This is a genomic window from Rouxiella sp. WC2420 (assembly GCF_041200025.1).
Classification (GTDB): domain Bacteria; phylum Pseudomonadota; class Gammaproteobacteria; order Enterobacterales; family Enterobacteriaceae; genus Rouxiella.
The window spans coordinates 3,048,955-3,106,625 of the sequence record NZ_CP165628.1 but is presented as its reverse complement, the minus strand read 5'-3'; the positions used below and the strand labels follow the sequence as shown (position 1 = coordinate 3,106,625).

Below are 57,671 nucleotides of genomic sequence, written 5' to 3'. Positions count from 1 at the left end.
TAATGGTGTCGTCGTAGGCGCTGCCGGTAATGGTGTCGGCTCCCGTGGTGCCTGTGATGGTTGGGTGCAGGTCAATGGTAAACGAGTTAGTCGTGAGGGTGCCGTCAGTGGCCGCCAGTGAGTAACTGAATACCTCTTTGTGCGTGATGTCCTGCGCATTGACATCGGCACTCAGTGCATAGGTATAGCTACCGTTTGCGGCGATACTCAGCACACCATAATCACCAGTTACCTCAGTTGTACCCGTACTGCTCACGGTGGTGGAATCGCCGTGTTCATTAATGATGCTTAAGGTTCCGGTATGGGTAGTGGTGCTATCACCGTAGATGCTGCCGCTGGCATCACTCTCAGTCGTGCTGGCTGATTCAACCAGTAGACTGTTAGTGGTCAACGTTGTTGAAGCACCATCATGCAGTTCAAGCGTCAGGGTGGCCGTAGTCACGATACCGCTGGCATCCTTGACCGAATACGTGAAGGTGTCGGTCGTAGGCAAGGTATCGATGTCCAGACCGGCTTTCAGCGTATAGGTATAGTCACCGTGCGAGTTGATGGTCAATGTCCCGTAAGAGGAGTTGATCACCGTGTTGCCGCTCGCCGCAACTGCGCTGGTTCCGACCTCTGTGACCGCAGTGCCCGCCGGAATAGTCCCAGCCACGGAGCTGGTATCGTTTTCCAGCAGGTTACCGGTGACGGTAGCTGCCACAGTGACTGCCAGCGAGGTAATGTCCGAAACTGTGGTGATGGTGGTCACCGGCAATAACGTCACATTAAGCGCCGCGCCTAAAACTACCGCGTAGTTGCCGGTTCCGAGGTTGGAATAGGTAACGTTGCCGCCTGTTTGTGTCCCCAGGGAGATAAGCCCGGTTGACAGGTAGTTTGAGGTAACGCTTACCAATGCCCAGGAACCATTTGTCTGCTGCTCATACAGGTACAGCGAGTAGTCGGCAAGCAGGCTTATCCCGCCGACTGAGCCGTGAAGCGTGACCGTACGGGTATCATCGGCACCTACGCTGAACTGATAGGAGTTACCGTTCGACAACACGCTGGCACTCAGCAGGCCGCCCAGCCCGATATTAAGCAATGCGGTGTGCGTAACGCTGGTCGTTGGGTTGGTAATAGACCCTTCGGTGCTGGTGTAATCCACTATATTGGTGTCGTTGGCCGCCACGATGCTTATCGCACCAGTTGTGGTTGCCGTCGGTGAAACGTTGCCTGCAACGTCAGTCTGAGTCACCGTCAGCGTTGCGCCAGTGGTTTGCGCGCTGCTGAGAGTGACCGAGAAGCTGCCGTTGGCAGTCACAGTGCCGGTGCCAATGGTGTTACCATCCGCGTCCTTAACGGTGACTGTCGCGTTGGCTTCACCTTCACCCGTTAGCGTGGTTCCTGCCGCATTCACTGTCAGGTCGGTTGCAGCAGCCGGAGCTACGGTATCCACCGTAATGGAGACCGCCGTCGATGCCGGGCCGGTGTTGCCCGCTGCATCTGTTGCTGTCACGGTGAGAGGATGAGCACCATCGCTCAGCGCGACAGTCGTGTAGCTCCATGCTCCGGTATTGCTGGCCGTAGTGGTGCCAAGTAAGGTCGTACCGTCATAAATCGAAACGATAGCGTTGGCTTCAGTGGTGCCTGCAAGCGTTGGCGTGTTGTCATCGGTTCTGGCTCCGTTTGCCAGCGTACCGGTGATGGTGCCTACGTTATCGGTCACTGTCAGGTTGGTAATTGCCGCCGGGGCCACGGTATCAACGGTCAGCGTCAGGGTTGTTGCCGTACTGACGTTACCCGCTGCATCCGTCGCGGTGGCACTGAAGGTATGAGCTCCGTTGGCAAGCGTGGCAGTGGTGAAACTCCAGGCTCCATTCGTACCTGCCGTTACCGTACCAAGCACCGTAGTGCCTTCGGAAATGGTTACCAGGCTTCCTGCCTCGGCCGTGCCGCTCAATGCTGGAGTACTGTCGTTGGTGATGCCGTTATTGGCAATCGCCACCGGAGTACTACCGTCATTGTTGCTGGCAGTCAGAGTCACTGGGGCCGGTGCCGTGGTGTCGATAACCACCGTTGCAGCGGTAGCCGCACCGACGTTACCTGCGGCGTCGGTAGCTGTTACTGTCAGCGGATGGCTGCCAGTCGCCAGCACGCCCGTGGTGAAGCTCCAGGCACCGTTTGTTGCTGCGGTAGTTGTCCCCAGCAGCACACCATTGTCATAAACTTTGACCGTGCTGCCTCCTTCTGCGACACCGCTCAGGGTTGGCGTAGTGTCGTTGGTCGAGCCTCCGTTTGGCACTACCGTATTGGTAACATCGTTGGTTATCACCAGCGTTGACGCCGTTGGTGCAACAGTGTCGACCGTGATTGGGAAATTGGTCGCTGCACTGGTGTTGCCTGCCGGGTCGGTTACTGTGACGCTCAACGGATGGAGGCCGTTAGCCAGCGCCGCCGTAGTAAAGGTCCAGGCTCCGCCAGTTCCCGCAGTGACTGTCCCCAGCACTGTGGTACCGTCATAGACCGTCACGATGTCGCCCGCTGCGGTCGCCGTACCGGCCAACGTTGGCGTAGTGTCATCGGTTGTCGCACCGCTGACCAATGCACCAGTGATGGTCCCGACATTATCCGTTACAGTCAGGTCGGTAATCGGTGCCGGGCCGGTGGTGATCACAGTGAATGTTACGGTTGATGGCGTGCTTACGTTCCCCGCCGCATCAGTGGCTGTCACACTCAAAGTATGAGCGCCATCGGCCAGCGTTGACGAGATAAAGCTCCATGACCCCGCAGAGTTTGCCGTTACGGTACCCAGCACGTTTGTGCCTTCTGAAATGGTAATCAGACTGCCTGCTTCGGCGGTACCGGTAAGCGCCGGAGTATTATCGTTGGTGCTGCCATCTTGAGGAATCGGGATAGCCGCAGTGCCGTTGTTGTTACTGGCGGCAACTGTGACTGCATCAGGGGCAATGGTATCAATTACGACAGTAGTCGCAGGAGAAGCCACGCTGACGTTGCCCGCTGCATCCGTTGAGGTCACGGTAAAGGTATGGCTACCGTCAGTGAGATCTGCGGTGGTAAAGGTCCAGTTTCCGCCGGTGGCAATAGCAGTTCCAATTGCCGTAGCGCCATCATAGATGGTTACGGTAGAACCGGCTTCGGCAGTACCGCTGAGGGTTGGTGTCGCATCATTGGTCGTGCCCTGATTTGGCACCACGGTGTCGGTGACATCGTCGGTAACCACCAGCGTTGCCGCTACCGGCGCATGAGTATCGACAGTAAGCGTAACTGCAGTGGAGCGATCGCTGATGTTACCCGCCGCGTCGGTCACGGTGACACTGAAGGTATGAGACCCGTTAGTCAGCGTTGGAGTGTCGAAACTCCAGGCTCCAGTCGCGCTCGCCGTGGTCGTCCCAATGGCAGTGTCGCCATCATAAATGGTCACTATACCGTTAGCCTCGGCTGTGCCGGTCAACAACGGTGTATTGTCGTTGGTTTCGCCACCGTCAGGTATCGCAACAGGCGCGGCTCCGTTGTCATTGCTGGCTGCAATGCCGGTTGCTGCATCAGGTGCCACTGTATCAATAATGATATTGATGGTGTCAGAGGTGGTGACGTTTCCTGTGCCATCGGTAATGGTGACAAAGAAGCCGTGGGAGCCATCGGCCAATCCTGTCGATGGGGTAAAGCTCCATTGATTGTCCGCGCCAACGGTAGTCGTGCCGATCTGGTTGCCGACGCCATCATAAATGGTAATGATGTCACCCGCAGTAGACAGGCCGCTAAGTACTGGCGTGTTGTCATTGGTGCTGGCATTGTCGGCCAGTTGCACCAGCATCGGCCCGTTGTCATCAAAGACTTCAAGCGTGGTGGTGGCTGGCGGTAAGCCTGCTTCGATATTCAGGCTGAAATCTGTCGATGTACTGACATTACCTGCAGCATCGGTCACAACAATACTGAAATCATGCGTGCCGTTACCCAGGGCAGACGGGGTGATTGTCCACGCATTGCCCGCAGTGATGGTCGCAGTGCCCAACAGGGTCGTGCCTTCATAAAGACTGACGGTCGTCCCTGTTTCCGCCGTGCCCGAGAAGGTCGGAGTATTGTCGTCGGTGAGCTCGCCCGAGGTCAGAAGACCTTGAGAGTCGCCAACGTTATCAGTGACCTCCAGTGACCCAACGGGTTCAGGAACCACGGTGTCGATAGTGACGGCATACGGCGCTGACAGGGCACTTTCGTTTCCTGCTGCATCGACCACCGAGACGGTATAGCTATAAGTTGCATCCGGCAAGGTGTTGGTTTCATAACGCCATACGCCGTTATCAGCAACTTCAGCCGTGCCAACCAGCACGTTATCCTGATAGATATTGATGGTGGTGCCTGGCGTCGCCGTACCGCGCAACACTGGCGTATCGTCATTGGTGGAACCAGGGTTAGGGATCAGGACCGGGCTTGAACCTTCGTTGTTGTAGATGGCGAAGGTGGCAACCTCGGCAGGCGGTGTAAGGTCAACCGTGAAGCTATAGTTAGTGGTTGCACTGACATTACCTGCTTCATCTGTAACCGTAATTCCTACGTTATAGGTCCCTTCCGGCAGATCACTTGTGGCGGCAAAGCTCCATGCCCCAGTGGTCGCGTCAGCGGTTACTGTGCCTATTACCGAGCCATTGTCGGCGTTGAGAATTGTCACCAGACTGCCCGCTTCTGCGGTACCGCTGAGCACTGGCGTACCGTCGTTGGTCGAGCCGCCGTTTGGAATATCTACCGGCGCGGCACCATTATCGTTTTGCAGCAGCAGATTACTCACCGGTTCAGGCGCCGTAGCATCTACGGTAATCGTGAAGTCGGTTCCCGTGCTGACGTTACCAATTTCATCAGTGACCGTTGCGGTCAGTGTGTGAGTGCCATCAGACAAGGTAGGTGACTGGAAGCTCCAGGTTCCAGTATCGCTGGTAATGGTAGTGCCGATAACCTGCTGGTTGGCATCATAAATAGTTACCAGACTGCCCGCCTCGGCAGTCCCGCTTAGCAGCGGTGTGTTGTCATTGGTGATGCCATCGTTTGGAATGCCGACATCGGTTGTACCGTTGTTATTGAAAGCCTCAATGGTTGCTTCGGCAGGCGCACTGGTGTCAACCGTGAAGCTGATATCTGTCGGCGTGCTGAGGTTGCCCGCAGCATCACCCACCTGCACAGACAGCGTGTAACTCGCATCATCCAATTGCGGTAAGGTAATCGTCCATTGCCCATTGCTGTCAACAGTCGTCGAGCCAATCAAGTCTGTACCATTAAACACGTTGATCACGTCACCGGCCGTTGCTGTACCTGAAAGCAGCGGCGTACTGTCGCTGGTAAAGGTACCTTCGGTATTGGTGACTGGCGCAGTGCCGTTGTCAGTGCTGAGGATCAGATCCGTTGCCGCGGCCGGAGGTGTTGCGTCCACATCCAGACTGATAGTCGCCGGAGAGCTCACATTACCGGCAGCATCCGTAGCGGTAACACTCAGCGTGTGAGTGCCATCGGTTAGAGCAGCGGTTACCGGATAGCTCCAGGTGCCTGTCGAATCAACGACCAAGGTGCCGAGAACCGTAGCGCCGTCAGAAATGGTTACTGTGCTGCCCACTTCAGCGGTGCCGGTGAGAACCGGTGTGTTGTCGTTGGTCAGGCCGCCATCGGGAATAGCAACCGGTGTTGTGCCTGAATCATTGCTCAACGCAAGGTCAGCGACTGTCGGTGCCACGGTATCCACAGTCACGGTGACCGGCGTACTGGCTTCGCTGATATTACCTGCAGCATCTGTCACGGTTACCGTCAGACTATGATCGCCATCATTCAGCGTTGGCGTATAACTCCAGGCACCGGTGGCATCAGTGGTGGTGGTGCCCAGCACGGTGTCACCATCTGAAATAGTGATCGTGCTGTTTGCCTCGGCAGTCCCGCTCAATACCGGGGTGGTATCGTTAGTCGTGCCGCCATCGGCAATCGGAACCGGAGTACCGCTGGTATCATTGTTGAGCTGCAGACCCAGCGCTGCGTCCGGTGCGGTGGTATCCACGGTAAACGTAATCGGCGCGGTGGCTGCACTGGTATTGCCGGCCGGGTCAGTAACGGTCACAGAGATACTGTGATCGCCGGTTCCCAGAACAGGTGTAGTAAAGCTCCAGCTGCCGTCAGCGCCTGCCGTTACGGTACCCAGAACGGCGGTGCCGTCCAATATGGTGACCGTACTGCCCGCTTCGGCACTGTTTGCTCCGCCCGTAAGCACTGGCGTAGCATCGTTCGTGAAGCTGCCTTCGGCAATTGGCACCAGCGTGCTGCTTTCGTTATTGCTGAGTTGCACGTCGGTAGCTTCTGCCGGAGCCGTGGTATCAATGGTGAAATCAACCGCAGGCGAGGCTGGACCAGTATTACCCGCCGCATCGGTCACCGTGGTCGTCAGGCTGTGATCGCCTTCATCCAGCGGCGTGGTAGGAGTGAATGACCAGTTGCCGTCAGTGTCAACCGTTGCTGTCCCCAGCAATGTGCCGTTATCCGAGACATTAACCGTTGAGCCAGGCTCGGCGGTACCGCTTAATACCGGCGTAGTGTCATTGGTGGTGCCGTTGTAATCGGAACGGCGGTGCCGCTTTCATCATTGCTGAGAACCAGCTGATTGGCGGCCGATGGCGCAGTAATATCGACAGTAAAGGTAATGGCGGCAGACGGATCGCTGATATTGCCAGCAGGGTCAGTCACCGTGGTGGTCAGGCTATGGTCACCTTCGGCCAGCGTTGGCGAGGTGAAGCTCCAGTTGCCCGTGCTGTCTACTGATACAGAGCCCAGCACGGTAGTGCCATCGGAAATGGTCACTGTGCTGCCAGGTTCTGCCGTCCCGGTTACTAATGGAGTCGAGTCGTTGGTCAGGCCACCGTCGGCAATGACTACCGGGGTGCTGCCATCGTTGTTGCTGAGTACCACATCACTGGCAATGGCAGGAGGCGTGGTATCAACGGTGAAATCAAATGGTGCAGAAGGATCACTGACGTTACCCGCTGCATCGGTCACTGTAGTGGTGAAGCTGTGCGAACCTTCAGTGAGAGGATCGGTTGGCGTAAATGACCAGGTGCCATCGCTGCCAGCCGTTGCGGTACCCAGCACGATGCCGCCATCAGAAACGGTGACCGTGCTGCCCGCTTCTGCGGTACCGGTCAACACTGGTGTGGTGTCGTTGGTCGCATCATTGCTAATCGGAACCAGCGTACCGCTCTCGTCGTTGCTGAGTTGTAGGCCTGTCGCGGAAGCCGGAGCCTGGGTATCGACAGTAAAGGTGAGAGGGTCCGAAGCCGGGCTGATATTGCCGGCAGCATCGGTCACAGTCGTTGTCAGGCTATGATCGCCGTCGGTCAGGGTTGGCGTAGTGAAGCTCCAGGTACCGTCGGTGCCCACCGTAGCCGTGCCCAGTATTGTGTCGCCATCAGAAACGGTGACTGTGCTGCCCGGTTCTGCGGTACCGCTGAAAACTGGCGTGCTGTCATTGGTGGCACCATCAGCGTCCACGACTACCGGGGTTGCGCCCTCGTCATTGGTCAGTTGCAAATCATCTGCTGCGGCAGGGGCTATGGTATCAATGGTGATAGTGACATTGCCTGAATCCGCAGTGTTACCCGTAGCATCGGTCGCGATAGCGTGGAAAATATAGGTGCCGTCTGGCAGGGCGGAAGTATCAAACGTCCATTGGCCGGTGCCATCTGCCGTGGTGGTCCCAAGTTCGACATCGCCGTTATACAGGGTGATTGTATTGTTGGCACCCGCCAGGCCCGTCAGCGTTGGGGTGTTATCATGAGTGTTGGCACCATCGGCAAGCTGCACCAGCGTGCTGCCGGTATCATCAAACACTTCAATCGAACTGGTCGCTGGTGGCAGACCTGCATCCACGGTGAGATCAAAGGCTGGAGATGCCGGGCTGACGTTGCCTGCTGCATCGGTCACTGTGGTAGTCAGGCTATGATCGCCGTTGCTTAATGCTGGCGGAGTGTAGCTCCAGCTGCCATCAGTGCCTGCAGTTACCGTACCCAGCAGGGTCGTGCCGTCATAAACGCTGACGGTAGTGCCCGCTTCGGCTTGCCCGCTCAGAGTCGGCGTGCTGTCATCGGTGGTGGCTCCGGACGTCAGTGGCCCTTGGGAATCGCCGACGTCATCAGAAACAACCAGACCGGTTACGGCAGCCGGTGCAACGGTATCTACGCTAAAGGTAATCGGGTCAGAGGCCGGACTGGTGTTGCCAGCGGCATCGGTGACGGTAGTGGTGATACTGTGATCGCCGTCGTCCAGAGTCGGCGTGGTGTAGCTCCAGTTGCCATCGCTATCCACTGTTGTAGTACCCAGCACGGTGGTGCCATCAGAAATGGTGACCGTGGTGCCAGGTTCTGCGGTGCCGGTCAATACTGGCGTGTTGTCGTTGGTTGCGCCATCTGTCGCTACCACTACCGGCGTTGCGCCCTCGTCATTGGTCAGTTGCAAATTGCCAGCCGCATCGGGCGCGACAGTGTCGATGATGATGGTGATATTGCCAGAATCGGCAGAGTTACCGGTTGCATCGGTTGCGACAGCGTGGAACACATAGGTGCCGTCGGCCAATGCGGAGGTGTCAAACGACCATTGACCGTTGGCATCCGCAGTCGCCATGCCTAACGCCTCGGTGCCATTGTAAATAGTGATGATGTCATTGGCACCGGCGACGCCGGTCAGAGTCGGGGTATTATCATGGGTACTGGCACCATCGGCCAGTTGAACCAAGGTGCTGCCGGTATCGTCAAACACTTCAATGGAACTGGTTGCTGGAGGCAGGCCTGCTTCAACACTCAAGTCGAAAGCTGGTGATGCCGGACTGACATTACCCGCGGCATCGGTCACCGTGGTGGTCAAACTGTGGTCACCATTGCTCAATGCTGGCGGAGTGTAGCTCCAGTTGCCATCGCTACCCACAGTCGTTGTACCCAGCAGGGTAGTACCGTCGTAAATGCTGACAGTGGTGCCCGCTTCGGCTTGCCCGCTCAGCGTTGGCGTGTTGTCATCGGTAGTGGCACCGGAGGTCAGAGGTCCCTGGGTATCGCCGACATCATCGGAGACTACCAGTCCGCTAACGGCAGCCGGGGCAACAGTATCCACGGTAAAGGTAATTGGATCGGAGGCCGGACTGGTATTTCCTGCGGCATCAGTGACGGTCGTAGTGATGCTGTGATCACCATCGTTAAGGGTTGGGCTGGTAAAGCTCCAACTTCCGTCGCTGCCTGTTGTCACCGTGCCCAACACGGTAGTGCCGTCAGAAACGGTGACTGTGCTACCTGGCTCGGCAGTGCCGGTCAGCACCGGCGTGGAGTCATTGGTTGCGCCGCCAGAAGTGACTGGCACTGGCGTGTCGCCTTCGTTGTTGATCAGTTGCAGATCGCCTGCAGCATCAGGCGCAACAGTATCAATGATAATAGTGACATTACCTGAATCGGCAGTGTTACCCGCTGCATCTGTTGCGACAGCATGGAAAACATAGGTGCCGTCTGGCAGGGTGGAAGCATCAAACGACCATTGGCCGCTGGCATTTGCCGTCGCGGTGCCTAACAAGACGTCACCGTAGTACAGCATAATAGTGTTGTTGGCACCGGCCAGACCGATCAGTGTCGGAGTATTGTCATGGGTGCTTGCACCATCGGCCAACTGCACCAGCGTGGCGCCAGTATCGTCAAAGACTTCCAGAGAGCTGGTTGCCGGAGGCAGGCCCGCGTCAACGGTAACATCAAAGGCCGAGGTGGCCGGGCTGACGTTACCGGCAGCATCGGTTACTGTGACTGTCAGGCTGTGCGCGCCATTGCTCAATTCTGGCGTTGTAAAGCTCCAGTTGCCGTCGCTACCGACGGTGGCAGTACCCAACAGAGTGGTACCGTCGTAAATACTCACCGTGGTACCGGCTTCTGCTTGTCCACTCAGCGTTGGCGTGTTGTCATCGGTAGTAGCTCCGGAGGTCAGTGGACCTTGCACTGCACCCACGTCATCAGTGACTACCAGGCCGGTTGCTGCAGCCGGTGGAACGGTATCGACAGTAAAGGTAATCGGGTCGGAAGGCGGGCTGGTATTGCCTGCCGGATCGGTAACGGTAGTGGTGATGCTGTGGCCGCCGTCCCCCAGTGGAGGTGTGGTGTAAGTCCAGGTGCCGTCAGAGCCGGTTGTTGTAGTACCCAGCACAGTACCCCCATCAGAAATGGTGACGGTGCTACCAGGTTCAGCGGTACCACTCAAAACAGGCGTGCTGTCGTTGGTGGAACCGTTTTGGCCAACAGGTACAGTTGTAGCGCCGTCATCGTTGGTGAGGGTAATATTGCCTGCTGCTTCCGGGGCTACAGTATCTACGGTGAAGGTAATAGGATCAGTCGCTGCACTGGTGTTACCTGCTGCATCAGTGACTGTCACTGTCAGGCTGTGCTGACCATCGCCAAGAGCAGGAGTCGTAAAGCTCCAGCTACCATCGGCACCTACTGTTGCTGTTCCGAGCAGCGTCGTGCCATCGTAGACATTAACCGTGCTGCCAGCCTCGGCAGTTCCGCTTAAAGTTGGGGTGTTGTCGTCGGTGTTGGTGCCATTGGTAATGGCTCCCTGCACCGCGCCGACATTGTCGGTGATGACCAGATTAGTGACTGCGCTCGGTGGCGTGGTGTCTCCACCACCGTTGTTACCGCCGTTATTACCACCGCCATTGTTGCCACCATTATTGCCGCCGCCGTTATCGGTGCCGCCATTGTTACTGTCATTACTGCCGCTGTGTCCACCGCCGCCGCCGCCAACCAGTGCGGCTAAACCTGCCAGTAATGCGCCTGTAGCACCGATACCAATTGCCGTGTTCACCGCGTCGCTGTTACCGCTTTCGGCCAATAGCGCATCTGTGCTGTCAATTGAGACATAATGGACACCTTCTGTGCCCGGATCCTCTACCCACCACAGGGCACCATGATTATCCTGCAGGACCAGATCGCTATCACCATTTGGGCCATAGAAACCATGAATAACAAGAACTTCACCAGATTTGGTGGTGACAACTAAATCATTACCATTGCGTGTAAGAGACTTAATATCTGATTGATTGAGATTGAGTTTAACAACACTTGGAGCAGTCAGATTAACCTGGTTACCGCTGAGTTCAGAGGCAATTGTCCCACCCTTTGGGGTTACTGAAATATTGTTCATGTTATCGTGATCCCGCGCAGTTATGAAAATCGATAAAACGCCCGGCATCCCTAGATCTAGATGCCGGTTCTGACAGTGATTAATCCCTTAGATTATTCACTCCTTCTCTGAATCGACTTCATCGATGCAAATGATGAAATCGCATTGAGCCTTTTAAGTCAGTTAAAGCCGGAAACGAAACAGGGGCAGGTATGACTTGCGTAATATCTTTTAAGATCAATAGTTCTACGCGGATAAAAGCGTGATTAAAAATGCCGATATTTCCACACGAAATCGCGTGATACTGAGCTGGCTTCTGTTGAAATTTTTAATAATTTGAGAAGCCGATCACAATATACTTATCGATATTTTTAGTGATGAACTAATGAAATCCTATCTGGTTTGGCTGAATATTTTTACGACCCGGTGAAGGTATAACTGCTATTAAATGCCAGCGCATGGCTGACGAAAATCCCATATATTTTTGATGGGTTTATATTTTTTTATTGAGCTTTTCGACTTCGGTAAAACACGGCTGTGGTGCATAAATTTTTAAAAAAATCTTTAGATTTTCTGATGTAATGGCAGGAGAGTCCTCTAAACATGTTTATGGATTAACCCAAACCTTACTCATTAATCACACCTTGAAAAAAAGACTAACGTAAAATTTACATTTTGAAAAATAGGTGAAGGCATTTTTTTTGGTTTTTTTGATAGGAAAAACAAATTAGCGTGCTTTTTAAATTTCTTTTATGTACACCCTGGTATAGGAAAAATCCTTTAAAAAACCACAATATTTTGTATTTTTAATAATTTAAGAAATCTTAACATGATGAATTATATGGAATTAAAATTGATGCATCGTAGTGATAGTTTGATTTCTATAAAAAATGACCGTGATTATTGACTCAGATGACAGGTCCTACAAGCCAGTTAGGTTTCAGTTTTTTGGCTCTCATTTACATTTATTAATGTGTAAATTTTGTTTATATATCACAAATATTTCTCAGAAGCTTTCCTTCTCAATGCTTATGAGTTTGTGGGTAAACCTTGGAGCCTTCAGCGCTTTGTGGCATTGAAAAAAACTTTTGTTATAAGAACTAAGGAGATAGAAGAAGTATTTTCTGGAGAGATTGAATTTTTGGGTAAATAGGTATTCAGTGATGAATGTCACGGTTTTATTTAAAATGCAGATGTGTGGGATTTTATTTATTGATTTTTTGTGACAGCAGCCGAGTTGGGGAGTGTTTTTAAATTTACCCAGAACCGCTCGCAGATCTATATACTCTTCAGGCTATTAACTCTGTACTCCTCCGGGATTTATTCATGCTGGCTTCAGGCTCACATCTGTTTAGGGCTGGACGAAGAAAATGCATGGTGATTGCAATATTGCGTAACGGGAAGGGAAAAATGGGCGTTCGAGAAAATACATTTAGTATCTTGAGGGAACTAGAGCAAAATACGTCAAAAATTGATAGTACCCAGGCGGAACAACTGATTTTGCTGATCAGAAGTACAAAGCATATTTTCCTGCAAGGGGCGGGGCGCAGCGGCATCGCCATTCGTGGTTTTGCCAACCGGTTAATGCATTTAGGGTTTTCTGTCAGCATGGTGGGTGAGATTTCTTCTCCCCATACTCGGCCTGGAGATCTTGTTATCATCGGCTCAGGAAGCGGGGAAACGTCCAGCCTGAAAAGTCTGGCCCAAAGGGCGCATGAGAGTGGTGTTGACGTTGCGCTGGTTACCATGAAAAAAGACTCGACGATTGGGCAATTCGCCAAAAGTATTCTGGTGTTACCGGGGACAGTCAAAGGCGAAATAGATGATGAAACGGCGGCATTTTCTCAACCGATGGGTTCGGCTTTCGAGCAACTGAGCTTTATCGTCTACGACGCCATCATTCTGGAATTGATGACCCAACTTGGCGAAACCAGCGAGAGCATGTTCAGAAGACATGCAGATTTGGAGTAAATCAGTCTGGTGGAGTCATTCAGCGGGCTATGGATCTACAAAAACGTCATTGACCAGCCAGTCGTGGAGCAGCTTAACTTCAGGGCGCATGACAATGTGCTCGGGTGTCACAACATAGTATGCCCACGCCAGTGGCCAACGCTGGTCCTGAAGCAGCTGCCTCAGTTGCCCCGTCTCAATCAAACTGTTTACCAGCGCCTTTCTGACTATCGCCACCCCACGTCCGCTCAGGGCCGAGAGGATAACTGCTGAAGTAGAGTTAATATGCAGACCGTTTTGATTAACTTCCGGCGCACCAGTGGCTTCAAGCACTTCTTTCCAGGAAGGGAAGTTGGCGCCCGGATGTGGCGTATCGTCATGAATAAGTTTTTGCTCAGCCAGCCATTTACCCTGACACGCCTGCGGTGGGGGCAGAAGTTGCGGACTGCAAACCAGCACCGCCTCTTCATCCATCAGCCAGGTTTTATTAACCGCGGGCCAATCGCCTTTACCGCAGCGGATGCCAATATCCGCCTCGCCGTGGGAAACATCCATCAGCTTTTCAGTGACATTCAGCCGTAAATCAATATTTTCATGAAGTGTCGAAAAAAGATTGAGGCGTTCCATTAGCCAGTTCATCACCAGCACCTGAGAGGCGGTAATTACCACTACCGATCGGGATTGACGGCCACGCAGTTTGCCGAGTCCTTTTTCGAGGCTGTCCAGCCCTTGACTGATATCTTGCAATGCCTCCTGAGCTTCACTCACCAGCGTCAGGCGTTCTTTACCGGAGCGTTTTCTGTGGAGCAGCGGATGCCCAACCCATTCTTCAAGCGCTCTGACCAGTTGCCCAATGGCGGCTGGCGTAACGCCCAGTTCTTCGGCCGCACCGATAAAACTGCCATGACGGGCCGTTGCTTCAAAAGCATGTAACCATTTAAGCCGGTTAAGGGAACGCATTTTCACTCCGATTCTGTTTTTCCTCATCCTCACACATATCTTCGAAGCGAAATAGATTTTCTTTCTTGGCGGGTCATTTCTTCTCGTTCGCCAGCCTCGTGCCGAGCTGTCAGGATTAAGCAACAAGAGAACGCTGTCCCGGACAGTTTCCTAATCCAATATCATCGGTTTTGAGGATTGAATATGAGTAAGTTATTTGCAGGTAAAAAATTGTTGGTAGTAGGCGGGACCAGTGGCATAGGCTACGAAACGGCAAGACGAGTGCTGGAAAACGGTGGCAGCGTTGTGCTGGTTGGCAATCGAAAAGACAAAGCTGAACAGGCACGGCAGTCTTTGGCAGCAGGCGAGCTGGTATCAGTTATCTTGGCGGATCTGATGACAGAAGAGGGCATGAAGCAGGTGATGAATACTATCAACGCCGAGCATAAAGATATTAGTTTGCTGGTTAATGCCGCCGGAGTCTTTTTCCCTAAACCCTTTATAGAAAATGAAGTCGCTGATTACGACATGTATATGAACATCAACCGTGCTTTATTTTTCATTACCCGCGACGTGGTGCGCAATATGGTGCAGGCAGGCATCAAGGGCGCGATCGTGAATATTGGTTCAATGTGGGCGCAGCAGGCCATTGCTGCAACGCCGTCTGCTGCCTACTCAATGGCAAAAGCAGGTTTACACGCGCTGACTAAAAACCTGGCAATTGAGCTGGGTGGCAGTGGCATTCGTGTTAATGCAGTTTCACCGGCGGTGGTGCATACTCCAATTTATGAAGGGTTTATTGCGAAAGATGATGTCAAAGATGTAATGAACAGTTTTGATAGTTTCCATCCTATTGGCCGGGTGGGCACCGCGCAAGATGTAGCTGAAACCGTGGCTTTCCTGCTTTCGGACAAGGCCGGCTGGGTAACGGGAGCGGTGTGGGATATCGACGGTGGCGTAATGGCAGGCCGAAACGCCTGACCTGTAAGGCTTGGAACAGCGTATAAATTTCGATTCTCTGTTAAATGAAAAATCCACGCAATTGTGTGGATTTTATCGTTCAATAACCGCAGCGTAATGCTTGAACCCGAGTCAGTCACAAACCATTAAATCTCGCTATTTCAATTTGTTAGTAGGTACTCGCTTGGCAGGCTGTCGATGTCTTGCATGATACGAGACACATGTTTGCGCATGCGATTACGCGCCACTGTAGCCGATTGCTGCTCAATGGCTTCGACGATCTTCTTGTGATCATTGAATGATGCACGAATCAGCTGCAAATTATCTGGCGAGCAGTTGAGTATGCGATCAATGTGAATACGGTACTGCTCAACGTGTTTCCACAGTGACTGATATCCTGACAGCTCACTCAGCCGCTGGTGGAAACTAAAATCAAGCCGGTACACTTCGGCAATTGCTTTGCGCCCGAGAGCCTCTTCGTGCGCGGCCAAAATATCCTGTAACCCTTTCAGCTGTTCTGGGGTCAAGCCCCTCTCGGCCAGGGCTTCGGCAATGCTGCCCTCCAGCGCCGCACGAATAAACACGGCTTCACGCACAATGTTGATATCGATTAGCGTTACGCGGGTATTGAGGTTGGGATTGAACTCCAGCAGTCCATCATGTGACAACAAAATCAGCGCTTCGCGTAGCGGCGTCAGCGACACCTTGAAATGTTCTTTCAGCTCATTTTTATCGATGATGGTGCCTGGCTGCAGACGATTACTAATAACTTCGCCTTTTAGCCATTCATAAATTTGCATTTTTGCCGTGACGGGAGTGTTCAGCATCTGCTCTGCCCTGAGTCGAGATAAAAGAACAGTTTACCTGCGCATTGGGATGATGTTAAGCCGCCGCAGCGGCCTAACGTTCTGGTGACTAACCGGTAATGCGCCGAACCTGATTCAGAATCTCACCGTAACTGCCGATCGGCTGCTGATGCAGCAAGTCATGACCCACCACAAAACCATCAACATCGAGCTGGCTGAGGCGGTCCAGCGAATCAAAATTGATGCCGCCATCCACCAGTGTCTGGAAGCCGTAACGCTCACGCAGTGCGGCCAGTTGGTCTACTTTTGGCACGATATAATCAAGAAACTTCTGGCCGCCAAAGCCGGGATTGACACCCATAATCATGATGTAATCCACCAACGGCAGCAGTTCCTGAATGCTTGCCACCGAAGTACCCGGATTTATTGCGATACCGGCCTGCTTGCCATGAGCACGAATGTTATCCAGCGTGCGGGCAATATGTACCTCAGATTCAGGGTGTACATAGAGGATGTCGGCTCCGCACTCCACAAACAAGTCGATATAGCGGCCCGGATTTTCAATCATCAGATGCACATCCACGCGCTTTTTCGTGTTACCACGCACTACGCGCAAATCTTGCGGGCTGAGCGCCATGTTCTGGACAAAATGGCCATCCATGATATCGACGTGAAAGATATCGCTGTCAGCGGCATCCAGCGCTTGAATAGATTGCTGCAGGTGATTGAAATCGACACTATATATAGAAGGGCATAACAAACGCGCCATGGGTTACTCCTCGCTAAACCGCAGCAGCACTTTGCAGCACGCCATCGGGTTGGTTTCAAACAGATTCAACGCCTGCTGAATCGCGTGGAAATCAAAACAGTGGCTGATTAGCCTGTGCGGCTGAATCTTGCCACTCGCCATCCAGTCAATCACTGTCGGAAACAGCTTGTTGTTGAGACGCGACGCGAACACCGTCAACTCTTTGGCGTTGAGAAAACGCTGCACTACCGAAGAGGTTTCGGCAGGAAAACCCATCAAACCAATGCGTCCAGCGGGTGCAGCGATTTCTGTCGCCTGCGCAAAGATAGAAGGGTGACAGGCGGCATCAATCACCAGCGTGGGCGCAATCTGTTGCTCCTGCAGCCAACTCACCAGATCCACCTCACTGTTATTTATCACCTTATCCGCGCCATTCTCCAATGCTCCCTGCAACCGGCTATCAAGGCGATCCACCACGATCAACTGTTTAACGCCGTAAACCCCTTTCAACACCTGTACGACGGTTAAACCAATCGGCCCTGCGCCATAGACCAGCGCCACATCACGCGCGCTGGCGCCGGTGCGGTTCAGCATATTGGCGGCGATTGAAAACGGCTCCACCATTGCGGCCGATTGCGCGTCGATATTTTCCGCTACGGCATAGGCCAGCTGTTCGGGTACACAGCAAAATTCGCTGAATCCGCCTTCACGATGCACGCCAACGACTTGCAGATGGTGGCAGATATTTGAGCGCCCAATAGAGCACGGATAGCAATGACCGCAGCTCACTACCGGATCCACAGAAACACGCTGGCCTATTTTATCGGTAGAAACCCCTTCACCCACCGCATCAATCACACCGGCAAACTCATGGCCGATGATGCGCGGATATTTAACAAACGGATGCGAACCGTGATAAATGTGCAGATCCGAACCGCAAATCCCGGCGTAGCTGACTTTCACGCGTACTTCTCCCGCGGCCGGTTGCGGTGTTGGCAGTGTCTCCACCCACAATTCTCCCGGCGCGATAACCTTGATACTTTCCATTTTTCCTCCAAAGCGAACGCCACTGCGTTCTGAAAGGTTGATTACTCACTTCTGTCGGCAGAAAGATCCTGATGCAGGGTCTCTTTGGTTTTTAGCGTGGCGAACAGGGTGATCAGCGCCATGGCACCCAACCACAGTGACAGCGGCCAGGGGGCACCGCCGCTCCACTTAATCAGGAAGGCACACACAATCGGCGTAAGACCGCCAATCACACCGGCTAGTTGTGATCCCAGCGATACGCCGGAATAACGCACATCGGTGCTGAACAACTCGGTGAAAAGTGCAGGTTGAATACTGTACATCAGGCCGTAAATCACACTGTAACTGAACACGATGGCGAAGATGAATAGCGCTACTGAGCCGCTGCCGATCATCCAGAACAGCGGAAAGGCAAAAATCAGCGCTAATGACACGCCTGCCAGATAGAGCGGTCGGCGACCAATGCTGTCAGAGAGATGACCAAAAAACAGAAACGTAAAAGTACCTACCACGCTCGCCAGCGCAATCGCCATCAGTGGAATATCCCGTGACAGGCCCAAAGTCGTGGTGGCGTAAGAGGTAAAGAACACGGCAATCCAGTACGACAACACCAACTCAGTCATACGCATCGCTACTGTCGTGAGAATGGCACGAGGATGGGTTTTCAATAGGCGTATCAACGGCATGGACTGTTTGGGCTGCAAGGTCTTTTTCTTTTGCGCTGCAAGGAAAACGGGCGTTTCATCCACTTTGCTGCGCATAAACAGGCCAAGCCCCAACAACACGATGCTCACCAGAAAGGGTACGCGCCAGCCCCATGCGTACAGCTGTTCATCGGGCAGGCTGGCGATCAGCGCAAAGGCGGCGGTGGAGAGAAACAGGCCAATGCTGTTGCCCAGTTGTACAAAAGTGCCGAAAAAACCGCGCCGATGAGGCGGTGCGTATTCGGCAATCATCGTCGAGGCGCCGCCCCATTCGCCGCCGATGGCAAATCCCTGACACAGGCGCAGCAACACCAGCAGCACTGGCGCGAAGTTACCAATCACCGCATGGCTGGGAATTAAGCCAATGCCGAAGGTTGCCAGTCCCATCATCATGATCGAGATGATCAGTGTTTTCTTGCGCCCGATCTTATCGCCAAAGTGGCCGAAGAATATCGCCCCCAGGGGACGGCTGAAAAAGGTGATAGCGATGGTCAGGAACGACACGATGGTGCCGGCAAAAGGTGACAAATTGGGGAAGAACAGGTGCGGGAACACCAGCGTGGCCGCCAGGCCGTAAATCATAAAATCATATTGCTCGATGGTGTTGCCCGCCAGCGATGAACCAATGACATACGTCAGCTTGCGGCGATCTTCCCGCGAAGCAGCGCGTGCAGCCGTTTGCTCTTGTGGATAAAGAATGGCATTTCCGGACATAGGGTAATCCTCAGGGTTCAGTCAATCGTTATAAGAGTGATGTTGGCTGATGCGTTAAAGGCAAAGGGAGAGAGAGTTATCTTGCTCACCGATATATCGATAATTGATCTTTTTTATTAATTTAAACGTGATAAAAATCACGATTTTGATACATTTCATTCACATTTTGCTTTGTTTTGTTTTTATGTGATTGAAATAATTAAGCTTTAAAAAATATATTTTAATATGTCGAATAGATCTTCACAAAAACCAATATATCGGTATAGGATTTAAAAAGACCAATAAAAGAGGTTTTTATTATGCCTGTTATACAAAAGATGAACGTCTACCGTGCTGTATCCACCCTGAGCAAACCGATTTCCGATGCAACCCATGACATCAGCCAGATCGCTTTTTACGTGGTCGAACTTGAGCTGGACAATGGTGTGACCGGCGAAGGTTATCTGTTGTCATTCCACTATTCACCGCAGGCAATTACCGGCGCGCTCAACGATCTACGCGATGCGGTAATTGGATTTGAGTGTTACGAAACCGCGAAACTCAGCGCCGCTATTGAGCGAGAAACTGAATATTTCGGCAATAATGGTTTGCTAAAGTGGGCGCTGGCTACCGTGAACGTGGCAATGTGGGATGCGTGGGGCAAGACGCTGAAGCAGCCAATTTGGAAGTTGCTGGGGGCCTCAACCCACAAAGTGCCGGTTTATGGTTCAGGCGGTTGGCTCTCTTACAGCGATCAAGAGCTGATTGATGAAGTCAGCGATTACAAGGCGCGCGGTTTTGGTGCCGTGAAGATCAAAGTCGGCACGCCGGAGAGCAAAGGCGGAATTGAGTGCGATATCATGCGTTTGCGCAAAGTGCGTGAAGTGGTAGGTAACAAACTTAATATTATGATGGATGCCAATCAGGGCATGAATGTGCCGGACGCCATCAAGCTGTCAACGCTGGCGGCAGATATCAATATTCACTGGTTTGAAGAGCCGTTGCCGCACACTGACTTCGCGGGCTATCAGTTGATCCGTCAAAAAACGGGTATCGCGCTGGCTATGGGTGAACGGGAATATGATATGGAACCATTGAAACAGCTTATTGCTCGTAACGCGCTGGATCTTTGGCAGCCCGACATCATTCGTATTGGTGGTGTTGAAGCCTGGCGTCAGTCAGCGCTGATTGCGCATGCGCACAACATTCCAGTGTTGCCACATTACTACAAAGACTACGATGTGCCGCTGCTGTGTACCGTGCCGAACTTTTACGGCTGCGAATCCTTTGACTGGATCGACGGCATCATCGACAACAAAATGCGGGTAGAAAACGGCGAAGCCTGGGCGCGTGAAGGGGCTGGCTGGGGATTTACCTTCTTGAAGCAGCATCTGCAGGAACTGTAAGGGGCGCACATGAATGACATTATCTTGCCATTCTTCTCGCTGGCGGGGCGCAGTGGGATTGTTACCGGCGCATCCGCAGGGATTGGCCGAGCGGTGGCACACATGCTTGGGCACGCAGGCGCTACCGTGTACAACTTCAGCCGTCGCCCCACGCAGCGTGACATTGATTTGCCTTGGAGCGAGGGAGTGATTGATGTTGCTGTGGATATTACCGATGAAGCTTCACTGACCGCCGCGATTGCCGACATCGCAGAGCAGCGAGGCATCGATTTCCTGGTGAATAATGCCGGGAAAACCCGCCGCGTAGACGCGCATGAAGTGGAGGCTGAATTCTGGCGAGACATCCACGCGTTAAATGTCGATGCGCTGTTTCGCACCAGCCAGCTCTGCTATCCATGGCTAAAGCAGTCACCGCATGTTGGACGCATCGTTAATGTCAGTTCGATGGCAGCCCATCTCGGCTTTGAAGGCGTTACCCCTTATTGCTCCACCAAGGCCGCAGTAATGGGGATCACACGAGGCCTGGCGGTAGAGTGGGCGGGGCAAAACGTGGTGGTGAACGCTGTTGCGCCGGGCTGGGTTAAAACCAATATGACGGCTACGGTCGCCGACCCACAGCGACTGGAAAATATTTTGGCACGCATGCCGCTGCATCGCTATGGCGACGCGTGGTCAGAGCTGGCGCCGGTGTTTTGTTTCTTGCTCGGCGATGGAGCACGCTACATTAATGGTCAGGAAATAGCCGTTGACGGTGGTGCGCTGAGTTTTGGTTTTTGAAGTTAAACCAATGCGATACTCATGATCATGCTCGATTAATGTCAGCACAGAGGCCTTTTTCGTTTTTATCTGATAATCATTTCCTGCACTTTGCTAGAAATACAATGAGCAACATTCACAAGGTGAGAATGCCTAAAAAACGTTACCCATGAGTTGTGCGGGCATCTCCAGGTCATTCAACAGTTCTGCGCCAGTTTATTGCTTGCTTAAACCAAAGCCTCGACGTCAATACTCTCTCTAAGAGCGTAATAGATAGGCTGGAATGATTCCGCAAGGTCGGCTGCCATTTTCATATGCAATTGCGCTGTCGGTGTCTGCATCATCGACTTTATGTCCTCCATGTTTCGCCATCTTGCATAATTGGCCACATGGCGCTTATCGGTGCTGACATGGAGTTTTACAGAAATAAATCCAGGCAAATGGCGCATCACTTCTTCTGTCGCCTCGGACAAAATCTTTAACAACTCCTCGCTGCGAGAAGGTTCAACGGTGAAGGTATTAATTAGGATAAGTTCTTCGCTAGCTTGGGTAAGTATGTTCATTTTTCAGCTCTCAAGTTATAATGTAAGGATGCTTACATTATTATCAGGACCCTTATATGTCAACCACTGATGCTCCCTTATTACTCGCCAAACGATTTGGCTATGCGCTCAAGCGTTGCCAGCACGTCTTGAGATTACGCATGGACGAAGTCTTGCGACCGCTTTCACTGACTACTCCGCAGTATGCTGTACTCAGCGCGATTGAGGCCGAACCGGGTATTTCCAACGCCCGACTCGCACGTACAGCCTTTGTAACTCCGCAAACCATGCAGGGTATTTTGGCCAACTTAGAGCGGAACGGGATTATTACTCGGCTCCCAGATCCTCTTCATGGCCGTATATTGCGTAGCGAGTTAACGGTTCATGGGCAGGAAACTTTGCTCAAAGCACATAGGGGTTTTAGTCGAGTTGAGGAGATGATGTTCACCTCAATCGGTGCGGAGAATGTGGCATCGTTGACAGAAACACTTTCGAACTGTGCGGATGACCTGAGTGGCTGAATTTTTATCTAATTTTGGCGGGGAGGTCAGTTAGCACCATAGCGAACTTACTCGATATGTCAGTAAGTTCGCTCAATCGGGTCTTTGAATCAGAAGAAATTCCTCTGACTCAATATATCTGGTTAAGACGTCTTGAACTTTGTTGCAGGGTTCTGACCAACATTTCGCAAAAAGAAAAGTCTGTTTCGCAAATTGCCTTTGAATGAAGATTTATGCACAGTACGTATTTTAGCCGTATCTTCACAAAGCAATTCGGAAAATTGTGAGTATCCCCGTTTTAATTCCACGCACTTTTTGATATTTCTCGTTTCTCGGCCATCAGCCGATATTATTCTGGCATCAGGTTATTCAGGGCGCTAACTGTTATATTCATTCAGCCAGCGGTCTGTGATCTTCCTTTCTCCTACCTAGAACGTTCACCTCTTTAGTTTAAGGAATATTAAAGTGCTAGAAATCACAAGTAATCAGCAATATATGAATATTTCATTAACAAATAACCCGAAAAATGCAAAAGTTAGAATTGACACATTATTAGTAAATATACAATCAGTGGCTAACTCGCTGATGAAACCCATGCTAGAAAATAATTCCTCTATCAATGAGATTCCCGAAAAACTCATAGCAGAGAAAAATATAGGGACGCTAGAACACATAATGAAGCACGTATTCTTGTCGAGTTCGCTCGAAGAGGGTAAGTTGAATTTATTAAAAATTATAAAAATACAATCCCTTTTTCGTGGGAAATTATTAAGAAAACAGATAACGTTAAAATCATTGGGAAAAGGAGTCACTCTTGTGGAAATTAATGGATATTCTTGTTTATCGAAAATATCTGGAGTAAAAAACATAAGCAAGAATACTGATTCTGATAATAAAATTGTTTATGTTGCCATTAACCAAAGGTATTTCAGAGGCCGTGTTCGTTCATCTGATGCTGTAAGTCAGCATGCAAAAAAGTGTAGTGACTCTGACACATATGGTACATCACCAAAAGTTCAGTCGATTTTTATAAACGGAGGATATTATAATTTTCTACAACGTTCATCTTCCAAACATGCAGAGATGACACCAATTGGACGCATGGTTGTAGATGGTTTAGAAAAAAACAGCATTACCCCTCCAGAAGAGTATAAGGAAGACTATATTGAAATGATATTTTCAGACCATTCGATTCTAACATCTGCCCCGGCTTTATCAAAAAATGGAATCGCCAATGCTATTAATATTAAAGAAGAAAAGTATCATCTTGGAGATGATTTCTCTTTTATAACTAATCATATAAAACCTGGGGAATTAAAACATGCAGCAGACAGGAATCCTCGGGCAGCTATTAGCTACCCGGAAAACTTCACTGATGGTATAGTCAGGATGGCTATTTGTCTGTCTGAAAATCGAAAAGGAGGGTGTAACTTACATGAGTGGGGCCAATTTATGATGAAACTAGACCGGATGAATAACAAACCTAGCTCATCCATAAATCTTGATGGAGGGCATTCTGCGCAGATAGTAATTTTAATGCTTAATGAGGAGTATATGTTATATGCGCAAAGCACAGAATTAACTCCTGTCGGAAATTATATAGAATATGCCAGGCACGAAATATAGGTATGCCAATTGTAAGCATACCTTTAATATAACTATTATTTAAGTGCTAATTGCATGTAAAAAAAATTTTAAGAGGTTAATGAACTAGCGTGTTGTGTGATAACAGTCGCTGCGCTGTCATTAATTTTTTCACTATTTAGCATATTAACCAGTAATTTCAACTCATTTTCACTCATAACACCCGACGCAATATCTTCTTGTATTTCGGAAATCTCGTTCTGAAGTGATAGTTGAGGTGACAACTCTTGAGTATCTATTTTATTACGAATAATAGACTCAGTCATGCTACTAAATGATTCGTCAGTGTATTTACTTCTTGAATTTATGAGATTTTTTAACTGGTTGGATAACATATTGTTGATTTTATGGTCACGCATTATTTCGGTATTAGATTTAATATAACCTGTATAACCTTCGGTGATCAGCCGACGGTAAGGTATCACCCCCTGCCAAGAAGCATGCCTTTCAGGTGTGAACATATTTTTGTGCTCGAGATAAATGATATTGTGTCCCATAAGTGCAAAAGGTTCCAGCGCACCGCTGCGTATCCCAATTAATTTTCCTCCTGTTTTTTCCAATAGTTTATCCATAAAATACCACTGATTTTCACGTGGGCTGAGTAGCGGTTCAGCCCAAAAACGTCCTATATGAGATAATCCCGGTAGTCGGTGGGGATGTCTATTATTAATGACCTGATTACCATCAAATGTTTTTATCCTATTTATATAGGTATCTGCAATGCAAAAAACTGAGATATCATTCTTCTTGAGATAATCCGCTATTAAATCAAACATTCTTGGTCTTGATATAGCTTGCGACTCGCGTTCGTTAGCAAATTCTCTGTCTGCTATCCACAAGGCCACATCTCCTTTTTTAATGCCATGATATTTGATGACATCATCTACCAGGGCATTTATCTTTTCCTGTTCATCAGATGTCACGAGGTTATGCAGTTTTTCTTTAACCTGACTAAATTTATCTGATATTAACGTGTCGTTTTCGCGAAAATGACGATTGATAATTTCGGTTGTCGCTGATATATGAAACATATGCTCAGCATCTTTTGGTAAACGCAAAGGGCAATTGCCTGCACCTTTAATATGTGTAAAAGATGATTTTGTTTCGCTATCATCTAATTTTTCACGCACTGCCTTTAAGTCATTATTTGAATAAGACAGTAACGTTAATCTTTTTTCTGGATTTAATTCCCCATTTTTAATTAATGAATTTTTGATTACATCAAAAGCTTCCGTTGCTGCTTTTTCCTCTCCTTTATTGCCTTCGGTGTATGCGATAGAAATTTCTAATCTCGGCTCAATTAACGCTGTAAATATCAGCGTGTAGCGGTCGCCTGTTGCATAGCCAGGGAGAAAAACATTAATTTTTTTATTTTTATCAGATAATATATCATTAAACGGCTTGTCTCTTTCATGCAGATAAGAATGGCCTATACCAGTTTTTTCATCAACACAGAATAGTTGATTCTTTGTGACTATATCTCCATTTCCTATTTCATGAGATTTTCTCTCACTCTCTACATGTGAGCAGTCTAATATATTTAATGCTATTTCAGAGCTAATTTCACTTTGACTTATTGCAGATTTTTTATAAATACTTTCCATCTTATCAATGACACTTTTTTCAGTGTTAGGGTTTGCAACGGAAAGAGGTGGTGATTTTTCTATTGGTTTTTGTTGTTCACATAATCTTAAACAATCCCATCCAACAACAAATTTACTTTCATCTTTTTTTACTGGTAAATTATATTCAGGGAGGGAATCATTTAACCTGGGGCAGGAAGTTCCTTTAAAAAAAGCGGCACCCTCTGTACTTTCATTATTCTTTAGAAGGGTTATCGAAGTTTGTGTTATATATGGCACTTTCATGTTATTTCCTTGGTTTTTATCAAATGGTGCTTCGGAATGTTTCTCCTAAGCACTTAAAAATAATTTTCTTCCATTAGCATATTACGTAATGAAATTAATTTTTTTGTTTCATTATCTAATAAATTCGATGACATTTCTGCTAATGCTATTTTTTGAAATAGTCTGTATGAAGCGGTTTCCTCATGAATGCCAAACCAGGCTCCTTTCATAAGAGGTAAATTACTATTTAATTCCATTAGTTTGCTAATATTATCATATGTGAGATCATGGCTTGGGCCTATATCAGTATGAATAATTAGTCCCATCGCATCATCAATTATTTCTAAATACCATCGACTATCATCACTTCTTTGCAAGCATACAGCCCCGTGTGATATATCAAGATCCAAACTAAACAGAGTGCCGAATTCTGATACCACAGTTTGTATATACTGATAAGACATTTCTTCCCTTATTAATTAATGTTTAGATTAATGTTTAGTTTAATGTGCCATTATAATTTTTCGTCCGGTTAAAACCTCCTAAATTATGCTGGGTATGGGAAGTGTGAGTTCTTAATGCTTTATTGTTTATATTGAACAAGCAATGCTTAGTAGTAATTCTGGCTACTGTGTAATTACTATAATATATGCCAGAGTATTACATATTTGTTATGTGGGTTTATCTAAAAAATATATTTATGCTGCGGTGTTAAGGATGAACTGGATTAATGATCTCATCCCGTAAAATATAATGTGTAACCTTTTAATATGTCTTAATTTATTATATCTTACTAACTTGGAGGGGATGTTATCATGAGGGTTTCTAAAGAGGAAGAGTGGGATAAACATGAAATTTTGCTGCTGTCAGAAAAGTAAATAAAACTCTTGCTTCTCTTTCTCGGGAACAGGGTCTTGCTTCCGAGACACTTGCGAATACTGATCCGACGATGGCCTAAGGGCGAAGGAATAATAGCTGAATTTCTTGGGTTGCGGCCTGAGCAAATATGGCCAATTAGATATGAATATGTGAAAAACTCTAAGTGATCGACTGTGTTCCGGTAATCAATATACCTAATAGGATGAATAGATATACATCTGCAATCGAAGCCCCTTAAAAACTCAGGCCTTTGAAAACTGGCTGGGTTTACTGCAGAAGGGCGATTATATGACGATGGATAATATCCGTCTGATCGAACGGTGGTATCGCCAGTCCGGGATTAAAGCCGTCAAGTGGGAGAATATACCGTTTAATGCCCAGCAACGAATGGCCGATATTATCCAGCGTAAGTACGCCGACTGGTTCAGCGTGGCCGATGCTAATGAAGATATTGATGCTTGCTGGTGTTGGAACAAAATGAATGTCGGTGAGACTGGCCAAGGTTTAACGGTCGAGGTTGGTATTGTTCATGCAGTTAATCAGGATGCGCACCGCCGGCAGTTTAATGCCGCAGGATCCAATAAGCAGAATATCACTTTCAAAGCCGCATAACCTATTCCCCGTCCGGGGACGGGGAATAGGTGTCAGAAAAGTCGTCTACAGAACATTTCCGGCGCGGAAAACGTCACGTTTAAAAAGATTTAGACGTTGAACAGGAAGTTCATGACGTCGCCATCTTTAACGATGTAGTCTTTACCTTCTGAACGCATTTTGCCGGCTTCTTTGGCACCTTGCTCGCCCTTGAAGGACACAAAGTCGTCAAATCCGATAGTCTGTGCGCGGATAAAGCCTTTCTCGAAATCGGTGTGGATCTTACCGGCAGCCTGCGGTGCGGTCGCACCAACAGGAATGGTCCATGCGCGGACCTCTTTCACACCGGCGGTGAAATAGGTTTGCAGGCTCAACAGTTCGTAACCTGCGCGAATTACGCGGTTCAGACCCGGTTCTTCCAGACCCAGTTCCGCCATAAACTCGGCGCGGTCTTCGTCTTCCAGCTCTGCGATATCAGATTCAACCGCGGCACATACGGCAACCACAACAGAGCCCTCGGCGTCAGCAATGGCGCGAACTTTATCGAGGTACGGGTTATTTTCGTAACCGTCTTCGTTAACGTTGGCAATGTACATAGTGGGCTTCAAAGTCAGGAAGCTCAGGTAACGGATTGCGGCTTTGTCTTCTTCGCTCAGATTCAGCGCGCGCAACATACCGGCTTGCTCAAGCTGTGGCAGGCATTTTTCCAACGCGGCCAGTTCGGCTTTTGCGTCTTTATCGCCGCCTTTGGCCTTCTTCTGCACGCGGTGAATAGCGCGCTCGCAGGTGTCGAGGTCAGACAAAGCCAGCTCGGTGTTGATGACGTCGATATCATCAGCCGGGTCAACTTTGTTGTTAACGTGGATAATGTTGTCATTTTCAAAGCAGCGCACCACGTGGCCGATAGCTTCGGTTTCACGGATGTTGGTCAGGAACTGGTTGCCCAGGCCTTCACCTTTCGATGCACCTTTTACCAGACCGGCGATATCAACGAATTCCATGGTGGTTGGCACTACGCGCTGAGGTTTCACTATCTCGGAAAGTTTGTCGAGACGGGGATCAGGCATTGGAACAACACCGGTATTCGGCTCGATAGTACAGAACGGGAAATTGGCCGCTTCGATGCCCGCTTTGGTCAGTGCATTGAAAAGAGTAGATTTACCGACGTTCGGCAGGCCGACGATACCGCATTTGAATCCCATGTTTTATATCACCTTAATATCTTAATAATCAGGCGGTTAAAGTAATCAGCCTGATGTAATGACCATAATTCCGCTCATTATACACAGTTTGTCGACTTAACTCGATCCGCATCTTTTTTCCAACATCAAACCTTGATAGGCTTTACTATCAAATAACGATTTTTATTCGAGTAATAAGATGAAAAAAGTTTTGCTGTCCACCTTGGTGCTTTGCTTTGCCACCATGTCGTTAAATACTGCCCAAGCCAAAGATCGCGATCTCAAAGCGCGTATCGAGGCTGCCTCTGCACCAACGGCACCGTTAAACAGCTTGTCTGCTGCGGATTTTGACGCTTTTAGCCAGCATTTGAAAAAGGGCAAACTAAGCTGGGTCAGTGAAGTTCCTGCTTTTGCCAAACGTAGCGACGGCGATTATGCGCAAGCGCTTACGATCAGTTTAGCGTGGGGTTTGGAGCATAATCCGGAAGCGGTGCTTGAGATACTCGACGACAGCAGCCCAACGTTGTCCGTGAATCATGTCTGTGGTTTGCCGTTTAGTGATATCAGCGTTCCGAAAGCCGACGACTATATCAAAAAGACCAGAGAGGGTTTGCAACGCTTAACCACCACGACGTTACAAGATAAGAAGGCGAGCTGCTTGAAGGTGTTGAATGGCTCCGCGGGTATGTCAGTAACAGGCAGAGATTATTCACAAAAATGATCCCCCGTATGCCGGGGGAGGGCGACTGCGGGTTTAATTTTCCGCTTTAAAGCTGTGTAAACGATTCATTGCTTTCAACAAGCCGTCTTTCATCAAAATATCAGTGCAGCGCAGCGACTCATCGATGACTTCATCGATCAGTTTCTGCTCGCTGGCCGGGGGTTTGCCGAGCACAAATCCCACAACTTTATTACGATCGCCGGGATGGCCGATGCCGATACGTAAACGATAGAAGTTAGGGTTATTAGCCAACTTGTTCTGGATATCTTTCAAGCCGTTATGTCCGCCGTTACCCCCACCCAGCTTTATCTTGGCAGTGCCTGGCAGAAAATCTAGCTCGTCGTGAGCCACCAGAATTTCGGCGGGTTCGATACGATAGAAGTTCGCCATGGCGCTGACCGCCTTGCCGCTGAGATTCATAAAGGTGGTCGGAACCAGCAGGCGAACATCCTGGCCGTTCATAGATAAACGCGCCGTGTAGCCGAAGAATTTGCTCTCTTCTTTTAACTGTTGGTTATGCTGACGCGCCAGTTGATCTACATACCAGGCACCAGCATTGTGGCGAGTCTGGGCATATTCGGCTCCGGGATTTGCCAGGCCAACGATTAATTTTATGCTGCTCACGTTCTTTTCGCTTCTTGAAGGAAATAATCTGGCCGTTAGTTTACCCGTGCTTGGCGCCGATGCCAAACCGCAGGGCAAAGAAAGCGCCATTTACTTCAGAATCGAATAGTTACAATTTAAAACTATTCTGATTTCATGCAGATAAGCGTTAAAAATCGTAAAGTTTTGTCATTTTTCATCTCCACACTGTGATCGTATCCGCAACCTGCATTCAAGCGTAAGACTATAATTTAATCAGGATACGGGATTGCAGCTTTGCCAGATGGCAAAGGATCACTTAAAGGATTAATGGAGGTGATATATGAAACGTAAAAATGCAGCAGTTTGCGGCAACGTATTGATGGGATTCGGATTAGTGACTATGGTGGGCGGTATTGCCTACGCAGTTCTCAGTCAGGTGTCCAACTTTGGTTTGCCTGACATTCTGACTCACGGCGCGATTATGTGCATTTTTATTGGCGCCTTACTGTGGCTGACCGGCGCTAGAGTCGGTGGCCGTGAAGCGGTAGCCGATCGCTATTACTGGATACGTCATTACGATGCTCGCTGCCGTAAAAATCATCGACACTCCTGACCCATCACTGCCTCCTTCCAATAAAAACTAAAAAGCCCCGGCTAATCAATAGCCGGGGCTTTTTGTTAATCATGCTTGCCTGAAGGCAAGGGGATTAATGCTCGAACATCGCTGAAATCGATTCTTCGTTGCTGATACGGCGGATGGCTTCAGCCAGCATGCCGGACAAGGTCAGAGTACGAACATTTTTCAGGGCGCGAATTTCTGGAGACAGCGGAATGGTATCGCAAACAATCACTTCATCGAGCACGGAATGCTTGATGTTTTCTACCGCATTACCAGAGAAGATTGGGTGAGTAGCATAAGCGAATACGCGTTTAGCACCGCGTTCTTTCAGTGCTTCGGCGGCTTTACACAGGGTGCCGCCGGTATCGATCATGTCATCTACCAGAATACAGTCACGGCCAGTTACGTCACCGATGATGTGCATCACCTGTGAAACGTTTGCGCGTGGGCGACGTTTATCGATGATAGCCATGTCAGTGTCGTTGAGCAGTTTAGCAACGGCGCGGGCACGAACAACACCGCCGATATCCGGGGAAACCACGATCGGATTTTCCAGATTTTGCTGCATCATGTCTTCGAGCAGGATTGGGCTACCAAAAACGTTATCAACCGGGACATCGAAGAAGCCCTGAATTTGCTCTGCGTGCAAATCTACGGTTAATACGCGGTCAACGCCTACGCTGGAAAGGAAGTCGGCAACGACTTTGGCGGTGATTGGCACACGCGCTGAACGCACGCGGCGATCTTGACGTGCATAACCGAAGTAGGGGATAACTGCCGTGATGCGGCCGGCAGAAGCGCGCCGGAGTGCATCGACCATTACCACGAGTTCCATCAGGTTATCGTTAGTAGGCGCGCAGGTGGATTGGATAATGAAAATATCTCCGCCACGTACATTTTCGTTAATTTGCACACTTACTTCACCGTCACTAAAACGACTAACGGCGGCGTCACCTAGGCTGGTGTATAAACGGTTGGCAATACGTTGTGCTAGTTCCGGGATGGCGTTACCAGCAAAAAGCTTCATATCAGGCACGAGAAGAACCTCAGGCTTGCGTCCAGAGAAGATACCGCTTGTGGCTTCACCGGGCGGTGAGCGAAACCATAGCAATATACATACGTACATCACCTTTCATCATTCAGTTTCAGGAAGCTATGTTCCGGTAGGCTGAATTCCGTCAGGTTTACAGATTAAATCAAAAAATTCCGAGAGGCTGGCAAAGAACAGACACGGTAACGGCAACTGTGACTCTCTACGCTTTGGCTGCGACTCTCATTAGCTCGGCACGCGTTTTGTGCAGCGGCGAGACGTTAACGCCTCGGGCGACAAAACCGTTAATCCATGCCGGAGCCTGACCTAGCACTTCTTCGGCAGACGCCTCTGTGTCGAATTCGGCAAACACACAGGCACCTGTTCCAGTAAGGCGCGTCGGCGCGTATTCTAGCAGCCATGAAACAAGCTGTTCAACCTCGCAAAAACGTTTTCTTGCAATAGGTTCACAATCATTGCTGTAAGTTGCACTTAATAGCTCATCAATCAGCCGTTTTGGCGTATCTCGAGTCAGTTCAGGATCGCCGAAAATTGCCGGAGTCGGGATGCTGACTCCCGGATGGGCGATAAGATACCACTTTTCGGCCGGCGAAACGGGTTGTAACACTTCACCAATGCCTTCGGCAAACGCTGCATGCCCCATCACAAATACCGGTACATCGGCACCAAGACTGACGCCCAGCTCGGCCAGTTCACTATCTGAGAGTCCTGCATTCCACAACATATTCAACGCTATTAGCGTGGTCGCTGCATTGGAAGAGCCACCGCCCAGACCGCCGCCCATCGGTAAACGTTTCTCAAGCAGGATATCGGCACCGCGAGGTGCGGGTAATCGCTGCTGTAACATTTTAGCCGCGCGGACAATCAGATTTTGCTCGTCCGGCACTCCTTCTACTGAAGGGGTGAGGGTGATTTTGGCATCATCTCGCACGGTAAAGGCCAGACGGTCACCGTAGTCCACAAACTGAAATAACGTTTGCAGATCGTGATAACCGTCAGGGCGCTGCCCGGTGATATACAAAAACAGATTGAGTTTAGCCGGAGATGGCCAGAATTGCGTCATCTTAGTTAAGCGTCCAGCTATCCATTTTCAGTTTGATACGCTGTTGACCCTGAGTCATTTGCAGCAGGTTTGGCAGTGGCGGCTGAACGGTGGTGTCGTAGCTCTGATAGGTCACTGCACCGTCTGTGCCTTTCTGCTTATAGTTGACCTGACGCAGGCGATACTGGCTGTCGAGGCTGAAATCACTGCTGTCGCCCGGCAGGCCAAGCATCCATTCGCGCATGTTTTCCAGCGGGATCGACATACCGGTCAGTTTCTGGATCATGTCATCAGGATCGTTGCTGGTGTAGTGCTTGCCCTGGTTGTTGGTCAACTCGGCATTGCCATTCTGAACTTTAAGTTCCATTTCAGTGCTGCCGAGCGGGTTGGTCAGCAGCAGGCGGTAGCTTTGTGGCGAGAACTGCTGCCAGAAGAAGTGTGCATAAACTTTCTGTTTGTCTGTGATGTAGGCGAAGGAACCTCGTGTCTGGTAATGATCCAGTTTTTTGACCTGCTGCTCGTGTGCGCGCCATTCCGGCGAAGTTGGGCTGGTTGACGGACCGGTGGTCGGCGAGAAAGTCGAACAGGCGGACAGCACCAGGCTGGCAAGGGGGAGCAGGCGAAGCAGGTTGGTCTTATGCATTGGCATAACGAGTCGGGTCCTTTCATTTTTTGAGTTCAGACGAGGCAGTTTAGCATAGTCCCGCTGGACTTGGAGTTTGAAAAATCACGCGATAGTGAGTGAATCACTGTGGCTTTTACAGAGGGTAAATGTAATCAGCTTTGTCTGGTAGTCGCTGCGTAAAGTCGTGTAAATGATAATCACTATCTTCTGCCTAGTGCCTTGAATCACAGCTTATTATAAAAACCGGACAGATAGTGCGGTGTGGCTTTTATTGATCTCGCGCATCTTGTAGAATGCGCCTCAGACGTAAACCCATACAAAGAAAAGTCTCTTTCGACTATCACTCCTATGACCCTACTTGCATTAGGTATCAATCACAAAACTGCCCCGATATCTCTGCGTGAAAAGGTAACCTTTTCGCCGGACACTATCGAACAGGCGCTCTCAAGCTTGCTTCAGCAACCGCTGGTGCAGGGAGGCGTAGTCCTGTCTACCTGTAACCGCACCGAGCTGTATCTCAGCGTCGAGCAGCAGGAGCAGTTGAAGGGTAAAGGGGATGTGCAGGAGCAATTGGTTAACTGGTTGTGTGATTATCACCACCTCAGTGCCGAAGATGTGAAAAAGAGCCTTTATTGGCATCAGGACAACGCCGCCGTCAGCCATCTGATGCGCGTTGCCAGCGGTCTTGACTCCCTGGTACTGGGCGAGCCGCAGATCCTCGGCCAGGTTAAAAAAGCCTTTGCCGAGTCTCAGCACGGTCAGGCTGTGTCTGGCGAGCTGGAACGTTTATTCCAGAAATCTTTCTCGGTCGCCAAACGCGTGCGTACCGAAACAGACATCGGTGCCAGTGCCGTTTCTGTAGCCTTTGCCGCCTGTACTCTGGCGCGCCAGATTTTTGAATCCCTGTCTGAAGTCAATGTGTTGCTGGTCGGTGCCGGTGAAACTATCGAGCTGGTGGCTCGTCATCTGCGTGAGCATAAAGTTCGCCACATGATGATCGCCAACCGTACCCGCGAGCGAGCGCAGGGGCTGGCCGATGAGGTTGGCGCAGAAGTGATTTCGCTGCAGGATATCGACGCCCGTCTGGCCGATGCCGACATTATTATCAGCTCCACCGCCAGCCCGCTGCCAATTATCGGCAAGGGTATGGTCGAGCGTGCTCTTAAAGCGCGCCGTAATCAGCCAATGTTGATGGTTGATATCGCCGTTCCGCGTGATATCGAGCCGGAAGTCGGCAAGCTCGCCAACGCCTATCTTTATAGCGTTGACGACCTGCACAGCATTATTCAAAATAATCTTGCGCAACGTAAAGCTGCCGCCATTCAGGCAGAGTCTATCGTTGAACAAGAAAGCTCCAACTTTATGGCCTGGCTGCGCTCACAGGGCGCGGTTGAAATTATTCGTGATTATCGCTCCCGCGCCGACACTGTGCGCGCCGATATGGAAGCAAAAGCCATCGCGGCGATTGCACAGGGCGCCGATGTTCAGAGCGTCATCCACGACTTGGCCCATAAACTCACCAACCGCCTCATTCATGCACCTACCCGGTCACTTCAGCAGGCCGCCAGCGATGGCGATGTTGAGCGTTTGCAAATTTTACGCGATAGTCTCGGGCTAGATCAGTAAACTACCCAAAAGGTCGAGTACCTGAAGGCGGCCAACACACCTGCGTCGTAAAGGATGACGGGTATAGTTTTTATTAGCACAGGGTTAAATACTACGCATGAAGCCTTCTATTGTTGCCAAACTGGAAGTGTTACAAGAGCGCCATGAAGAAGTTCAGGCGATGCTCGGCGATGCTGCCGTGATTGCCGATCAAGATAAATTCCGCAATCTTTCCCGCGAATATGCTCAGTTGAGCGATGTTTCTGCCTGTTTTCTGACCTGGCGTCAGGCGCAGGAAGACCTGGCTGCCGCACAGGAGATGTTGGACGATCCTGAAATGCGCGAGATGGCCCAGGACGAAATCCAGCAGTGCCAGACTAAACTCGAAGAGCTTGAGCAAGAGCTGCAATTGCTGTTGCTGCCTAAAGATCCTGACGACGAACGCAGCTGTTTCCTGGAAGTGCGCGCCGGTACGGGCGGTGATGAAGCCGCGATTTTTGCCGGTGACTTGTTCCGCATGTACAGCCGCTATGCCGAAGCCCGCCGCTGGCGCGTTGAGATTATGAGCGCCAACGAAGGAGAGCACGGCGGTTATAAAGAAGTCATCGCCAAGGTCTCTGGCGACGGGGTTTATGGCCAGTTCAAGTTTGAGTCCGGCGGTCACCGCGTACAGCGTGTGCCAGAGACTGAATCGCAGGGACGTATCCATACTTCAGCCTGTACGGTGGCGGTAATGCCAGAAGTTCCCGAAGCCGAATTGCCGGAAATCAACGCCGGTGACCTGCGTATTGATACTTTCCGCTCATCAGGCGCTGGTGGTCAGCACGTTAACACCACCGACTCCGCTATTCGTATTACCCACTTGCCAACCGGCATTGTGGTCGAGTGTCAGGACGAACGTTCGCAGCACAAAAACAAAGCCAAGGCGTTGTCGGTGCTCGGCGCGCGTATTCGTGCAGCAGAAGTGGCAAAACGCCATCAGGAAGAGGCTTCTACCCGCCGCAACCTGCTGGGCAGTGGCGACCGTTCCGACCGTAATCGCACTTATAATTTCCCGCAGGGCAGGGTAACCGACCACCGCATCAACCTGACAATCTACCGTCTGGATGAAGTCATGGAAGGCAAGCTTGATGCGCTAATCCAACCGATTGTGCAGGAATATCAGGCCGACCAACTTGCTGCGCTGTCCGAGCAGGAATAATGGATTTTACCCGCTGGTTGACCCATGCGGTAGGTCGTCTGGCGGCCAGTGACAGCCCAAAGCGAGATGCAGAAATCTTGCTGGGCCATGTCACTGGCCGTGCGCGCACCTATATTATGGCCTTTGGTGAAACAGAACTCAGCGACGAGGCACGGGTTCAGCTTGAAGCCCTGTTGAGCCGCCGCGAGAAGGGCGAACCCGTCGCTTATCTCATCGGTGAACGCGAGTTCTGGTCTCTGCCGCTAAGCGTTTCCCCCGCGACTCTGATCCCGCGCCCCGATACTGAGTGTCTGGTTGAACAGGCGTTGATGCGTCTAGGCACCGCAGCGGCTCGCGTGCTGGATCTGGGCACCGGCACGGGTGCGATTGCTCTGGCGATTGCCAGCGAACGGCCTGACTGTCAGGTGACTGGCGTCGATCTACAGCCTGAAGCGGTCTCATTGGCGCAATACAACGGCCAAAAACTGTCGATAGGCAATGCTAATTTCCTGCAAGGCAGCTGGTTCACCCCGGTTGGCGACCAGCGTTTCGCGATTATTGCCAGTAATCCTCCCTATATCGACGCCGCCGACCCGCATCTTTCACAAGGTGACGTGCGTTTTGAACCCGCCAGTGCTTTGATTGCCGACAATAACGGGCTGGCGGACATTGATTATATTGTTGCCCATGCGCCGAGCCACCTTGAGGCAAACGGCTGGTTATTGCTGGAACACGGCTGGCAACAAGGGGAAGCGGTAAGAAATATTTTACAGGCAGCGGGTTTTACTCAGGTCGAGACAGTTAAAGACTATGGGGATAACGACCGCGTAACGCTTGGGCAATGGCCTGCTCCTTCGCAGGCTGTTTGATTCATTTTTCCCTCCTTTGACCTGATTTTGCTGAGTATTTATCTCTGCGTTCCGAATGGGTCAGGGAATTTCACGCAATGTTTGAGCCTGTTTGGCTAACCTGACAAGAAAAAGGAAGCAGCAATGTCGTCATATATTTGGGTAAAGGATTTCCATATCCTGTTTATTACTGTCAGTATCGTTCTGTTTATTCTTCGCTTTTTCTGGAAATGGGCCAATGCCGATATCATGCAAAAGCGCTGGGTTAAAATAGCACCGCATATTGTTGATACCTTTATGCTGGTGAGCGGTGTCTGGCTGGTGGTAATCACCCATTTTTATCCTTTTACGCCACAAGGTTCATGGCTGACCGAAAAGCTAATTGGCGTTATCATCTACATTGCCCTTGGATTTGTGGCTCTAGGAACAGGCAAGGACGGCTTGCGTAGCCAAAAGACGCGTTGGGTGGCCTTTATTCTGGCCTTGGGTTGTTTGTATTTGGTTGTTAAGCTAGCCCTAACTAAAATACCGCTGCTGATGGGATAACTATGAGTGCCATAGCTGATTTTGAATTTAACGCTGCGCCATTAAGCGCAGGTGTCATCCTGGTAACCCAGGCAATTCGCTTTGATTTTAAAGCCGACGATGTCTGTCGTCAGTTGCAGTCTTTGGTTGAAGAAGCCAGAAGCAAGGTACCTGAAGACTTAAATCAGGATCAGCAGCTCGAAGTGTTAATTGAATTATTTTACCGTACCTGGGGTTTTGGTGGGGCAGGAGGCATTTATCGCCTTTCCGACGCCATCTGGATCGATAAAGTGTTGGCTTCGCGCCAGGGTACGCCGGTTTCACTCGGGGTAATTTTCCTGCATATTGCTCACGCGTTGAATCTGCCGCTGATGCCGGTGATTTTCCCGACTCAGCTTATTGTGCGCGCTGACTGGCTCGACGAAGAAATGTGGCTGATTAATCCGCTCAATGGCGAGACGTTGAGTGAACACATTTTGCAGGTCTGGCTCAAAGGTAATCTGGGGCTGGGTGCCGAGATTGAGGATGATGATCTCGAGGAAGCAGATCACACCATGATCATTCGCAAGATGCTCGACACGCTGAAAGCCGCGCTGATGGAAGAGAAACAGATGGAGCTTGCGCTCAGCACCAGTGAAGCGGTGATAGAGTTTGATCCCGACGACCCTTACGAAATTCGCGATCGCGGGCTGATTTACGCGCAGCTCGACTGTAATCATGTCGCAATATCCGATTTGAATTATTTTGTCGAGCAGTGCCCGGAAGATCCCATTTCCGAAGTGATCAAAGTACAGATTCATTCGATAGAACAGAAACGCATAACGCTACATTAATCAGCCCTCCGGGGGCTGTTACATCACATTTGTACCTTTACTTTATTATTGATTAAGGCCAAAGCATGAAACATAAAGTGGTTAGCATTAAGGACATCAACGTAGCAAACGATTTGCCGTTTGTGTTGTTTGGCGGCATGAACGTGCTTGAGTCACGTGACATGGCGATGCGCGTTTGTGAGCACTATGTGAAAGTGACTGACAAACTGGGCATTCCTTATGTGTTCAAAGCCTCTTTTGACAAAGCCAACCGTTCTTCAATCCATTCCTATCGCGGTCCGGGCCTCGATGAAGGCATGAAGATTTTTCAGGATCTGAAAGCGGCTTTCGGTGTGAAAATCATTACTGACGTTCACGAAAGCTGGCAGGCACAGCCCGTTGCCGACGTGGTTGACGTGATTCAGTTGCCTGCGTTCCTGGCACGCCAGACCGACCTGGTTGAAGCCATGGCCAAGACCGGCGCCGTGATTAATGTTAAGAAGCCACAGTTCGTTAGCCCGGGTCAAATGGGTAACATCGTTGATAAATTCAAAGAAGGCGGCAACGATCAGGTTATTCTGTGCGATCGCGGCAGTAACTTTGGCTATGACAATCTGGTCGTTGATATGTTAGGCATGAACGTGATGATTAACGCCACCGGCGGTCATCCGGTGATCTTCGACGTGACCCACGCGCTACAGACCCGTGACCCGTTTGGTGCGGCCTCTGGCGGACGTCGCGCGCAGGTTGCCGAGCTGGCTCGCGCTGGCATGGCTGTGGGCATAGCAGGCCTGTTTATCGAGGCTCACGAAGACCCTGCGCACGCCAAGTGTGATGGCCCTTCTGCGCTGCCGCTGGACAAGCTGGAGCCGTTCCTGGTACAGATGAAAGCCATTGATGATTTGGTGAAAAGCTTCCCGGCGCTCGATACCAGTAAGTAACTTTGTTGAAATCCATAAATTGAATTTTGCAGACGAGAGGCGGCCTTTGGGTCGCCTTTTTAATGTCTGTTGGCATAAGGCAAAGCACTTTGGCGTAGATCACCAGCAAACAAAAAGGCCCTGATTTTCATCAGGGCCTTTCGCAATAATATGGCGGTGAGAGAGGGGTTCGAACCCTCGATACACTTTCGCGTATACACACTTTCCAGGCGTGCTCCTTCAGCCACTCAGACACCTCACCGTATCGTTACGCCGCTTAGCAGTGCAACGGGGCGCTACTATAGGGAGACAACCATTTTGGGTCAAGGAATATTTCCCGCAATAACGTCGAATGCCCAGTAGTTCAGCAATGTGCTGGTTTATTGCACGCTTTGCTGTGGCTGGTGGTGAGAACAAGAGTAAAAGTTGGCAATGCGAGACCGAAATTTCTTTGTTTCGTTTTTAATCGCCGCGAATTTTCGCATGAAAGTTAACGGAGGAAAGTTGTTCGCAGTGTAAAGGTAAAGCAGCAGTGAAAACGAAAAAGGGCCCAGATTTTCATCTGGACCCTTTCGCAATAATATGGCGGTGAGAGAGGGGTTCGAACCCTCGATACACTTTCGCGTATACACACTTTCCAGGCGTGCTCCTTCAGCCACTCAGACACCTCACCGTAGATTCTGCAAACACGCTGTGCTGCGGAATCGGCGCTAATGTAAGGAAATCCGCGGCCAGCGTCAACAGTCTTTTCACTATTGTGGTGTGTTTAGCGAAAAATACAGCAATTTGCTGATTTACAGAGCAAAAGCGGCTATTTCAAGCGAGCGGGTCCGTACTGTTTTCTTTGGTTGTTTATGTCTGGTCTGATTTAATGCCCGTTTTGAGCAACAAGCAAACACATGGCACACTGTAATGATTTATCGCAAAAAATGCTGTGAATTTGCCTATTGGCAACGGTATAACATGATGCGACTTAAAAACCAGAGCATAAAAAACCGCCGTGTTTTTAAGCACACAGCTTTCAATTTAGTCACTGACGAGTTTATGCATTTTTATCGGGCCGTTAACTGGCTTGAACAATCTAGTAAGTACAGGGGTACGACTTGAGTCATTCAGAAAATACATCACCTTCTCACGCAGTTATTCCCGCAGGTTCCGGCGCGCTGTTCTTTATACAGACCTTTTCCACGCTAGGTTTCGCCGTGCTTTACTCGACACTGGTGCTCTACGCCACCAAGCGCCTCGGGTTCAGTGAAAATCAGGCCAATGCCATCATGGGGGTCTTTGGTGCATTCAACTACGGCTTGCACATGTTTGGCGGCTACCTCGGCGGGCGTTACCTTAGCAACCGTAATCTGTTTGTTCTTGGCATGGTGTTGCAGGTTATTGGCTGTGCGCTGATTGCCTTAGCCGGAGTCAGCGGCCTGTATTGGGGGCTGGCGATGTTCCTCACCGGCAGCGGGCTTAACGTCACCTGTCTAAATATGATGCTCACTCAGCGTTTTGCTCCAGAGGACGAACGCCGCGAATCAGCTTTCCTGTGGAACTACGCCGGGATGAACCTCGGTTTCTTTGTTGGTTTTACCGTCGCGGGCTATTTTCAACTGACCGAGAATTACCGCGCACTGTTCCTTTTTGCCACTCTTGGCAATGCTGCTGCGATAATTCTCACCCTGTCGCGTTGGAATATCCTCAAGGATATCAATACACCGCTGAAACAGGTTAACTCACGGCAATTCATGCAGCGCATGCTGGTAGGGATCGCGATTCTTCTCGTGCTGGTGCCGATAATCCGCGTCTTGCTGACTCAGGCTGCCCTGAGCAGCTACTTCGTGGTTGCATTGGGCATTATCATTTTCGTTATTATGGGGATTGTGACTGCTCGCCATCGTCAGCGCGACGAGAAAAGCCGTATGAAAGCCTATCTGCTGCTTGCTGCCGGTTCTCTGGTGTTCTGGACGCTGTATCAGTTGGCACCGATGGGCCTGACGTTGTTCGCCGAAAATAATATCGACCTTAACGTTTTTGGTTTGCGCGTCGCGCCTCAGTGGATCCAGGATATTAACACAATCGTTATTGTCGTCGGTGGCCCGCTGATGGCGCTATGGTTTAAAAAACTTCGCCAGCGCGGCTTGCGTATCGATATTCCGCTTCAGTTCTCCGGCGCATTGTTATGTATTGGTATCGGTATGCTGGTACTGCCGATTGGCATTCATTTTGCCGGTGAAAATGGCCTGATGGCTTTCAAATGGATCGTCATTAGCTACGTTTTCCAAAGTATTGGCGAACTGATGATTTCGCCGATCGGCTACGCAATGATTGGCAAACTGGCTCCGGCGCGTTATCAGGGCGTAATGATGGGCTGCTGGATGATGGTCACCGGTGTTGGCGCCGTGTTGGCGAGTTTTATCTCCGGCCTGATGCCGGCGAATACCGGTAGCACTCCGGCAGTGACCAATCCGGGTTATAGCCAGGTGTTTAGCGTGCTGGGATGGGGGTCCGTTGCCACTGGCGTGATGCTTATGTTGCTAATCCCAGTCTTGCGTCGCCTTATCCAGCGTGAGCCGGCGTAATCTAATAGATATCGTGAATACCGAGGCCCTGTTGAACAGGGTCTTTTTTTTAATCAACTTTTCGCAGACAAAGGTTGCATCACAGTGATTTTAGAGGAAATCTAGAACAGCTAAGGAGGCAACATCATGAACATCATTTTCTATCACCCTACAATTGATTCAAAACCATGGATAGAAGGTATCGGCCAACGGTTGCCACAGGCGCAAGTTCGTGCCTGGCATCGCGGCGATACCTGTTCTGCAGATTATGCTCTGGTCTGGCATCCACCGCAGGAAATGCTGGCAATGCGCGGCGAGCTGAAAGGCATTTTCGTCATGGGCGCGGGCGTTGATGCAATCCTCACTCAGGAGCAGCGCGCTCCGGGTACTTTACCCGCGGGTGTGCCGTTAATTCGCCTGGAAGATACCGGCATGGCGCTGCAAATGCAGGAATATGCGCTGGCCACGGTGCTGCGATATTTCCGCCGACTCGACGAATATCAACTATTTCAACAGCAAAAACAGTGGCGTCCGCTTACTGCCCATCAGCATGGCGATTTCACTATCGGTATTCTCGGTGCCGGAGTGCTCGGCAGGGCGGTGGCAGAAAAGCTGACCAGTCTTAAATTCAAAGTGCGCAGCTGGAGCCGTACTCCCAAAAACCAGCCCGGCGTGGAGAGTTTTTATGGCAAAGAGCAACTGAATGATTTCGCCAATGGCTGCAAGCTGTTGATTAATTTGTTGCCCAATACGCCACAGACGGCGGGAGTCCTCAACCGAAACCTGTTTAACCAACTGGCACAGCAGTCTTATCTGGTAAATCTTGGTCGCGGGACGCATTTGGTTGAAGGTGACCTGCTAAACGCGCTCGACAGCGGTCAAATCGCTGCGGCAACGCTGGACGTTTTCGTTCGAGAACCGATGCAGCGCATGCACCCATTTTGGTCACATCCGCGTGTTAGCATCACGCCTCATATCGGTGCCGACACCTTGCCGGAAGAAGCGATGGACAGTATTGTCGCAAATATTCAGGCAATTGAAGCCGGACGCACGCCGATTGGCCTGGTTGATCTGGCGCGCGGCTACTAGTCGGCGGCCCGTTCATCCGTTGAGAACTGCTAAGCTTTTAATGCCGTCCGGCTATGACCGCGACGGCTCATGCCTGAGGAGTAAATATGTTTCCGGTTGATTTACATATGCATACCGTCGCCAGCACTCATGCTTACAGCACGCTGCACGATTATATTGATGAAGCCCGGCAGAAAGGCATCAAGCTGTTTGCCATCACCGATCACGGCCCGGATATGGCCGATGCGCCGCATTATTGGCATTTTATGAACATGCAGGTATGGCCACGACTGGTCGACGGCGTTGGTATCCTGCGCAGTATCGAGTCCAATATCAAGAACATTAACGGTGATATTGACTGCACCGGGCCCATGCTCACTGCGGTGGATTTTGTGATTGCCGGTTTTCACGAACCTGTCATGCCGCCGGTCGACAAAGCCACCCATACTCAGGCAATGATTGCCGCCATGGCGGGCGGGGAAGTGCATATTATCAGTCACCCCGGAAACCCGAAATATCCAGTCGACATCACGGCCATTGCCGAGGCCGCCGCGAAATACGAGGTGGCGCTGGAGCTGAATAACTCGTCATTCACCCACTCGCGCAAGGGCAGCGAACCCAACTGTCGTGCGATTGTTGCTGCTGTAAAAGAAGCCGGTGGCTGGCTGGCACTGGGTTCTGATTCACATATTGCCTATTCGCTGGGCGGATTTGAGCATTGTGAACGTATAATTAAAGAGGTGGGATTCCCGCATGAGCGGATTTTAAATGCCAGCCCACGACGTTTCCTGGATTTTCTGCAACGACGCGGTAGACCGGCAATTGCAGAATTTTCCGAACTGTGACATTGTCACGCAAATTTTTGCGTCGCCAATCTTAATCAGGTTCTTATTATGAATGAGTTTTCTATCGTTTGCCGCGTATTGGGCACTTTGTTTTATCGTCAGCCACAAGACCCGCTTTTAGTGCCGCTGTTTGGCCTGATACAGCAAGGTAAACTGCGTGAGCATTGGCCGCTGGAGCAGGATGCTTTGCTGCTGCGTTTGCAGCAAAGCGCTGACCCGCAGGCTTTGGCGGCGGAGTTTAACCATCTGTTTGTCGGCACCGAGTGCGCAGTATCGCCGTTTCGCAGTGATTATGTCGAAGGCGATTCGGAGCAGGAAGTGCGCACTTTCCTCAAGCAGCGCGGCATGCCAATGACAGAAGCTCCGGCGGATCATTTTGGTTCAATGCTGCTGGCAGCTTCATGGCTGGAAGATCAGTCGCAGGAAGATGAAGCGGCGGCGCAGATTGCGTTGTTTGATGAGCTGATGCTGCCATGGTGCGGTAAATTCCTTGGCAAGGTTGAAGCCCACGCAACCAGTGGCTTCTATCGCACGCTTTCGGAAATCACTCGCGAGGCGATTACTGCAATGCGTGACGAGCTGGAAGAAGCATTGCCGGACGATATTGAAGACAGCGAAGAAGACGAACAATAAGCAGTTTTTGGTTCGCGAGTTTCGCCTGATTTGCCAGTCAGGAAATTTCTAGCCACTAGGTTAGAAAATTCCAATTTTTAGAATTGAAAAAGCCTGAGTTGACACCCGAATGGGGCTGGTCAATCTCAGGCTTTTTTTTACTACTATGTGGCAGATGGCGCGGTTGCCCTTGATAAACAGGATATAACCGCAAATTTTTTAGTCGGTGAACGGGATCACTAATTCGCCCGGTTTCACTTCCAGCCCCTTGGCCAGTCTTTTTGCCATTGCTTCAGTTTCGCTATGATCGCTGCTCAGCACGTAAGCAGGTTTCTGGTCGAAATAAGATTTCAGCGACTGATTTAGATACGGCATCAAACCATCAATAACGGGCTGCATTTTCTCAGGCTGCACGGTGTAACTTACTACCTCGAGATCTTTCAGGTAGACAGCGCCTTCTTCCTTGTTGAACACCGGCGTGGCTTTCAAGGTCAGGGTCATGTCGGCTTTCTTCTTGCCAAACAGTGATTTGACGTCGATATCGGCATTGCCAGACAGGGTTATTTTACCCGGCTCGGCGCGGCCAATCTGGCTGCTAAGATCAGTCAACGTAATGCGAGCATCAGCCACGCCCGGCACGCCCACTTGTTTCTGGAAATCATTGTGTTTTTGCAGGTAGTGATTCACTTCCTGTTCACTGAGGGTGTATTGCGTAAGATGGTTGCATCCGGCAAGCAGGCCGACAAAAATCAGGGCAGCAGCCCCTAAAAATAGCTTTCTCATAACTTCCTCGATGAAATTTCCAAGGCGCACAGTATGCCCTGTTTGTAAACGGAGAGGGAAGGAGAAGAAAGTATAGAAAAGTAAGGGCCGCACCGAATGTGCAGCCCTTGAGCAGAAAACTGGCTAACTGGCGATGCTGGTCAGCAGGTTTATCTGAGTTTGTTTAGCCATATTGTCGCGATAGGCCTGCACGCGGGTCGGCAATTCTACGCCCTTGACGATAGACAGTGAGCGCAACACGGGGAACAGGTGAATATCATCCTCCGACAACTCACCATTAACCGCATTAGGCTCTTTAATCAGCTTGTCGAGGTCGCGCAAGTCCTGATTGATTTTTTTAACCAATCCGGGCGAATGTTGCAGGTGCTCTTTAAAATCGCCGAGTTTTGCCTGTTTCTTGTCGGTGAAATACTGACGAGCCTGTGGCGTAGCGAACTCTTCAAAAGGAGCCGCTGCGAAACGTGGAATAAGCAGCTTCTCGGTGTACTCGGATACGTGACGCAACCAGGCGGAAATTTGGGCACTCAGCGGGCCGGTCAGCAGCGGTTTGCGGTCTGATTTATCGATGTACTGAACGATATCCATGCTTTCTGGCATAAAGCTGCCGTCTTGTTTTTGCAAGATAGGCACCACTTTTTGACCAACCATTGACGTCGGGGTTTTCTCGTCGTCATTAAGCAGGGCATTAACCTCTACCGGAAGATTCTTAAGGCCAAAAATCATGCGGGCCTTTACGCAGTAGGGACAGTGTTCATAAACATATAACTTCATGATACGTGGCTCCTTTTTATACCGGCAAACAGGGGTGTAGGGAAGATCGGTTTGCCGTTTTCTCTTCTGTCACCAGAGATGTCTCAATCATTGAGTATGGTGAAAATGTTCCCTGAGATCAAACCGCAAAGCTTAGTTTCCGCGAAGCATCGCAGGTTCAGTGCAACGCTCGTTCGACGTCATACATTTAACTGCAACCGTTATAGACCTGTGGCTATCGCGGTCGCTCCACAAGGGTCGATAAATTGAACCGCAACCAGCGATGGTCAAAACTTCAAGCGGATAATTAGATCGTGCGCCATAGATGATCTTTTTTATCGTCAAGAGGCTTCAGGACTGGCAAAATCAATGACGGGACGCTGAATATATTGAATAATTCTGTACGGGGTTCAACATAGGATACTCGCCTCGGCTCTGATGCACACAGAGGCGGTAGAAATCGTATAGGTTCAAAGGAAATGACAGAGGCTGTTTCCTGTAAAATGTTCTTATCGAGCCGTGCATAATCTGGAGGGAAGGGATGTTTGGCTATCGATCAGCAGCACCTAAAGTGCGGCTTACAACAGACCGAATGGTATTGCGCCTGGTACACGAGCGCGATGCCCATCGTCTGGCCGATTATTACACTGAAAACCGCGCCTTTTTAAAACCCTGGGAACCTATCCGGGATGAAAGCCATTGCTATCCTTCCGGCTGGCAGGCGCGTCTTGGCCTGATTAACGAGATGCAAAAGCAGGGCACCGCCTACTATTTCATTCTGCTTGATCCTGACGAAAATCATATCCGCGGTGTGGCGAATTTCAGCAACGTTTTGCGCGGCTCATTCCATGCCTGCTTCCTGGGTTATTCCCTTGGCGAGCAATGGCAAGGTCAGGGCCTGATGTATGAAGCGCTGCAATCGCTCATCCGCTATATGCAACGCCACCAAAGGATGCATCGTATTATGGCCAATTATATGCCGCACAATCACCGCAGCGGTGGCCTGCTGGAGCGACTCGGTTTTGAGCGCGAAGGCTATGCGAAAGATTATTTGCTGATTGATGGTAAATGGCAGGACCACGTGTTGATGGCGCTCACTGACCGTCAATGGCTGCCGCCGCGATAATTAAGGGAAAACATGAAATATGAATTCAGCGCCAAAGAAGCGCGGGTCATCGGCTGTATGTTGGAAAAGCAAATAACGACGCCCGAACAGTATCCTCTCAGTCTTAACAGCCTGACCACCGCCTGCAATCAGAAGACTAACCGCGAGCCGGTGATGGAACTTGGCGAATCCGAAGTGCAGCAAACGCTGGATCTTCTGCTGCGAAAGCATATTATTCGCTCGGTCAGCGGCAGCAGGACCATGAAATACGAGCACCGTTTCTGTAACTCTGAGTTCGGCAATCTTAAATTCTCTTCTGCGGAAGTGGCGCTGATAGCAACCCTGTTGCTACGCGGAGCCCAAACGCCCGGCGAGTTGCGCACGCGAACCAACCGGCTGCATGATTTCGCCGATGTCAGCCAGGTTGAGCAAACCCTGAATGATTTGGCGAGTCGCGAAGATGGTCCGTTTTGCGTTCGTCTGGCTCGTGAACCGGGAAAACGCGAAAGCCGCTTTATGCATTTATTTAGCGGTGAGGTTACAGATGCCGCCAGCGACGACGAAATTGTTAATTTGTCCGTATTATCCAGCGCTGCTGAAAGTGATTTGGCCGAACGAGTTGGCGTATTGGAAAATGAGGTTGCCGAACTCAAGCAACGCCTGGATCATCTTCTCGAAAGGTTGGCTGATTAAAGGAGTTTAGAATGAGCAAACTTCGCCTTGGCGTGGTAGGGCTAGGCGGTATCGCGCAAAAGGCTTATCTGCCGATATTGAGTCAGGCCATTGACTGGACGCTGGAAGGGGGATTTTCGCCGAATCAGGCCAAAGCGCAGTCGGTTTGTGACAGTTATCGATTCCGCTGTTATCCCCGGCTTGATGAGTTGGCTCAGGCTTGCGATGCAGTATTTGTGCACAGCAGCACCGAGTCGCACTTTAGTGTGATTACCCAGCTGTTGAATGCCGGCGTTCACGTTTATGTCGATAAGCCGCTGGCTGCAGAGCTGGGTGAGGCCGAACAGCTAGTGGAGCTGGCCCGGCGACAGGGTAAAACCTTGATGGTTGGATTTAATCGTCGTTTTGCCCCGCTTTATGTGCAGCTAAAAAACCAGTTGAAAAACAGCACAGGCCCGGCTTCAATTCGTTTTGATAAACACCGTGCCGATAGCGTCGGCCCTCAAGATGCAGCTTTCACGCTGCTCGATGATTACCTGCACGTAGTCGATACCGCGCTATGGTTGGCGGAAGGTGAAAGCCAGCTGGTCGGCGGCCAGATTGATACCAACTCTCAGGGGCAGCTGCTTTACGCCGAGCATCAATTTACAGCCGGTAACACGCGGATTACCACCGCCATGCATCGCCGCGCGGGGACTCAGCGCGAAGCGGCACAGGTCGTGATGGACGCAGGTTGGTATCAGGTCAGCGATATGCGCCGGTGGCAGCAGGAAAGCGCGCCGGGGATCACCGAACAACCGATCGCTGGTTGGCAGACTACGTTGGCCCAGCGAGGGTTCGAGGGCGCAATCCGGCATTTTATCGACTGTGTCAGCAATCAAACTGTCCCGCAGACCAGCGGAGAACAGGCGCTGGCGGCGCAAAGAGTGATCGCAAAGTTGCTGCTGCAGTAGTGATTATTCTGATAATTTCCTATGGGAAACAATATATAACAACTGCCTGTAGCTATTGTATTTTTGATACGTAGACTATACGCACTTTCGAACCTTGCCGGGGCTGTTTCGCAGTTTACCGGCCACAAGAAAAAGTCACATGAATCTACTGAAGTCTTTAGCCGCCGTCAGTTCAATGACGATGTTTTCCCGGGTACTTGGTTTTGCCCGCGATGCCGTAGTTGCCCGAGTGTTTGGTGCAGGTATGGTGACCGACGCCTTTTTCGTCGCCTTTAAATTACCGAATCTCCTGCGCCGTATTTTTGCCGAAGGCGCGTTTTCTCAGGCCTTCGTGCCGATCCTTGCCGAATATAAAAGCCAGCAGGGGGAAGAGGCGACGCGCACCTTTATCGCCTTTGTCTCCGGCCTGCTGACGTTGGTGCTGGCGCTGGTGACCGTCGCCGGAATGTTTGCTGCTCCGTGGGTTATTTATGTGACCGCTCCGGGGTTTGCCGATACGCCTGACAAGTTTGCGCTGACCTCTGCGCTGCTGCGCGTGACGTTCCCGTATATTCTGCTGATTTCGCTCGCCTCGCTGGCGGGCGCTATCCTCAACACCTGGAACCGCTTCTCGATCCCGGCTTTTGCTCCCACGCTGCTTAACGTCAGCATGCTGGTGTTTGCACTGTTTGCCGCGCCGTATTTCCATCCGCCGGTCATGGCACTGGCGTGGGCCGTGGTGGTCGGTGGAGTGCTGCAATTAGGCTACCAACTGCCGCATCTGAAAAAAATCGGCATGCTGGTGTTGCCGCGACTGAATCTTAAAGATGCTGGCGTATGGCGGGTGATGCGCCAGATGGGGCCGGCTATTCTGGGGGTTTCCGTCAGCCAGATCTCGCTGATTATCAATACCATTTTCGCCTCTTTCCTGGTCTCGGGATCGGTATCGTGGATGTATTACGCCGACCGTTTGATGGAGTTTCCGTCCGGCGTGCTGGGCGTGGCGTTGGGGACGATTCTGCTGCCTTCTTTGGCGCGCAGTTTCTCCAGCGGCAACCATAAAGAGTACAACCGCCTGATGGATTGGGGGCTGCGTCTATGTTTCCTGCTGGCGCTGCCGAGCTCGGTAGCATTGGGTATTTTGGCCAAGCCGCTGACCGTCGCACTTTTCCAGTACGGCAAGTTTAACGCTTTTGATGCTTCTATGACCCAGCGCGCGCTGGTCGCTTATTCAGTCGGTCTAATGGGGCTTATCGTGGTCAAAGTGTTGGCGCCGGGATTCTATTCGCGTCAGGACATTAAAACCCCGGTTAAAATTGCGATCATTACCTTGATCATGACTCAGCTGATGAATCTGGCATTTATAGGTCCGTTGAAACACGCGGGGCTGTCGTTGTCGATTGGCCTGGCGGCCTGTTTGAATGCTTCACTGCTTTATTGGCAGCTTCGCAAGCAGGATATTTTCCAACCGCAACCGGGCTGGGCGAGCTTCCTGACTCGCCTGTTCATCGCGGTAATCGTTATGGCCGCTGCGCTGGTGGGCATGATGTACGTGATGCCAGACTGGTCACTGGGCGGCATGCCAATGCGCCTTCTGCGCCTTGCCTCTGTGGTGGTTGTGGGGGTTGTCGTGTACTTTGCCGCGTTGGGCCTGCTCGGGTTCAAAGTGAAGGACTATGCGCGTAGCTAGCACTTAACCTCTTATTTTAACAATAAAAAAGGCCGCATTTAGCGGCCTTTGGTTTATCTGAAACAGCGAGTTTACATCCGTTCTACAGTTTCAATACCCAGAGTATCCAAACCGGTTTTCAAGGTGCGTTGCGTCAACAGCGCCAGCTTCAGGCGGCTGTTACGCACGTTGGCATCTTCAGCGTTAAGAATTGGGCAGTCTTCGTAGAAACCGGAGAACAGGCCAGCCACGTCATAAAGGTAAGCGCACATTACGTGCGGAGTACCGTCGCGCGCAACCAGAGTCAAGGTTTCTTCAAACTGCAGCAGTCGTGTTGCCAGTGCCAGCTCGCGGTCTTCAGTCAACACCATCGGTGCAGTCAGGCTGCTCACGTCAATGTCGGCACGCTTGAAGATAGACGCCACGCGAGTGTACGCGTATTGCATATATGGCGCGGTGTTACCTTCAAACGCCAGCATGTTGTCCCAGTCGAAGATGTAGTCAGTGGTGCGACTTTTCGACAGGTCAGCGTATTTGATTGCACCGATACCCACGGCGTTGACCAGATTTTCCAATTCTTCGGCTGGCAGGTCCGGTTTTTTGGATAAAATCAGCTCGCGCGCGCGAACAATGGCTTCATCCAGCAAATCGGAGAGCTTGATGGTGCCACCGGAGCGAGTTTTAAACGGCTTGCCGTCTTTCCCCAACATCATGCCGAAAGCGTGATGCTCAAGCGCAACAGAGTCCGGCACATAACCGGCTTTACGCACGATAGTCCACGCCTGCTGCAGGTGCTGATGCTGGCGAGAATCGATGTAATAAAGAACGCGATCGGCACCTAACGTTTCGTAGCGATATTTCGCGCAGGCGATATCGGTGGTGGTATACAGATAGCCGCCATCTTTTTTACGAATGATTACGCCCATCGGGTCGCCGTCTTTGTTTTTGTATTCATCAAGGAATACAACCACGGCGCCTTCGCTGTCTACCGCCAGACCTTTATCCTGCAAGTCTGACACGATGCCCGGCAGCATGCTGTTGTACAGGCTTTCACCCATGACATCATCGCGCGTCAGCGTGACATTCATGCGATCGTAAGTGAGTTGGTTCTGCACCATGGTGACATCAACCAGCTTGCGCCACATTTGCAGGCAGTATTCATCACCGCCCTGTAGTTTGACTACGTAGGCGCGTGCGCGCAGCGCGAAATCTTCGTCTTCGTCGTAATTTTTCTTGGCTGCACGATAAAATTCTTCCAGATCGGAGAGTTTCATCTCGCCAGCGTTTTCGTTCTGCACTTTCTCGAGGTAGGCAATCAGCATACCAAACTGTGTGCCCCAGTCGCCGACGTGGTTGGCGCGGATAACTTTGTGGCCCAGCAATTCGTTGGTGCGCGCTGCGGCATCACCAATAATCGTGGAGCGTATGTGACCCACGTGCATTTCTTTCGCGACGTTTGGCGCAGAATAGTCGATTACGATGGTTTGCTGTTCAACTGGGGAAATACCCAGTTTAGCGTCGGCCAGTGCGGCGTCGGCGTTGGTGGCAACAAAGCCGCTGTCGAGGAAAATATTGATAAATCCAGGACCGGCGATTTCAACTTTAGAAGCGATACCAGACAGATCTAACAGCGCCACGACTTTTTCTGCCAGTTGTCGTGGTGGCATTGCTAATGTTTTAGCAACGGACATCACGCCATTGGCCTGATAGTCACCAAACTGTGCTTTTGCAGACTGACGAATCTGAGCTTCGACGTCTGACGGAGCACCTGCGGCAACGAGTGCCTGGCATACTTTTTCTGATAGAAGGGCCTGTATATTCACCGGATTACCTTAAATGACTAAACTTATAACACCGTAATGGTGTCAGCTTGATTGACTGGCATGGGCGACCACTGAGCACTATTTGGCCCATTGCCTACCCCTGACTTTACTGATGCGCTTTTATATCATATTAGCCAACTTGAGTCAGTAATGTGCAGGGCAATATCCCGCGCTATTAGTCGGTTAATCCGCATTGATAGACTGGCAACACGCCAAGGGGTTGTGTAAATTAAGCGCCCCATGCCACCCAAAGAGAAAAATCGATGACCACTTTGAACACCGTGCCGGAACTTAACGACCTGGTGGCTGATCTGCCGCGTTTTACCGAATTATTAGAAGCCTTTGCGCAAAAATTGCAGCTGGAACTGGCAGATTTTTATGCCGATCATATATCTGTTCGCTGTCACCAAAACACCACCGCCGACCGCTGGCGTAAAGGATTTGAGCAGTGCGGTTCACTGCTCAATGAAACGGAGATCAATGGCAGGCCAATCTGCCTGTATGATCTGGCGCAGCCGCTGAAAGTCGGGCCGTGGGAGATTGACTTGATTGAGCTGCCTTATCCTGGCGACAAGCGTTATCCGCACGAAGGATGGGAGCACGTTGAGCTTGTGCTGAGCGGCGGCGCGGAAGGGTTTTACCCGCGTGCACTGGCCGCGTTGGCCGACGAGGCGCTGGTCGCACCGGGCATCAAGCTAAAACAAAGCGCGCCAAAAGGCGAGCATGAGCGTTTACCGAACCCGACGCTGGCTATCACCGATGGAACAGTCACCATCAAGTTTCACCCTTACAGCCTGCGTGAAATTGTAGCCAGCGAACGGGAGCAGGGCTAACGAGCGGCCAGCGCAGACTCCATGCGGTCCAGCGCTTTTTCCAGCAGCGCCCTTTGACAGCCAGTTTTGGCCGTCGCTGTAGGCCGCGGTCGCCGCGACAAAGGCCAAAATATTGACATGCGGTACGATCCCTTGCGCGGTCAAGGCAAATTTGATGCGCAGTTCTTCATTAGGGACGATCGCCAATGAAGCGCCTAATCCGGCAAGATTAAGTCCGCATACCAGACAATCCATTCAGGCTTAATCGTCCAGTCATATCTTTCGTGCATCCTGCTAACAATGTTCTCAATGAGTGCCTGCGGGGGAGAACCATAGCCAAATACGCCTTCGGCAACTCGCTGTTGCAGCGCATTAATTACTGCTGGCGGTGATTTGAAATCTGTGTCGGCCACCCACAAGGGGATGACGTCAGAGTCACGATATTTGTTCCACTTAACGCTATCACTGTGACTGCGGTCGACCCATTGATCAAAATTGAATGTCATAGTTAGCTTTCCTAAGCAGGCAATTTAGCAGGATGCTTTTGCTTGAGCCTACGCGACATGGCCCCTTACAAACAAGTGTTGTAGCATGGGGGCGGAATCAGGAGAAATCACATGACTAAGTTAGAAGTGTGTTGTTATAGCGTGGACTGTGCTTTGACGGCCGAAGAGGCCGGAGCGGATCGCGTCGAGCTTTGCGCAAGCCAGGCCGACGGCGGCATTACTCCAAGCTATGGAACATTGAAACTGGCCAGGGAAAAATTGACTGTGCCTGTTCATCCGATTGTTCGACCTCGAGGCGGGGATTTTTGCTATAACCAAAGTGAGTTTGATGTCCTGAAAAGTGATGTTGCCTGCATTCGTGACCTTGGGTTTCCCGGCGTGGTGATAGGCATGCTTGATTCAGAAGGGCACATTGATATGCCGAGGATGTGGGAAGTCATGGCGCTGTGCGGTGAGATGCAAGTGACCTTCCACCGTGCCTTTGATATGTGCCTTAATCCCAAGGTTGCATTAGAGCAATTGACTCAGCTCGGCGTGGCGCGCATTCTGACATCAGGCCAGCAACAAAATGCCGAGGTCGGTATTTCTATGTTGCGTGAACTTAATAATCTGACTCGTGGTCCAATAATTATGGCAGGTGCCGGTGTTCGCTTGACCAATCTGCAAAAGTTTGTCGATATTGGTTTGACCGAGTTGCACAGCTCGGCGGGTCGGCAGGTGCTTTCTGCCATGCGCTACCGCAAAGCCGGTGTTACCATGAGTTCTGATACTGATTTTGATGAATTCAGCCGCTATTGTGTAGACGGCGATATCGTTGCCGCAATGAAAAATGCTCTGGAATTTGATGGTTCGGTGAGTCGGACAGCCTAACCAGCATCCGCGCCGGACTGAAACATCAAGCTTTACCGGGTCTCACGACCCTTTTGCGTCGCCCTGCGCAAGTACCAGGCCCCGTCATTTTGGTGGGGCTTTTTTTATTTAAAACAATAGGTTAAAATTGAATTTGGTATTCACAAAGCAAGAGTGTTGATCACCTGTGAACCAGGTAATGACATTGACATCAATATAATCACGATCAATATTGAAGCCACAGCTAAAAGCAGCGCTTTGCTCAACAATAAAGCACGCAGTTTGTGCTTCGAATGAGCTTGAGGACGAGATGAAAAAAGAGACAAAAATGGTGCCTAAAATCCCTGCTGAACCTGAAGCACCTGTTGTTATCGAGCAGTTCCTTTGCTTCGCTCTTTATTCTGCCTCCCTTGCAATGACCAAGCTTTACCAGTCCAGGCTGAAACCTCTTGGTTTGACTTACCCTCAGTATTTGGTATTACTCGCGTTGTGGGAAAGAGACAATGTGACGGTTTCGGAAATTGGTGAACGTGTTCAGCTCGACTCGGGCACCCTTAGCCAGTTATTAAAACGACTGGAGCAAACCGGTATTATCAGTAGAAGGCGGGATGTCGGAAATGACGAGAGACGAGTCCTTATCTCACTGACCAAACAGGGTCATCAGCTTAAAATCGACGCAGCGGGAGTACCAGCAGATATGATCTCCGTGATGGACACCTCTTGTGACGAGCTGACAGATCTCACTTTCAGAGTCAAAGAATTGCGTCAGAAACTTATTAGCGCACTGCCGTAAAACTTTTAGTGATTCAAAATTTTAATCATACTGGCGCTGACATCTCTGCAAAAATAAAATACACCCCAGCCCATCCCCCTGCATGAAAAAACATCTTTGAAACAAAGGGTTAAATCAACTCACCCCAAATTGAATGTTTATGGATATTCGAGTGATCCTCTATGGGACGTACTGAGATTTTGTGTGGAATGAGCTGAGCTGAATTATCTGAATTTATCGTTTTGTGCCTTAATATCAGTCCTGAAGCCGGGGAGTGACTATCCTTTTATCTGCGCTAACAATTAACAAGCATGAGGATAAAGACATGACGATTAAACATACTCCCGTCTGGCTGATTACCGGCTGCTCAACCGGCTTTGGCCGAGAGCTGGCGAAAGAAGTGCTTAAAAAAGGTTTTAAAGTCGTGGTAACCGCCCGCGACAAGCGCTCAGTTGAAGATCTGGTCGTTGGTGCCGAAGAAAGTGCTTTGGCCGTGGCGCTGGACGTAACCGACAGCGCTGCGATTCAGAAAGCGGTTAAGGCGGCGGTCGATAAATTTGGTAGCATCAGCGTGCTGGTCAATAATGCCGGCTATGGTTATCAATCTTCTGTCGAAGAAGGGGAAGAAGATCAAATTCGCGCGCAGTTCGATGCCAACGTCTTTGGACTTTTTGCCCTGACACGGGCAGTACTGCCGATTATGCGTAAAACGGGTCACGGACATATCATCAACATCACTTCGGTCGCCGGATTGGTCGGATTTCCTGGTTCCGGTTATTACTCAGCCAGCAAGCACGCGGTGGAAGGCTGGTCAGATTCGCTTCAGGCAGAGGTTGGGCCATTGGGCATTAGCGTGACCTGTGTCGAGCCTGGTCCATTCCGTACCGATTGGGCAGGGCGCTCCTTGCAACAAACCCCCAATAAAATTGCCGACTATGCCGACACCGCGGGTAAACGTTTGCAGGGCACTTCAGAAGGCAGCGGTAAACAGCCTGGTGACCCAGTGCGTGCAGCGCAGGCGATGATTGCCATAACGCAAAGTGAAAATGCGCCAAGGCATCTGGTGTTGGGGGCTTGGGGTCACGATGCAGTCACGCAGAAACTGGCGCAGCGATTAAAGGAAATCGAAGACTGGAAAGAAACTTCCGTCGGCACAGATTTTCCGAAATAAAATAGTCGCTAAACCGCTAAGTAAAAATCCCTGCCAATAAGCAGGGATTTTTTATATCACAAGACTGTGTAAACTCACGATACCCGTTCAGCCAGGTGGGCGGATTCGCGAGTTCGACTATTGACTATCTGCAACACGCTTTGGCACATTTCTTCAGGAGTTGCCGCTTTATAACAATGCTCGCCATCTTCCAGACTTTCTTTATTGAAGTACTCTGCAATAACACACCAGCGCACAGCACCTCGGCTCCATACGTCTCTGTCTGCGGTGCCGTCACCAATAATTAAAGCCGGACTATTGATGATTTTCTTTTTGCGTAATTCTCCAACAATAAATGTCTTACTTTTCTTTGAGGACCACATTGGAGAAGGGCGCAGGCCGATGGCGTTATTACGCCACCAAAGAAAGCGATTGCCAGTGACATTATCAGGCGATATCCCCCATTCTGCGGCCAGTGGTTTTATCCACTCTTCATAGCCGCCGGAAATAATGTGTATGTTAGCGTTGGCCTGTTTCAGGTCGGCAAAAAGTTGGTGAAAAACCGGTAATAAACGGTCTTTACTGCGTTCTACATACAGTTGTACGTGATTCCTTCTGACCCTGCGTGCCATTTGCAGCATGAAAAGGTTTTCCGCAAAACTTGCCTTGCCAGCCAGTGCTTTTGGCGCAATATCAGCCAGCCTTTGCATTAAAAATGAACGTTGAGGATCGCTCTCAAGCGCAATTTTCAAGACTTCTACCGTGCTTTCTTCGGGTAATAGAGTGAAGTCGAAATCGAATATCACGTCCATTATTTTTTTCTCCCGGCACGGTATTGATGTTTGTCTTCGCGAGTGACTTGAGTCGCCGGAATCGCAAGATTATTGGCAATTTTTTGCTGGATCTGGTCGGCATAATGCTGTGCAGTGCCCGATTCTGATTCAGAAACATAGGCAGGTAACTTATCCAGATACTCCAGGTGAAAATGAATCGTAGGGCTACTAAGCAGCCGAAGAAACTTTATCACTCCCGATGAGTCGATAGGATTCGGCGCTAATCCAAAGGGCAAATTAATAGAAACGGCCAAGGGGACTACCGGGCGGCCTCTTACCACAAAATCAGGGCGGAAACGAAAAAGCCCCCGGCGATTATTTATGGTCGCTTCGGGGGTCACATAAAGCGCAACTCCATCAGGCGACTTTTTCCAATCCCGGAATTGCTTCATCATTTGTTTGAGGTTGTTAACTTCCCAATATGAAGAACCTGAACCTTTGAATAATAAGAAGCCCATCACCTTGCCAGCTAAACTGTCAACATGATGAACCATCAACGTACTTAAAGGCATTGCCAGTGCAGGAAAGTGATCGAAAACACTGATGTGATTCGCCGCAACAATGCACCCGTTAGTGTATTTTTGTACTGTGTCATAATCGAGGTTACAGGTAATCCTGATACCCAATAAACGAAGCAGGCTTCTATAAGTTTTTTTCTTGGTATGTACCGAACAAAATTGTATTAAAACTGTGTAAATAATTAGCAGGAATACCCTGCTTATTGCGACTAATATGCCCAAGGGAAACCAAAGAGCCCATAAAGCAGGATTCTTTTTATCCCCCTGGAACACTTCGTGATCGCAAAGAAGGACGACATCATCATTTTCCATTTCTGAGCCTTTAATTGATTTTGTTATCGGCAAAGCGCTTGCTTCCTACTAATTTGATGATTTTACCTTCATTTGCCTGACGTACTCTCTGGAAACGTTCTTGGCTGAAAATAATACGTTGGTGAGGGCCGTACTCTAAATCAAAAATACCGTCAGTAAATTCCTCTAACTGAAGATATTTCATGTTCATATTAATAGCTTTAACATTCTTGATATTGGTCATGGTATGAACCTGAT

Annotated in this window: 50 protein-coding genes, 2 tRNA genes and 2 pseudogenes (2 of these 54 only partly in view); 28 read left to right on the top strand and 26 right to left on the bottom strand. The window is 50.3% G+C overall.

The window, feature by feature from the left end; genetic code table 11:
* The 3 genes and pseudogenes from AB3G37_RS14155 to AB3G37_RS14145 form a co-directional block, all read right to left on the bottom strand.
* Nucleotides 1-4,381 carry the 5' portion of an Ig-like domain-containing protein gene (locus tag AB3G37_RS14155; protein ID WP_369790963.1) on the bottom strand. 332 nt of this gene lie to the left of the window's left edge, so only the first 4,381 of its 4,713 coding nucleotides appear in the window; it begins with the start codon at nucleotides 4,379-4,381; the stop codon falls past the left edge of the window.
* 75 nt (nucleotides 4,382-4,456) lie between these two features.
* Nucleotides 4,457-6,529 (bottom strand): annotated as a pseudogene (locus AB3G37_RS14150) (Ig-like domain-containing protein); the annotation flags it as partial.
* Nucleotides 6,530-6,546: 17 nt separating this feature from the next.
* The gene (locus AB3G37_RS14145) at nucleotides 6,547-11,187 is read right to left on the bottom strand and encodes an Ig-like domain-containing protein (protein WP_369788192.1); all 4,641 of its coding nucleotides are present in this window, start codon (nucleotides 11,185-11,187) and stop codon (nucleotides 6,547-6,549) included.
* Nucleotides 11,188-12,576: 1,389 nt separating this feature from the next.
* Here AB3G37_RS14145 and hxlB point away from each other — a divergent pair.
* On the top strand, nucleotides 12,577-13,137 hold the full coding sequence (gene hxlB, locus AB3G37_RS14140; RefSeq protein WP_369790962.1) for a 6-phospho-3-hexuloisomerase: 561 nt from the start codon (nucleotides 12,577-12,579) through the stop codon (nucleotides 13,135-13,137).
* Between the two features lie 27 nt (nucleotides 13,138-13,164).
* Here the strand turns inward: hxlB and AB3G37_RS14135 are convergent, their stop codons facing one another.
* A complete protein-coding gene (locus tag AB3G37_RS14135) occupies nucleotides 13,165-14,076 on the bottom strand; it encodes a LysR substrate-binding domain-containing protein (RefSeq protein WP_369788191.1) in 912 nt (303 codons plus the stop codon).
* Between the two features lie 183 nt (nucleotides 14,077-14,259).
* On the opposite strand from AB3G37_RS14135, the gene AB3G37_RS14130 reads away from it, so the two are divergent.
* Nucleotides 14,260-15,036 carry an SDR family NAD(P)-dependent oxidoreductase gene (locus AB3G37_RS14130; RefSeq protein WP_369788190.1) on the top strand — a complete coding sequence of 259 codons (777 nt, stop codon included), beginning with the start codon at nucleotides 14,260-14,262 and terminating at the stop codon, nucleotides 15,034-15,036.
* 140 nt (nucleotides 15,037-15,176) lie between these two features.
* On the opposite strand, the gene AB3G37_RS14125 is transcribed toward AB3G37_RS14130, so the two are convergent.
* The 4 genes from AB3G37_RS14125 to AB3G37_RS14110 form a co-directional block, all read right to left on the bottom strand.
* Nucleotides 15,177-15,842 (bottom strand): GntR family transcriptional regulator, encoded by a 666-nt coding sequence (locus AB3G37_RS14125; RefSeq protein WP_369788189.1) that lies wholly within the window; start codon nucleotides 15,840-15,842, stop codon nucleotides 15,177-15,179.
* Nucleotides 15,843-15,930: 88 nt separating this feature from the next.
* The gene (locus AB3G37_RS14120; RefSeq protein ID WP_369788188.1) at nucleotides 15,931-16,590 is read right to left on the bottom strand and encodes a ribulose-phosphate 3-epimerase; all 660 of its coding nucleotides are present in this window, start codon (nucleotides 16,588-16,590) and stop codon (nucleotides 15,931-15,933) included.
* A gap of 3 nt (nucleotides 16,591-16,593) precedes the next feature.
* Complete coding sequence (locus AB3G37_RS14115) at nucleotides 16,594-17,616, bottom strand: Zn-dependent oxidoreductase (RefSeq protein WP_369788187.1); 1,023 nt, start codon at nucleotides 17,614-17,616, stop codon at nucleotides 16,594-16,596.
* Between the two features lie 41 nt (nucleotides 17,617-17,657).
* Nucleotides 17,658-19,013 (bottom strand): MFS transporter, encoded by a 1,356-nt coding sequence (locus AB3G37_RS14110; RefSeq protein WP_009635412.1) that lies wholly within the window; start codon nucleotides 19,011-19,013, stop codon nucleotides 17,658-17,660.
* Nucleotides 19,014-19,312: 299 nt separating this feature from the next.
* On the opposite strand from AB3G37_RS14110, the gene AB3G37_RS14105 reads away from it, so the two are divergent.
* Both AB3G37_RS14105 and AB3G37_RS14100 read left to right on the top strand, forming a co-directional pair.
* Complete coding sequence (locus AB3G37_RS14105) at nucleotides 19,313-20,398, top strand: mandelate racemase/muconate lactonizing enzyme family protein (RefSeq protein WP_369788186.1); 1,086 nt, start codon at nucleotides 19,313-19,315, stop codon at nucleotides 20,396-20,398.
* Between the two features lie 9 nt (nucleotides 20,399-20,407).
* A complete protein-coding gene (locus AB3G37_RS14100; protein ID WP_369788185.1) occupies nucleotides 20,408-21,175 on the top strand; it encodes an SDR family NAD(P)-dependent oxidoreductase in 768 nt (255 codons plus the stop codon).
* 206 nt (nucleotides 21,176-21,381) lie between these two features.
* Here AB3G37_RS14100 and AB3G37_RS14095 read toward each other — a convergent pair whose 3' ends face one another.
* Nucleotides 21,382-21,717, bottom strand: coding sequence for a putative quinol monooxygenase (locus AB3G37_RS14095; RefSeq protein ID WP_369788184.1), 336 nt, complete (start codon nucleotides 21,715-21,717; stop codon nucleotides 21,382-21,384).
* 56 nt (nucleotides 21,718-21,773) lie between these two features.
* Here AB3G37_RS14095 and AB3G37_RS14090 point away from each other — a divergent pair, with 56 nt between their 5' ends.
* Nucleotides 21,774-22,217, top strand: a complete 444-nt coding sequence (locus AB3G37_RS14090) for a MarR family winged helix-turn-helix transcriptional regulator (protein WP_369788183.1) — start codon at nucleotides 21,774-21,776, stop codon at nucleotides 22,215-22,217.
* A gap of 444 nt (nucleotides 22,218-22,661) precedes the next feature.
* A complete protein-coding gene (locus tag AB3G37_RS14085) occupies nucleotides 22,662-23,822 on the top strand; it encodes a phosphodiester glycosidase family protein (RefSeq protein ID WP_369788182.1) in 1,161 nt (386 codons plus the stop codon).
* 68 nt (nucleotides 23,823-23,890) lie between these two features.
* Here the strand turns inward: AB3G37_RS14085 and AB3G37_RS14080 are convergent, their stop codons facing one another.
* On the bottom strand, nucleotides 23,891-25,708 hold the full coding sequence (locus AB3G37_RS14080) for a hypothetical protein (protein ID WP_369788181.1): 1,818 nt from the start codon (nucleotides 25,706-25,708) through the stop codon (nucleotides 23,891-23,893).
* Between the two features lie 53 nt (nucleotides 25,709-25,761).
* Nucleotides 25,762-26,151, bottom strand: coding sequence for a type III secretion system chaperone (locus AB3G37_RS14075; RefSeq protein WP_369788180.1), 390 nt, complete (start codon nucleotides 26,149-26,151; stop codon nucleotides 25,762-25,764).
* Between the two features lie 423 nt (nucleotides 26,152-26,574).
* Between AB3G37_RS14075 and AB3G37_RS14070 the strand changes: the two genes are divergently transcribed.
* The gene (locus AB3G37_RS14070) at nucleotides 26,575-26,733 is read left to right on the top strand and encodes a helix-turn-helix domain-containing protein (protein ID WP_369788179.1); all 159 of its coding nucleotides are present in this window, start codon (nucleotides 26,575-26,577) and stop codon (nucleotides 26,731-26,733) included.
* Nucleotides 26,734-26,854: 121 nt separating this feature from the next.
* Complete coding sequence (locus AB3G37_RS14065) at nucleotides 26,855-27,178, top strand: DUF1281 domain-containing protein (RefSeq protein WP_369788178.1); 324 nt, start codon at nucleotides 26,855-26,857, stop codon at nucleotides 27,176-27,178.
* An 89-nt stretch (nucleotides 27,179-27,267) separates the two neighbouring features.
* Here the strand turns inward: AB3G37_RS14065 and ychF are convergent, their stop codons facing one another.
* On the bottom strand, nucleotides 27,268-28,359 hold the full coding sequence (ychF, locus tag AB3G37_RS14060; protein ID WP_369788177.1) for a redox-regulated ATPase YchF: 1,092 nt from the start codon (nucleotides 28,357-28,359) through the stop codon (nucleotides 27,268-27,270).
* A 178-nt stretch (nucleotides 28,360-28,537) separates the two neighbouring features.
* Between ychF and AB3G37_RS14055 the strand changes: the two genes are divergently transcribed.
* Complete coding sequence (locus AB3G37_RS14055; RefSeq protein WP_369788176.1) at nucleotides 28,538-29,059, top strand: hypothetical protein; 522 nt, start codon at nucleotides 28,538-28,540, stop codon at nucleotides 29,057-29,059.
* Between the two features lie 33 nt (nucleotides 29,060-29,092).
* On the opposite strand, the gene pth is transcribed toward AB3G37_RS14055, so the two are convergent.
* Nucleotides 29,093-29,683 (bottom strand): aminoacyl-tRNA hydrolase, encoded by a 591-nt coding sequence (gene pth, locus AB3G37_RS14050; protein ID WP_369788175.1) that lies wholly within the window; start codon nucleotides 29,681-29,683, stop codon nucleotides 29,093-29,095.
* Nucleotides 29,684-29,984: 301 nt separating this feature from the next.
* On the opposite strand from pth, the gene ychH reads away from it, so the two are divergent.
* Nucleotides 29,985-30,257 (top strand): stress-induced protein YchH, encoded by a 273-nt coding sequence (gene ychH / locus AB3G37_RS14045; protein ID WP_009635424.1) that lies wholly within the window; start codon nucleotides 29,985-29,987, stop codon nucleotides 30,255-30,257.
* A 94-nt stretch (nucleotides 30,258-30,351) separates the two neighbouring features.
* On the opposite strand, the gene AB3G37_RS14040 is transcribed toward ychH, so the two are convergent.
* The 3 genes from AB3G37_RS14040 to lolB form a co-directional block, all read right to left on the bottom strand.
* Nucleotides 30,352-31,299, bottom strand: coding sequence for a ribose-phosphate pyrophosphokinase (locus tag AB3G37_RS14040; protein ID WP_009635425.1), 948 nt, complete (start codon nucleotides 31,297-31,299; stop codon nucleotides 30,352-30,354).
* Nucleotides 31,300-31,516: 217 nt separating this feature from the next.
* Nucleotides 31,517-32,377: a 4-(cytidine 5'-diphospho)-2-C-methyl-D-erythritol kinase gene (gene ispE, locus AB3G37_RS14035; RefSeq protein WP_369788174.1), complete on the bottom strand. Its 861-nt coding sequence runs from the start codon at nucleotides 32,375-32,377 to the stop codon at nucleotides 31,517-31,519.
* Between the two features lies 1 nt (nucleotide 32,378).
* Nucleotides 32,379-33,005 carry a lipoprotein insertase outer membrane protein LolB gene (lolB, locus tag AB3G37_RS14030; RefSeq protein WP_009635427.1) on the bottom strand — a complete coding sequence of 209 codons (627 nt, stop codon included), beginning with the start codon at nucleotides 33,003-33,005 and terminating at the stop codon, nucleotides 32,379-32,381.
* A gap of 324 nt (nucleotides 33,006-33,329) precedes the next feature.
* Here lolB and hemA point away from each other — a divergent pair, with 324 nt between their 5' ends.
* From hemA to kdsA, 6 genes are all read left to right on the top strand, one after another.
* Nucleotides 33,330-34,607 (top strand): glutamyl-tRNA reductase, encoded by a 1,278-nt coding sequence (hemA, locus tag AB3G37_RS14025; protein ID WP_369790961.1) that lies wholly within the window; start codon nucleotides 33,330-33,332, stop codon nucleotides 34,605-34,607.
* A gap of 97 nt (nucleotides 34,608-34,704) precedes the next feature.
* Nucleotides 34,705-35,787 (top strand): peptide chain release factor 1, encoded by a 1,083-nt coding sequence (gene prfA / locus AB3G37_RS14020; protein WP_009635429.1) that lies wholly within the window; start codon nucleotides 34,705-34,707, stop codon nucleotides 35,785-35,787.
* Complete coding sequence (gene prmC / locus AB3G37_RS14015) at nucleotides 35,787-36,635, top strand: peptide chain release factor N(5)-glutamine methyltransferase (protein WP_369788173.1); 849 nt, start codon at nucleotides 35,787-35,789, stop codon at nucleotides 36,633-36,635. The genes prfA and prmC overlap by 1 nt, the downstream gene beginning before the upstream one ends.
* Nucleotides 36,636-36,758: 123 nt before the next feature.
* A complete protein-coding gene (locus AB3G37_RS14010; protein ID WP_009635431.1) occupies nucleotides 36,759-37,160 on the top strand; it encodes a SirB2 family protein in 402 nt (133 codons plus the stop codon).
* A 2-nt stretch (nucleotides 37,161-37,162) separates the two neighbouring features.
* A complete protein-coding gene (gene sirB1 / locus AB3G37_RS14005) occupies nucleotides 37,163-37,972 on the top strand; it encodes an invasion regulator SirB1 (RefSeq protein WP_009635432.1) in 810 nt (269 codons plus the stop codon).
* 65 nt (nucleotides 37,973-38,037) lie between these two features.
* Nucleotides 38,038-38,892: a 3-deoxy-8-phosphooctulonate synthase gene (gene kdsA, locus AB3G37_RS14000; protein WP_009635433.1), complete on the top strand. Its 855-nt coding sequence runs from the start codon at nucleotides 38,038-38,040 to the stop codon at nucleotides 38,890-38,892.
* A gap of 151 nt (nucleotides 38,893-39,043) precedes the next feature.
* Here the strand turns inward: kdsA and AB3G37_RS13995 are convergent.
* Nucleotides 39,044-39,133: transfer RNA gene (locus tag AB3G37_RS13995), tRNA-Ser, on the bottom strand.
* Between the two features lie 321 nt (nucleotides 39,134-39,454).
* Nucleotides 39,455-39,544: transfer RNA gene (locus tag AB3G37_RS13990), tRNA-Ser, on the bottom strand.
* Between the two features lie 430 nt (nucleotides 39,545-39,974).
* Here AB3G37_RS13990 and AB3G37_RS13985 point away from each other — a divergent pair.
* The 4 genes from AB3G37_RS13985 to AB3G37_RS13970 all read left to right on the top strand — a co-directional run bounded on the left by AB3G37_RS13985 (nucleotide 39,975) and on the right by AB3G37_RS13970 (nucleotide 43,969).
* Entirely contained in the window at nucleotides 39,975-41,444 is a 1,470-nt protein-coding gene (locus tag AB3G37_RS13985; protein ID WP_369788172.1) for a peptide MFS transporter, read from the top strand.
* Between the two features lie 126 nt (nucleotides 41,445-41,570).
* On the top strand, nucleotides 41,571-42,512 hold the full coding sequence (gene ghrA / locus AB3G37_RS13980) for a glyoxylate/hydroxypyruvate reductase GhrA (protein WP_369788171.1): 942 nt from the start codon (nucleotides 41,571-41,573) through the stop codon (nucleotides 42,510-42,512).
* Nucleotides 42,513-42,598: 86 nt separating this feature from the next.
* Nucleotides 42,599-43,336 (top strand): phosphatase, encoded by a 738-nt coding sequence (locus AB3G37_RS13975; RefSeq protein ID WP_369788170.1) that lies wholly within the window; start codon nucleotides 42,599-42,601, stop codon nucleotides 43,334-43,336.
* 48 nt (nucleotides 43,337-43,384) lie between these two features.
* A complete protein-coding gene (locus AB3G37_RS13970; protein WP_009635438.1) occupies nucleotides 43,385-43,969 on the top strand; it encodes a molecular chaperone in 585 nt (194 codons plus the stop codon).
* A gap of 198 nt (nucleotides 43,970-44,167) precedes the next feature.
* On the opposite strand, the gene AB3G37_RS13965 is transcribed toward AB3G37_RS13970, so the two are convergent.
* Both AB3G37_RS13965 and grxB read right to left on the bottom strand, forming a co-directional pair.
* On the bottom strand, nucleotides 44,168-44,731 hold the full coding sequence (locus tag AB3G37_RS13965) for a lipoprotein (protein ID WP_009635439.1): 564 nt from the start codon (nucleotides 44,729-44,731) through the stop codon (nucleotides 44,168-44,170).
* Between the two features lie 123 nt (nucleotides 44,732-44,854).
* Nucleotides 44,855-45,502: a glutaredoxin 2 gene (gene grxB, locus AB3G37_RS13960; protein ID WP_009635440.1), complete on the bottom strand. Its 648-nt coding sequence runs from the start codon at nucleotides 45,500-45,502 to the stop codon at nucleotides 44,855-44,857.
* A 520-nt stretch (nucleotides 45,503-46,022) separates the two neighbouring features.
* Here grxB and rimJ point away from each other — a divergent pair.
* The 4 genes from rimJ to murJ all read left to right on the top strand — a co-directional run bounded on the left by rimJ (nucleotide 46,023) and on the right by murJ (nucleotide 49,880).
* Entirely contained in the window at nucleotides 46,023-46,607 is a 585-nt protein-coding gene (gene rimJ, locus AB3G37_RS13955; RefSeq protein WP_009635441.1) for a ribosomal protein S5-alanine N-acetyltransferase, read from the top strand.
* Nucleotides 46,608-46,619: 12 nt separating this feature from the next.
* A complete protein-coding gene (locus AB3G37_RS13950) occupies nucleotides 46,620-47,279 on the top strand; it encodes a YceH family protein (protein ID WP_369788169.1) in 660 nt (219 codons plus the stop codon).
* An 11-nt stretch (nucleotides 47,280-47,290) separates the two neighbouring features.
* Nucleotides 47,291-48,211 (top strand): Gfo/Idh/MocA family protein, encoded by a 921-nt coding sequence (locus tag AB3G37_RS13945; RefSeq protein ID WP_369788168.1) that lies wholly within the window; start codon nucleotides 47,291-47,293, stop codon nucleotides 48,209-48,211.
* A 139-nt stretch (nucleotides 48,212-48,350) separates the two neighbouring features.
* Complete coding sequence (gene murJ, locus AB3G37_RS13940) at nucleotides 48,351-49,880, top strand: murein biosynthesis integral membrane protein MurJ (RefSeq protein WP_369788167.1); 1,530 nt, start codon at nucleotides 48,351-48,353, stop codon at nucleotides 49,878-49,880.
* Nucleotides 49,881-49,951: 71 nt separating this feature from the next.
* Here murJ and argS read toward each other — a convergent pair whose 3' ends face one another.
* Nucleotides 49,952-51,682 (bottom strand): arginine--tRNA ligase, encoded by a 1,731-nt coding sequence (gene argS, locus AB3G37_RS13935; RefSeq protein ID WP_009635445.1) that lies wholly within the window; start codon nucleotides 51,680-51,682, stop codon nucleotides 49,952-49,954.
* Between the two features lie 263 nt (nucleotides 51,683-51,945).
* Here argS and AB3G37_RS13930 point away from each other — a divergent pair, with 263 nt between their 5' ends.
* Nucleotides 51,946-52,515: a VOC family protein gene (locus AB3G37_RS13930; protein ID WP_369788166.1), complete on the top strand. Its 570-nt coding sequence runs from the start codon at nucleotides 51,946-51,948 to the stop codon at nucleotides 52,513-52,515.
* Here the strand turns inward: AB3G37_RS13930 and AB3G37_RS13925 are convergent.
* The gene (locus tag AB3G37_RS13925; RefSeq protein WP_369788165.1) at nucleotides 52,512-52,634 is read right to left on the bottom strand and encodes a hypothetical protein; all 123 of its coding nucleotides are present in this window, start codon (nucleotides 52,632-52,634) and stop codon (nucleotides 52,512-52,514) included. The genes AB3G37_RS13930 and AB3G37_RS13925 overlap by 4 nt on opposite strands.
* Nucleotides 52,635-52,721: 87 nt before the next feature.
* A pseudogene (locus tag AB3G37_RS13920) lies at nucleotides 52,722-53,000 on the bottom strand (aspartate aminotransferase); the annotation flags it as partial.
* A 111-nt stretch (nucleotides 53,001-53,111) separates the two neighbouring features.
* Here AB3G37_RS13920 and cutC point away from each other — a divergent pair.
* The 3 genes from cutC (at nucleotide 53,112) to AB3G37_RS13905 (ending at nucleotide 55,792) form a co-directional block, all read left to right on the top strand.
* Nucleotides 53,112-53,870 (top strand): copper homeostasis protein CutC, encoded by a 759-nt coding sequence (gene cutC / locus AB3G37_RS13915; protein ID WP_009635448.1) that lies wholly within the window; start codon nucleotides 53,112-53,114, stop codon nucleotides 53,868-53,870.
* 289 nt (nucleotides 53,871-54,159) lie between these two features.
* Entirely contained in the window at nucleotides 54,160-54,642 is a 483-nt protein-coding gene (locus tag AB3G37_RS13910; protein ID WP_369788164.1) for a MarR family winged helix-turn-helix transcriptional regulator, read from the top strand.
* 304 nt (nucleotides 54,643-54,946) lie between these two features.
* Nucleotides 54,947-55,792, top strand: coding sequence for an oxidoreductase (locus tag AB3G37_RS13905; protein ID WP_369788163.1), 846 nt, complete (start codon nucleotides 54,947-54,949; stop codon nucleotides 55,790-55,792).
* A gap of 74 nt (nucleotides 55,793-55,866) precedes the next feature.
* Here the strand turns inward: AB3G37_RS13905 and AB3G37_RS13900 are convergent, their stop codons facing one another.
* The 3 genes in view from AB3G37_RS13900 to AB3G37_RS13890 are tightly spaced (at most 10 nt apart) and all read right to left on the bottom strand, a layout consistent with a single transcriptional unit that may run on beyond the window.
* Nucleotides 55,867-56,583: an HAD family hydrolase gene (locus AB3G37_RS13900; RefSeq protein ID WP_369788162.1), complete on the bottom strand. Its 717-nt coding sequence runs from the start codon at nucleotides 56,581-56,583 to the stop codon at nucleotides 55,867-55,869.
* The gene (locus tag AB3G37_RS13895) at nucleotides 56,583-57,434 is read right to left on the bottom strand and encodes a hypothetical protein (RefSeq protein WP_369788161.1); all 852 of its coding nucleotides are present in this window, start codon (nucleotides 57,432-57,434) and stop codon (nucleotides 56,583-56,585) included. The genes AB3G37_RS13900 and AB3G37_RS13895 overlap by 1 nt, the downstream gene beginning before the upstream one ends.
* Before the next feature lie 10 nt (nucleotides 57,435-57,444).
* Nucleotides 57,445-57,671 carry the 3' end of a GNAT family N-acetyltransferase gene (locus tag AB3G37_RS13890; RefSeq protein WP_369788160.1) on the bottom strand. 364 nt of this gene lie beyond the right edge of the window, so 227 of the gene's 591 nt are visible here — the last part of the coding sequence; its start codon lies beyond the right edge, outside the window; its stop codon occupies nucleotides 57,445-57,447.

Bases quoted from the DNA above. Each gene is read 5' to 3' on its own strand.
- AB3G37_RS14145 (WP_369788192.1), bottom strand. From the start codon at position 11,187: ATGAACAATATTTCAGTAACCCCAAAGGGTGGGACAATTGCCTCTGAA.
- hxlB (WP_369790962.1), top strand. From the start codon at position 12,577: ATGGGCGTTCGAGAAAATACATTTAGTATCTTGAGGGAACTAGAGCAA.
- AB3G37_RS14135 (WP_369788191.1), bottom strand. From the start codon at position 14,076: ATGCGTTCCCTTAACCGGCTTAAATGGTTACATGCTTTTGAAGCAACG.
- AB3G37_RS14130 (WP_369788190.1), top strand. From the start codon at position 14,260: ATGAGTAAGTTATTTGCAGGTAAAAAATTGTTGGTAGTAGGCGGGACC.
- AB3G37_RS14125 (WP_369788189.1), bottom strand. From the start codon at position 15,842: ATGCTGAACACTCCCGTCACGGCAAAAATGCAAATTTATGAATGGCTA.
- AB3G37_RS14120 (WP_369788188.1), bottom strand. From the start codon at position 16,590: ATGGCGCGTTTGTTATGCCCTTCTATATATAGTGTCGATTTCAATCAC.
- AB3G37_RS14115 (WP_369788187.1), bottom strand. From the start codon at position 17,616: ATGGAAAGTATCAAGGTTATCGCGCCGGGAGAATTGTGGGTGGAGACA.
- AB3G37_RS14110 (WP_009635412.1), bottom strand. From the start codon at position 19,013: ATGTCCGGAAATGCCATTCTTTATCCACAAGAGCAAACGGCTGCACGC.
- AB3G37_RS14105 (WP_369788186.1), top strand. From the start codon at position 19,313: ATGCCTGTTATACAAAAGATGAACGTCTACCGTGCTGTATCCACCCTG.
- AB3G37_RS14100 (WP_369788185.1), top strand. From the start codon at position 20,408: ATGAATGACATTATCTTGCCATTCTTCTCGCTGGCGGGGCGCAGTGGG.
- AB3G37_RS14095 (WP_369788184.1), bottom strand. From the start codon at position 21,717: ATGAACATACTTACCCAAGCTAGCGAAGAACTTATCCTAATTAATACC.
- AB3G37_RS14090 (WP_369788183.1), top strand. From the start codon at position 21,774: ATGTCAACCACTGATGCTCCCTTATTACTCGCCAAACGATTTGGCTAT.
- AB3G37_RS14080 (WP_369788181.1), bottom strand. From the start codon at position 25,708: ATGAAAGTGCCATATATAACACAAACTTCGATAACCCTTCTAAAGAAT.
- AB3G37_RS14075 (WP_369788180.1), bottom strand. From the start codon at position 26,151: ATGTCTTATCAGTATATACAAACTGTGGTATCAGAATTCGGCACTCTG.
- AB3G37_RS14065 (WP_369788178.1), top strand. From the start codon at position 26,855: ATGACGATGGATAATATCCGTCTGATCGAACGGTGGTATCGCCAGTCC.
- ychF (WP_369788177.1), bottom strand. From the start codon at position 28,359: ATGGGATTCAAATGCGGTATCGTCGGCCTGCCGAACGTCGGTAAATCT.
- AB3G37_RS14055 (WP_369788176.1), top strand. From the start codon at position 28,538: ATGAAAAAAGTTTTGCTGTCCACCTTGGTGCTTTGCTTTGCCACCATG.
- ychH (WP_009635424.1), top strand. From the start codon at position 29,985: ATGAAACGTAAAAATGCAGCAGTTTGCGGCAACGTATTGATGGGATTC.
- ispE (WP_369788174.1), bottom strand. From the start codon at position 32,377: ATGACGCAATTCTGGCCATCTCCGGCTAAACTCAATCTGTTTTTGTAT.
- lolB (WP_009635427.1), bottom strand. From the start codon at position 33,005: ATGCCAATGCATAAGACCAACCTGCTTCGCCTGCTCCCCCTTGCCAGC.
- hemA (WP_369790961.1), top strand. From the start codon at position 33,330: ATGACCCTACTTGCATTAGGTATCAATCACAAAACTGCCCCGATATCT.
- prfA (WP_009635429.1), top strand. From the start codon at position 34,705: ATGAAGCCTTCTATTGTTGCCAAACTGGAAGTGTTACAAGAGCGCCAT.
- prmC (WP_369788173.1), top strand. From the start codon at position 35,787: ATGGATTTTACCCGCTGGTTGACCCATGCGGTAGGTCGTCTGGCGGCC.
- AB3G37_RS14010 (WP_009635431.1), top strand. From the start codon at position 36,759: ATGTCGTCATATATTTGGGTAAAGGATTTCCATATCCTGTTTATTACT.
- sirB1 (WP_009635432.1), top strand. From the start codon at position 37,163: ATGAGTGCCATAGCTGATTTTGAATTTAACGCTGCGCCATTAAGCGCA.
- kdsA (WP_009635433.1), top strand. From the start codon at position 38,038: ATGAAACATAAAGTGGTTAGCATTAAGGACATCAACGTAGCAAACGAT.
- ghrA (WP_369788171.1), top strand. From the start codon at position 41,571: ATGAACATCATTTTCTATCACCCTACAATTGATTCAAAACCATGGATA.
- AB3G37_RS13975 (WP_369788170.1), top strand. From the start codon at position 42,599: ATGTTTCCGGTTGATTTACATATGCATACCGTCGCCAGCACTCATGCT.
- AB3G37_RS13970 (WP_009635438.1), top strand. From the start codon at position 43,385: ATGAATGAGTTTTCTATCGTTTGCCGCGTATTGGGCACTTTGTTTTAT.
- AB3G37_RS13965 (WP_009635439.1), bottom strand. From the start codon at position 44,731: ATGAGAAAGCTATTTTTAGGGGCTGCTGCCCTGATTTTTGTCGGCCTG.
- grxB (WP_009635440.1), bottom strand. From the start codon at position 45,502: ATGAAGTTATATGTTTATGAACACTGTCCCTACTGCGTAAAGGCCCGC.
- rimJ (WP_009635441.1), top strand. From the start codon at position 46,023: ATGTTTGGCTATCGATCAGCAGCACCTAAAGTGCGGCTTACAACAGAC.
- AB3G37_RS13950 (WP_369788169.1), top strand. From the start codon at position 46,620: ATGAAATATGAATTCAGCGCCAAAGAAGCGCGGGTCATCGGCTGTATG.
- AB3G37_RS13945 (WP_369788168.1), top strand. From the start codon at position 47,291: ATGAGCAAACTTCGCCTTGGCGTGGTAGGGCTAGGCGGTATCGCGCAA.
- murJ (WP_369788167.1), top strand. From the start codon at position 48,351: ATGAATCTACTGAAGTCTTTAGCCGCCGTCAGTTCAATGACGATGTTT.
- AB3G37_RS13930 (WP_369788166.1), top strand. From the start codon at position 51,946: ATGACCACTTTGAACACCGTGCCGGAACTTAACGACCTGGTGGCTGAT.
- AB3G37_RS13925 (WP_369788165.1), bottom strand. From the start codon at position 52,634: ATGTCAATATTTTGGCCTTTGTCGCGGCGACCGCGGCCTACAGCGACG.
- cutC (WP_009635448.1), top strand. From the start codon at position 53,112: ATGACTAAGTTAGAAGTGTGTTGTTATAGCGTGGACTGTGCTTTGACG.
- AB3G37_RS13910 (WP_369788164.1), top strand. From the start codon at position 54,160: ATGAAAAAAGAGACAAAAATGGTGCCTAAAATCCCTGCTGAACCTGAA.
- AB3G37_RS13905 (WP_369788163.1), top strand. From the start codon at position 54,947: ATGACGATTAAACATACTCCCGTCTGGCTGATTACCGGCTGCTCAACC.
- AB3G37_RS13900 (WP_369788162.1), bottom strand. From the start codon at position 56,583: ATGGACGTGATATTCGATTTCGACTTCACTCTATTACCCGAAGAAAGC.
- AB3G37_RS13895 (WP_369788161.1), bottom strand. From the start codon at position 57,434: ATGGAAAATGATGATGTCGTCCTTCTTTGCGATCACGAAGTGTTCCAG.